Raw genomic sequence first — 57671 nt, 5'->3', positions numbered from 1 at the left:
AGACTATTACGCTTTTGCTGCACATGGTGATGAGCTCATTGGTGAAGCGGTTAAGGCGTTTAAAGACTATAGTCGTAAACATAATCAAGAGTGGGTTATTATTTATACGATAGGGGATCATGGCTGGCATTTGGGGGAAAATGGGATCGCCGGTAAAACAGGACCATGGCAGCAATCTGTCGCCAACGCCGTGATTATGGCTGCGTCAGATAAATCATTATTGCCTCAAGGCACAGTGAATCGGGATTTGGTGGAATTTGTAGACTTTGCACCCACTATGATGTCACTGGCTGGAATTAATATTAAACAAGCTGAATATAATTATTTGGACGGACAAAACTTAATCGAGGTTGCCAACAAAAACGCCTTAAAACGAGAATACATTCTGGGCGAAACCAGTGTCGTGAGTGGTCCGCGTGCGTATTTGCATTCTAAACGATTCCGCTTTTCAATGCGTACCCGGCCTTACTACCAAGCTGTGCCAGATAGCGATATTGGTAAAAATATTAAATGGGGATTAGAAGCTGACGACGCAGAGGTAGACATGGCGTTATATGATTTAGCAAAAGATCCTTTAGAGCGTAATAACCTTGCCTACGATCCTGAATATAAGCCACTTGCTAAATGGTTCAGGCAAAAATTAGGCAATATTGTTTTAGGTGATGGACGGATTGAAGCAGACTGGTCACAAGAAAACCACTACGTGGTATCCAATTTTGCAAAAGGGGCAGATGACAAAAAACTAAATATCCCACAACACCTAATACCTTTTTGACGTACTCGTTTGAAGTACTAATTTGAAGTACTAGTTTGAAGCAATAAAAGGCGAGATTAAATTCAATAATCAAAAAAAGCGCCAAAAAAAAAGCGCCAATAAGGCGCTTTTGGGTTAACCAGTTTTATTCAGGGGACTACTAAATTATTTAGTGATTTCAACGACCATCACTTCATTGGTATTTGAGTGATAAGGCGATTCGTCGTTAGTTGATTCTAACGTTTTATCTGTTGTGTATTTTTCAAAATCTTCGTCAAGCACTAGGGTTGTTCCTGCGATATCAGAATATAATTTAACATCATCAATATAAAACGCTGTTGGTACTGTGGCATCGTTATCTGCCAGTTTGAAGCTTAAATATTGCAAACCATCTTTCGTTAACGAAAGATCAGTCGACGCAGCAGCAAATGCAGCTGGGGTCACAGCAACACCGTTAATTTTAGCGGTAATCATTGGCTGCACTGTATCACTGGCATTGGTTGCATCCCAGGTGAATTCAACATCAACCCATTCGTCACCGGTGAATGTGGCCGCAACATCAATGTCATCCTGATTACGGATTTCGTAAGTACCTTCATTCATGCGCAGTTCAATTAAATCTTTACCCGTGCTGACAGAGCTGCCGTACAAACCAATATATGCGTCTTTAAAATCAGTGTCGTTGTCATTCGGGTTGTTATTTTGTGCACCGGCTTCTTTTCTAAACGAAAGGGTTAATTTACCAGCCACAATTGGGTCGATGTCAACATCTGCTAATTTAAGACGTAGCTCACCGGTATCACCGTCTTCCGTGTCGGTTATTTTGGCGACTTTGCTGGTTGTTGAAGTAACCGTTGGGCCGGTAATGGTGACTACCATTGCAGTGCTTGTGCCATCTGCAGATTCAATTGTGATGCTGTCTGTTAAAGTATCAGATTGTGATGCTAAAGCTGCAACATCAGTATGGCTGGTGGTTAAGGTATAAACCCAAGCACCATTATCATCTATTGAAAATGTACCATAAGTTGTGCCTTGACTGACCTGGCTTACAATGGTCGCTTCGCCAGAATCAGGATCCGTTACTGCTACCGTACCGGTAATATCTGCACTTGTGTCATTGACAATTGTTGCGGCTAAATCGCCGGCAAATGTTGCGGCGGTATTGACTGGCGTGGTATCAACACCAGAAATAGTCACTTTAATGGTGGCTGCGGTACCATCAACAGATGTAACAGTAATGCTATCTGTTAACGTTTCACTTGCGCTGGAAAGTGCCGCAACTGCCGTATTGCTGGTATCTAGTGTATAACTCCAGCTACCATCTTCAGCTAAACTAAATGTACCGTAGCTGGTTGCCGTTGCAGATTGAGCCGTCGCTTTGTCTTCATCTGCGTCAACATCTGTTACGGTTAAAGCACCCGTTAAATCCGCACTTGCATCGACTGCAATTGAGCCGGATAACTGACCAGAAATAACAGCCGGGGTATTAACTGGTGGATTTTGATTGTCGTCGCCATTGTCATTATCATCATCGTCGCCGCCAATATCCAAACTACAGGCTGAAAGTGAAACAATCATAGCCAGTGTGATTAGGTTTTTTTTCATTTCCATCGTTTGTTCCTCTACTTTTTTCCGCTACGGAATATTTGTTAGTGTTGTGTCAGGGTTTATTAATCATTTAAAAATGAATCGTTTTTTAATTAATCTTGTGCCGCTTCCGACTCCGCCGGAGACAAAGGATGCGAAACTAATCTAATGTTATCGAAAAATGCTTCTGTACCTTCCGCCGGCGCGCCGAGATAACTGAGTTCAAATTGGTCAACACGGATCTCAGTTCCGTTGGTCGATTTAAATTGTGCAAATACCGTTAATGCGGTATTTGCACCACTATTAAAGTTAAGGGTATCTTGATAAAAACTATCATCACCTTTATCTGTTCCGGCACTTTTTAGCGCAGAATAAACAGATTCTTTATTGGCAAGCCAAGCGGTTGTGTTGCTGATATCCGCATCGGTAGAAGCCCCAAAGACGATCGAAGAATCGTTGTCATCTTCTTTGTAAAGGTTGTAAATTGACAGACTATAATCAGTGTTTGACTCTACTGCGATGGTTTGGGCGATATACGGATTATGCGGCGTTCCGGTATCTTCACCGGCGTTCCATTTAAACTTAATAGAGCCATCTGCGCCGCCTGCTGAGTTGCTTGAATCTTGAACCTGACCTAAACCTCTACCTTCTACGACAATCCAGTCGTCTTGGTCTTCATCGAAATTCGGGTTGATAATCGGCGCTTTATTGGTGACAAAATCATCAACCATGGCGGTAATCACGGCCGAAGTTGCATTACCTGAATTAAAGCTTACCGCTTCAAAACCATAAGACGTTGAACTTCTTTCTGCTGCATACGTTTGCCCATCTACCGTAATGGCGAGTTTTGCTGCACCTTTCATAAATGCAGACAAGGTATAATTTGTATTGGCGTGCAAGTTTACTGTTTGGGTCACGTTGGCTGCGCTGCTATCTAGTTTTAAGCTTTTGCCGCGAGAAAAAACTTCGTCGCTTGCTGTGGTAATGGTCGCACCATTGTTTGTCCAACCGGTAAAATCACCCGTGTCAAAATCGTGATTTACAATATTGACGTTTTCGACATAAATCTTGCCTGGGGTTGGGCGATAGTTTTTTGGGCCTACATCCGCTGGGCTTTTGGGAGCCAGCAAAATCGCATCAGAAGAAATTTCATCCGCACCGGCGCGAAGTGCAACCGCGGCTGAACGGGGTTGTCCGTCCATATCGGATGTTGGCATCGTAAAATCACCGGTATTTATAATTGCGGCCGTTAAACTTGGGCTATTTGTAGTGGGGCGATATAAACCATCTGTGCTTTTTTCTAACTCAGCATCGACTTCAACAAAACCCGAAATGGCAGTTAAGGTGTCTTGGTCGGTTAAAGATTGGCCAAACACATAGTTGCCATCATAAGTAGAGTTGGCGGGCATATCTTCGCCATTCGTTCGAATCACTGGGCCAATTGCATCTGCAATAATATTATTTACAAAATAAATATTTTCAGGGGCTTCGTCATTTTTACCACCGTAGACATTCAAACTGTTTACACTGTCTACTATGGTGTTGTGGGCAATAAATACATTCTCGACATTTTGGTAACCATTATCTGTGTCACCTGCTCCATCGCCTGTGGTTAAAACGATGCCTCCGTTCCAGTTTGAACTTAAATAGCGCGCACCTTCTATATAGTTGTTGGTTACGATATGGCCGTCATCAACTAATCGAATACCACCAGCGAACGGGTTGTCATCACCAAAAATAAAATTGTTACTGATGGTGGCTTCTGCACCGTGGCGGGTTACGATTGAACCGTTACTATCGCGTACCGTGTTGTTACGAATAATATTATTGGCCGATTTGTTTGAAATGATTTCAGCTTCACCCTGAATGCGCTCAAAGTAATTGTTTTCTACAATAGAATAAGAAGGGGCTGAATGTGTGGTGCTTAAACCTAAACGAATGCCTTCGTATTCGTTATCACTGCTGCCTGCATAGGCTTGACCAAACGCGGGTGGACGATCACCAAAATAGTTGTGGTCTATTTGCGCGTAATCAGCAGGGAAGCCATTTGTATTAAAATCACTTTCTGAGGTCCAGCGGGGCAGTACCATGAGTGCACCACGCGACTCTTTACCCGAAAACCAACTATGGTCAACACGATTATGATGGCCATAAAATTCAATCCATTTTGAGCTACTATAGTCGCCGCCATCCATATCAATAATCGAGACCTCTGTTACGCGGCAGTAGCTACATTCGGTTTCTTTTTCAAATTTTATAATGGAGCTGCCTGATTCTCCGTCCCGAAAAACAAAACCTTGTAATACGATGTATTCGCCACCTAAACGCGCAGATATTTCGCCGCCGGTAATAATTGCCTGACCCGGATTCTCTGCTGCTACCGTAATCGGTTGTGCTTTTGTACCTATGCCTTCTACCCGTAATTCAAGATCACCTGTATAAGTACCATCGGCTAAACATAAAGTATCACCGGCGACTAAATCTTCCGCCGCATCTTCTAGTGCTGAAATTGAACTGACCACTTGAGTACAATTGACATCAGGTACGCTGTCTCCACCAGAAACCGGTGTTGTATCAACTACGACCGGATCAACGCCGGTAATGGTGATCACTAATTCAGCCGTTGTGCCATCTACTGAGCTGACTGTTATTTTGTCGGTTAGCGTTTCACTTGCCGATGCCAAAGCCGCAACAGAGCTTTCAGTTGTATCTAATTTATATGTCCACTCACCCTCGACGTTAATAGAGAATGTGCCGTAGGTTGTGGTGATATCAGTTTCAGCGATAGCGGCTTCTTCGTCATCGCTGTCGGCATCATGAATGTAAATTTCACCTTCAACTTCGTCTGATTGTGTATTTGTGATGGTTTTTTCTAAACCTGAAATTGAAGCTGGGGTATTTGTTGGTTTGTCTACCCCAACAATGGTAATCATGATTTGATGACTGCTTCCGTCAGCAGACGTTACGGTAATCGTATCGATGATTGAATCAGTTTTTGAATCTAGCGTGCTGACGTCTGGATGGCTGGTATCTAATGTGTAAGTCCATGAACCTTGTTTTGAGATTGAAAAATGACCGTAGGTGGTTATTTCGCCGTTTAATTCTTTAAAATAAGCCTCACCCTCGTCATCATCCGTCACATAAAGAGAGCCGGTTAAATCTTGTGAAACGTCTACACTAAGTGATTTGGTATCTTCGCCTGTGATAACTGCGGGGGTATTTTCTTCATTTGTATCATCATTGATATCGAATTCAACACACGCAGCCAGCGACATCATCATTGACAGGGTGATCATGTTTTTCTTTATTAGTTTACGGTTCACTCGATTCTCCTTATGCTTGTCATTTTTTTACTCCCTTAAGTGCACTTGTGTGCTAATGGTCATTTTGGCCGACGTGGGAGTGCTGGTTAAATCTGATTTTTTTCAAAATATAAAATTGTTAGCGCTGATAAAATATAACAAAGGTTAAACAATATTCAATGTTTTTTACATAATTAATATGACACATTGGTATTACATTTAATTTGTTTTTGTAATATTGTTTCGTTTGGTTGTTTTATCGTATTGAAATTAAAGGGGTAGTTTGTTTTTTGACAGGGCGTGCGTTGGTTCTCAAATTGTATTTTTATTTTGTTAAAATTATTTTTTTTGTGGCTTGTATTGGCTTTGTATCTTTCTGTAAGATGGATTTCAGGGTTGCTGTCTGGTTGTGTAAGACATATTCTGTGCGAGAAAATTAACAAAGGGGTTACATAGGTTTTATTACTTTTTGTAGTTTAAACGATAACTTTTTGGTGATCGTCCCATTTCATGGCTAAAAGTTTTAGAGAAGTGATATACATCCGGAAAACCACAACTTGTAGCAATCTGACTGATTGATAACCCACTTAACAATAAGAGTTGTTTCGCAAGCCCCATGCGTTTTTGTAAAATGTAGCGTTTAGGCGAGATATTAAATTCGTATTTAAACCGTCTGGAAAAATGCTCTAAACTCATATTGGCGAGTTCAGCCAATTCGCCAACTTTGAGCGAGGATGCCAGATTGTTCTGAATGTGCTGTAACACGGGTAAAAATTGCGTGTAGCCGACATAATCAGCTTGTGATAAACGTTCTCCCATATCGTTTATAAAAGGGAGTAATAATTGGTTTAACAGGCTATTTCGGTTGAAAATTTCACTGGGTTTATCCGGGTGCCGAGCAACCGATTCGACTAAGTTATCAAACTGACTTTGTACCGCTGCCGGATCGTTTGCTTTAATTTCTTTCGGCTCTGCAAACAATGAAAATAAATCTAAATCGCCGCTGACCAGTGCATGAAAATGTGCCCAGTAAAAATTAAGTTTACCGCTACAAGTGTGGGAGTTTAAAGTGTAGGGCGGGATTAAATACAAATGCCCAGGCCGCATTTTTATACTTTGTTTATTAAAATATAATTCAGCTTCGCCTGATTCGACGTAATAGATGCGGTTGTAATGGTTAACAAATTGGCTGCCAGCCCAGCTACTATCGGTTTGCATATAATAGGCATAATACAAATGCATTCTTAAGTCTGAAAATATCGAATCAGATGAAATATTTTGCCAAACAAAACCACCTGATCCGGTTTCAAATTTTTCGGGCTTAATCAATGCAACAAACCTTACAAACGATATATTTCAGATTGATAATAGGGTTTGTATATATAAATTGTCAAACCTGCAAGGTCAGTGCTGTCAGTTAAAGCTTAAAATGTTAGTTGATTTCATATAAGCGCACATTATCAACCAGCAATACACCGGGCTCTTTACCTTTTATATTGTCTATGTGCATATTTAACGGTTTGCCCTTTGTTAAAAACTGACCATCGATTGTTGTACCAACCACTTGCCATTGCGCTAATGGCTGAATAGGTGAGCGTTGCCAAGGAGAGTTATCAACTTGCGAAAAAAACTGCGCGTGACCCGATAACAAAAATACGTCGAACTCAAATCGGTATTTTTTACTCGCATCAATTTTATTTTTGAGTCGCCAAATACCGTATTGGACTTTAAAGTCACCTTTTTCTAAAACGACCCCTAAGCCGAATTTACCTGATTTAGCAGCTTCTTGCATTAAGCCAAATTCTGCTTTGTTAATTTGCCCTGCATCAGTGCGTGCTTTTGGAAATTGGCCATCCAGCGGTTTTTCAAATCCAACATTGGCGTAGGCCAGTAAATTTTGCGCTGTATTTTGTGTTTTAACTGTTTTGTTTTTTACTGGAGCAGACGGGGTTGCAGTTTGCGATGTAGCGCCACAGCCTAAAAGAAAACTACTGATGAAAACAAATACGGGTAAATCAAACTTTAAGTTAGGCATGGCCACCTCTTTTGGTTAAATAAAAATGTATTGTTGATATTCGGTTGTTGATATCGAATTTTTAAAATAGTAAATAGATAACAAACAACAGGTAACAAATGAATGATAACAAAATAACATATAATCTAAATTAAATGGTTTTTATATGCAAGGTTGTTTTTATATGTAAGGTTTCTTTTCTGTGTAAGATTTGAGTGTGCAAACGCTTTTCGAAGTTTAGCGAAGCGATTTATTTAAGCTGTTATAAAACGACACCAGACTTCGTTTTTCTCTTTAATTAATGGCATTTAAATATTGTCGTTTAAAGAGCCGTATGTCGGATAAATGTGCTTCAGCTAAATAATAACGATCTTGTGCGATAAATTATATATAAAAAGTTATGTTCTCAAATAAAGTTTATTTTCAGCTGTCTTTAAGTCTAAATATCAAATTTTTCCAAATTAAAATCAAATTACTCAATTGTTAATCTTATGCCCTCGCATTAACATTTTGTTCAACTAATAATTTGCATGTTGTGCTAATTCAACGTTTTTGAGGGGTTATGGACCTAATTCAATTTTTCGGTCGCTTCCATGTTCTGGTTTTGCATTTGCCGATTGGTATCTTACTGATGGCAGCCGTTTTAGAACTTAATTGCTTATTTTTCAAAAAGCAGCGAAGCAATACATTAAATACTATTTGGTTATGGGGGCTGTTATCAGCTGCTGCTGCGGCAGTGTTGGGGTATATGTTGTCGCTGAGTGGTGGGTATAGTGATGAGGCAGTGTGGATCCACAAAATGTTCGCATTTGCAGTCATTGCTTGTGCTTTGATCTGTTGGATACTTTTCTCAAATTTTTCGCAGAAAAATTTACCTGCGACATTGGTAACTGCGTTATGCACCTGTCAATTATTTCTTTTATTTTCAACAGGTCATTACGGCGCAAATATGACTCACGGTTCCACTTATTTGTTTGATTATGCACCGAATCCGATACGCAGCTTAGCGGGCCTTGAACCGCATGCAAAACCCCGCGCGGCGGTCAGTAAACTGGAAGATGCAGATGTGTATTTAGATGTTGTGCAACCCATTTTGCAAAAGCGTTGCGTTGCTTGCCATAACTCGGATAAAAGCAAAGGTAAGCTGGATTTAAGTCACTATGATTTAGTATTAAAAGGTGGGCAATCAGGTAACACGATTGTGCCTGGTGACGCGCAGGCCAGTGAATTGTTCGTGCGAATCAGTTTAGACAGCCATGATAAAAAGTTTATGCCGGCAGGGGGGAAACCGCCGTTAAGCGATACGCAAATCGCATCAATAGCGTGGTGGATTAAGCAAGGAGCACCGGCCAGTGGGCTGCTATCTGAGTTTAACTTAGCAGATAAAGATAAACAGGTTCTAGCAAGAACACTGGGTTTGCAAAAGGGTAAAGACGCATGGCCACTGGATGATATTTCGCCACTGCCGCAAGCTATTGCGACTGAATTGACACAGGCCGGATTTATCGTCAAGCAGATTTCACACGATGTGCAGTATATCGATTTAGATTATTCAGTTGCGCGTCGGGCATTGAGTAAGCAAGCGATGCAGGCGTTGTTAAAAGCTAAAGATTATGTTGTTTGGTTAAATCTGGCAAACAGCCAAGTAAGCGATGTGCAAGTCGCACAGCTCAGTCAACTGACGAACCTAATAAAATTACGTTTAGAGAAGAACCCGATCAGCAGCAACGCACTGACAGGGTTAAGCCAATTACCGCATCTAAGCTATTTAAATTTGTATCAAACTCAGGTCGACGACGGCGCACTGGCGATACTCAGCCAGTTTAAATCTTTAAAACAGCTTTATTTAGCCGAATCTAACGTTAGCGCAACTGCGTTGCAAAATTGGCTAGAAACACAAGCCAAACAACATATCAATGTGATTGCAGCCTTGCCCTCTAATTCACCTGCTAATTCACCTGCTAATTTACCTTTTAATTTACCTTTTAAAGAAAGAGAATCATTATGACGGACATTCAAACCAGCAAACGTGATTTTATCAAAGGTGCATCCGTGCTGGGCGCCAGTGCCTTTATTTCAGGTGCGGCGCTTAAGGTCTCTGCGCACGAGCCTGATAAAAAACATCCGCCGGAGTCGGCACTGCGCAGTGCGCATGGTCAAATAATTGGTCATGGTGATTTTAAATACAAAGTAAATTATCACTGGGGCGATCTAAACCCACATACACATCCGGTTGAAAATACCCATGGATTAGCGGTGGACTCTAAAGGGCGCATTATTATGTGCACCGACAGTGATGTTAATAATTTTATTGTTTATAACAAAGACGGCAAGCTGCTAGATGCTTGGGGAACACAACACCCGGGCGCGCATTCGGTCAAAGTGGTTAACGAAAATGGCGAAGACGTCATTTATATCGTTGACGGCGGCTGGATACTCAACCGTCACCGCACCAGTAATCAATGGAAAGGCAAGTGGGTTAAACAAACCGGTTTTGTGTCTAAATTAACCATTGACGGTAAATTAATTTACACCCTAGGCCATCCAATGCACATCGGTATATATAAACCGGGTATGCCATTTAATCCAACAGATATCGCAATTGCACCTAATGGGGATTTATATGTCACTGACGGTTATGGTTCAGACTATGTGATTCAGTACGATACGCACGGTCGTTATATACGTCATTGGGGCGGGCGCAATAATACAGATGCCAATATGAATTTAGTTAATACACATGGTATTGGCGTTGATTTACGTAATCCGAACGACCCGCATTTACTGGTCAGTTCACGCGAACACAGACAGTTAAAATCTTTTTCGATGGACGGAAAGTTTCGCTCTAACCTAAATTTACCCGGCGCTTATGTCGGCGGCCCGGTTTACAAAGGCGAGCACTTTTACGCGCCCGTCTGTTGGTCGCAAGTGGATGGCAAACGCACGCAAAATTCAGGGTTTATCACCATATTAGATAAAAACAATCGGGTGGTATCGAATCCGGGAGGCACTGAGCCCGTTTATAAAAATGGCATTCTTCAGCCTATGCAAAGCACCTTTGACGTATTTAACCATTGTCATGCTGTGTGTGTGGATGAGAATGAAAATTTGTATGTTGGCCAATGGAACGCCAATCAAGCTTATCCAATCAAGTTAGAACGGGTTTAATATGCGAGCTAAGTTATTTTTACCTTGTGCAATGCTGCTTGCCTTGAGCGGCTGTTTTAGTGAACCGGAATCAAAGCAACAAGCGTTTGAGCAACCGATACCGGATGTTGTCGACTTTAACTTTGATGTAAAGCCTATATTATCTGATACCTGTTTTTTATGTCATGGGCCTGACAAACCTAACGCGAAAGCCGGTTTAAGTTTAGATACCTTTGAACATGCTACCCAGCATATGACCGATCTTAAAATGGCCGCAATTACACCGGGCGAACCAACACAATCTGAAGCATTTTTGCGCATAATGTCAGATGATGAAAACTTTATCATGCCACCGCCAAGCTCCAACCTTAAATTGTCGGCACGAGATAAAGCGATTATCAAAAAGTGGATCGAGCAAGGTGCAGAATACAAACAACACTGGGCGTATATTCAGCCTGAAAAGCAGCCGTTACCAAATGTAAAACAAACACAGTGGGTTAAAAATCCGATAGATCAGTTTATTTTAAAGCGTATCGAAGATAATCAGTTTGCGCCCAACGAAGTGGCTGACAAAGTGAGTTTAATAAGGCGTATCACCTTTGATTTAACGGGCTTGCCGCCAACACCACAAGAAGTCGAAAATTTTGTTCAGGATAAGGATAAAAACGCCTATCAAAAAGTAGTCGATCGTTTATTGGCGAGTCCGGCTTTTGGTGAACGTATGGCACAAGAATGGTTAGATGTTGCGCGATACGCCGATACCCATGGGTACAGCACAGATTATTATCGTGACATGTCGCCTTATCGTGATTGGGTTATCAAAAGTTTTAACCGTAATATGCCATTTGATCAGTTTATTAGTTGGCAAATTGCCGGCGATTTATATCCTGAACCCAGTGTTGAACAAAGGTTAGCAACGGCCTTTAACCGGGTACATGCACAAAACGGTGAAGGTGGTATCGTCAATGAAGAATTCAGAGTTGAGTATGTAAAAGACAGAGTACAAACGTTAGGAACCGGTTTGTTAGGTTTAACCATGCATTGTGCACAATGTCATGATCATAAATATGATCCGATATCAGCCAAAGAATATTATCAAACCACCGCCTTTTTCAACAATATAGATGAGTCCGGGCAGATATCTTACGATGCGAATGATATGCCCGTGCCAACTATGTTACTACCAGATGAAAACCAAAAGCAGTTGTTAAATGATTTAAGAAGACAAGAGGCTGAGCAACTGCAAGCACTTAAAAAAATTGAGCAAATCTCGGCGAAATCGTCCGGTTATCAAAAATGGTATAAAAATTTAGAGACGCAACAGGTTGATTTTAGCGGCCAGTCGCTGCTGTTGGCAGATTATCCTTTTTCTAAACAAGACAATAACCGCAAAATACACAATAAACGGGCAACCGCAGGCTCAGATGCGCAGTTAGGTAAAGTTATTTTTGGTGCCAATATCAACAAAAAAGATGGCCCCAAAATGCAATATTTCAGCGAGCAGAGCACAGGCCGCGAAGCGATTAAACTCAATGGTGATGATGCGCTGTATTTTCCACACTTAAATGACTTTAAACGCGGTCAAAGTTTTGCGGTCAGTATCCAAGCTTGGTTGCCGGACGATTTGCAAGAAGGTGTGTTATTTCATTACAACAAAGCAGGCATTTTATATAACTACAAAGGGTTTGATGTTGGCATAGAGAACAACCACTGGCATGTGCGTCTGGCGCATACTTACCCCTACAATGCGATTTCACTTAAATCACGCAAACCGGTTGCGAGAGAACAATGGCTAAATATTGCGTTTTCTTATGATGGCTCGTCAAAAGCGGCGGGCGTGCAATTTTACATCAATGGTAAACCTGTTGAGATGCAGGTTGAGCGCGATAATCTGTACAAAGAAATTAAACACAGCAAAGCCAATGTATTAAAAGAGATTGCATTTAAAGTGGGCGCACGCTGGCGAAGCCGCGGAGTGGCCGGTGCAATGGTGGATAATTTAAAAGTTTATCAGGACCAACTCAGCCCATTAGAGTTAATGGCAATAACCACAGATAAACCATTAAACAAGCTAAAACAGCTGCCCGAAGCAGTTTTACTGGCACATTACAACCTGCGTCATAACGATGATTTTAAACAGCAAAAAGCACAGTTAACAGCAACGCGTTTGCGTTTAAATGAAACGCAAGAGCAAGTGCAGGAAGTGATGGTTATGCAAGAAATGAAAACACCACGACAAGCCTATATTTTGCTGCGGGGGGGATATGCTAATCACGGTGAGCCCGTTGAGCCGGGTGTGCCTGAAACAATATTGCCTTTTGATCCGAGCTGGCCGAAAAATCGTTTGGGGTTAGCTAAGTGGCTAACCGATAAAAATAATCCGTTGGTTTCAAGAGTGTTGGTTAATCGTTATTGGCAGATGTTTTACGGTAACGGCATTGTACGTACACCTGAAGATTTTGGGAATCAGGGCAAAAGACCAACACATCCGGCGTTGTTAGATTGGTTAGCGGTTGAGTTTATTGAATCAGGCTGGGATCTTAAACATCTGGTCAAATTAATGGTGACGTCTGCAACCTATCAACAATCTTCAAAAACCAGTGAAAAATTGCTGCAAAAAGATCCGGAGAATACTTTATTTGCCCGAATGTCTGCGCAGCGATTAACGGCTGAAATGCTACGAGACAACATACTGGCAGTCAGTGGTTTATTGGTGGATAAAATTGGCGGTAAAAGTGTCCATCCATATCAACCGGATGGTATTTGGAAAATGAATAATATGGATTACCAGCAGGGCAGTGGCGATGAGTTATATCGACGCAGCCTATATACCATATACAAACGCAGCGCACCGCCGCCGAATATGACCAACTTTGATGCGCCAATGCGCGGACACAGTATTGGCCAGCGCCAGCAAACCAATACACCTTTGCAAGCTTTAACTTTGTTAAACGATCCGCAAATCGTTGAAGCCAGCCGAGTGCTTGCCGAAAAGGTGATGCTGCACGAAAAGCGTCCAGCAAATCAGCTCACTCAACTATTTAAAATGCTGACCAGTCGCATGCCCAGCGCAGCACAACAAAAAGTGCTGTTAGAGATGTATCAGGATGTCTACCAAAGTTTTAGCACGCATCCGGAAAAAGCACATTCGTTATTAGCAATCGGCGAAAGTGCAGCGGATACAAAATTAGATGCGATTCAATTGGCCGCATTAAGTTCAGTTAGCAATATGTTGGTCAGCCATGATGCTGCCGTTATAAAGCGCTAAAAGCAGTGCAACCTAAAGTCAGACTGCAGGAAAAAGATGATGAACAGACGACAATTTTTACGTAATACGGCGGGTGGTTTAAGCGCTGCAGCTTTATCACAGGTACCTAATTTCGCGATGGCGAAAGATTTATCCGGTTTAGCTTCAAACGGTATTTTAGGTGCGCCGCATAAACCGGCCAAAGCCAAACGTGTGATTTATTTATTTCAAAGTGGCGGGCCATCTCAATTAGAAACTTTTGACTACAAACCATTGTTGAACAAAATGCAGGGGCAGGAATTACCCGCTGAAGTCAGAGGCGATCAGGTTCTAACCGGTATGAGTGCGCAGCAATCGTCACTGCCTTTGGCCGGCTCTATTTATAATTTTAATCAGCATGGAGAATCCGGTGCTTGGGTCAGTGAGTTATTACCACACACGGCTAAAATCGTTGACGATTTGTGTTTTGTTAAATCAATGCACACAGATCAAATTAACCACGATCCGGCGATTACATTTTTACAAACCGGCTTTCCGATAGCGGGTCGCCCCAGCATGGGTGCGTGGCTGAATTATGCACTTGGCACGGATAACCCGAATTTACCGGGGTTTATTGTGATGGTTTCAAAAAACTCAGGTGGCCAGCCGTTATATTCGCGTTTATGGGGTAACGGCTTTTTACCGTCAATTCATCAGGGGGTGCAATTTAGAGGGGGAAAAGAACCTGTATTGTATTTAAATAACCCGAAAGGTTTAGATTTGAGTATACGTAAAGATTTGATGCAGCATTTGCGTAAGCTGAATGAAGCAGAATATGCTAAGTGGCATGATGAAGAAATTAAATCACGTATTGCCCAGTACGAAATGGCCGAACGTATGCAATCTTCCGTACCAGATGTCACTGATTTTTCAGACGAGCCAGATTGGGTGTTTGATTTATATGGCCCAGATTCGCGTAATCCGGGCACTTATGCTGCGAACTGTTTACTGGCCCGTCGTTTAGCTGAACGAAACGTCAAATTTATACAATTGTACCACCAAGGCTGGGATCAGCATGACAATTTGCCGGGAGGCATTAAAAACCAGTGTGAAAAAACCGATCAGGCTTCGGCTGCTTTGGTGACTGACTTAAAACAACGCGGGTTATTAGACGACACATTAGTGGTTTGGGGTGGAGAATTCGGCCGAACTAATTACTCGCAAGGAAAACTGACCGAAAGCAACTATGGGCGCGATCATCATCCGGGGTGTTTTACGATGTGGATGGCCGGTGGCGGTGTGAAACCGGGTATGAGTTATGGTGAATCGGATGATTTTGGCTATAACGTGACTAAAGATCCTGTCCATGTTCATGATTTTCAAGCCACTTTGCTGCATTTGATGGGGGTCGAACACGAAAAATTAACCTTTAAATATCAAGGGCGTAGATTTCGTTTAACCGATGTACATGGCAAGATCATCAAAGATATATTGGCATAGGTTTCACTCGCATAACTTTACTCTGAAATTCGGCATTTAGACTTTACGGAATTGTATTTAAAATGTAACATCCATATATAAATAAAGTGCAGTTTGAATGCCGAATAACTAGAAAAAATCAGAGTAAAAATGAACAAAAATCATAATAAATTTAAGATATGGATGATAACCAGCCTGCTGGTTTGTCTGGCAGCCTGTTTAAATATACCGGTCAACGCGGCTAATTCCGGCGTGGCTAATTCTGGCACGGCTCATTCCGGCGTGGATAGTCGCAACTCCAGCGCAAATAACAATGCAGCCCATATTAGAAAAAGTAACGTACAAAAACCGAATATCGTGTTAATTGTGACAGATGATCAAGGGATAGGAGATATTGGCTTTAACCAAAACCCGATTATTAAAACGCCTAATTTAGATAAACTTGCGCAACAATCGACAGCTTTAACCAATTTTCATGTTGACCCAACCTGCTCGCCGACACGTGCGGCTTTATTAACGGGTAAACATTCATTAAAAGCCGGCGTCTGGCATACCATTCTGGGCCGCTATATGCTGGGGCCAGAACATCAAACATTAGCAGAAGAACTTAAAGATAATGGTTATCAAACCGCAATTTTCGGCAAATGGCATTTAGGCGATAACTATCCGTATCGGCCACAAGATCAAGGATTTGATTTATCCGTCATACACGGCGGTGGCGGCGTTGGACAAACACCGGATTATTGGGGCAATACGCAATTTGATGATGTTTATTATCGTAACGGTAAGCCGGAGTTTTTTTCAGGTTATGCAACTAAAGTGTGGTTTGACGAAGCAATCAATTTTATTCAGCAACCACAAGAGCAACCTTATTTTGCCTATATTGCACTTAACGCACCGCACGGGCCGTATCGAGCGCCAACGGAATATGTCAGCCAGTATGAAGATATGGGGTTATCCAATGAGGTCGCAACCTTTTACGGCATGATCACCTACATTGACGAGCAAGTTGAACGATTAAGAGAAACATTAAGAAAAACAGGTCAGGAAGAGAACACAATATTTATCTATATGACAGATAATGGCAGTTCTTATCGCCCCACTCACAGTGGCAAGCTCACGCCGCGTGGGCAAAAAATTGCGGAAAAATTTCCGAACTGGGTGCCTAACAACGGCTATTCTGGCTACAAAGGTCAGGTATATGAAGGTGGGCATAGAGTACCTTTTTTAATTTATTATCCAAATGGAAATTTAAAAAAGCAGAACTTTAACCAATTAACCGCCCATTATGATGTATTGCCAACCTTATTAGATTTAATTGGCAGTAATGTCAGCGACAGCGAAATAGATGGGGTTAGCTTAAAACCTTTGTTAACCCAAGGACAGCAACCCGCATTAAAAAACCGCAGCGTGGTTGTCACGAATCAAAGAGTATATGACCCGAGTATCAAAAGGCCAACCGCAGTATTAAAAGGCCCATGGCGTTACATTACAAGTGGGCAAAAAGCCGAACTTTATCATATTGAAAAAGACCCATTACAAAAACAGAATTTGTTACAAGGGTTAAATTTTAATCACGAAGATAAACCTAATCTGCAAGTTGAAAGTGAGATGATAAAAATCGCACAACAGATGAATCAAACGCGTGTAAATTGGTTTGCTGCACTGGCGCAAGCTGGTTTTAAAGACAGATTTATTAACGTTGGTAACCCAGCAGAAAATCCGGCTCGCTTAAATGCCATGGATTGGATGGAGGTGCCGAAAGGGCAGCCCGTGCCTTGGTTTATTGGACATCAGCCAGCTGCGCCCGAATATGACTATGTACACTGGTTAGGCGAAGAAGACAAATACACAGCTTTGCCTTGGTATATTAATGTCGAGCAATCAGGGCGCTATCGAATTCGTGCCTATTATCATGACAAACCGGCAGGTACACCGATAAACACCCAATATTGTGCTATAAAACTAGGTGATAAAACCTACACTGAAAACGTCTATGGCAGAGCATCTTACTGCGAGATAGTTGTTGATGCACAAGCTGGACAACAGAAAGTGAGCGCTTGGTTTACGAACGACCGGGTACAGTTAACGCATGAAAAAGCCGCGTTTTATCTATACATAGAATATTTAGGTCACTAAAAAGGAAAACACATGTTTACAAATGACGATAAAAAATGGGTAAACAATAGCAAACTGCTTTCTTGCTTAATTCTTTTTTGTGCAACCTTGGGGCTCAGTGCTTGTGCAAATTTTTCTATTGGCACAGCACAACCTGAAATTGCCAAATTAGACACCTTTACTTTGGATATTACAGGGCCGGACAGTCAGGAAAACGGGCAGCTTAATCCGTTTACCGATTACCGCGTATTGGTTGAATTCATCCACCCCCAACAAAAAAAGATAGTGCGGGGTTATTATGCAGCTGATGGGAATGCCGGCGAAACGTCTGCACAAGCTGGCAATATTTGGCGTGTTAAGTTTACCCCGCAGCTAACGGGTCAATGGCAATATAAAGTGCATTTTGATAGCGGAGAAAACATCGCTTTATCAAACAATTTAATTGAAGGGGAAGCGACTGCATTTGACGGTTTGCAAGGTCGCTTTTGGGTTAGCGAGCAGAAAGTTTCAACGAACACAGCAGCAAATAAAGCATACAAAGCAAACAAAGCAAATCGACAAATTGGCTTTTTAACCGTGCAAAACGGTTACTTTTATTCATCGATAGATAATCAGCCCGTTTTAAAAGTGGGTGCGAACAGCCCGGAAAACCTGCTTGGCTATCAGGATTTTGATGGCACATACCGAATACAACCTGACACAAAAGACGAAGGTAAAGCGCAAGATAAACAATTACACCAATATGCACCGCATATAAAAGACTGGCAAAGCGGAGATTTAACGTGGCAAAACGGTAAAGGAAAAGGCCTTGTTGGCGCGCTTAACTATTTAGCTGCGCAAGATATGAATTCGGTTTATTTCATCACTATGAATATAGGTGGCGACGGTAAAGACAGCTGGCCATACTTAGATCATACATCTTTTAACCGTTTTGATGTGAGCAAACTAGAGCAATGGCAGGCGGTATTTGCCCATATGCAGGAAAAAGGTTTGTTGATGCATATTATTTTGCAGGAAACTGAAAACGAATTGTTATTAGACAATGGTGATATGGGCGATCAGCGCAACTTGTATTTACGCGAAATGATTGCCAGATTTGCACATTTTCCCGGCATAATCTGGAACATAGGCGAAGAAAATGGCCCGGTAAAGTGGTCACCAAACGGGCAAACTCCCGAGCAGGTTAAACAAATGGCGCGTTTTATTAAAAAGAATGACCCATATCGCCACCCTGTATTAGTCCATAGCCATGCCAGCGCAAAACACAAAGAAGAAACATTAACCGGTTTGTTAGGCGAAGTGAGTATTGATGGTATTTCTTTGCAAGTGGATCAGCCGCATCGAGCAGCACGTGATATTCAGATTTGGCGTGATAAATCCCTTGCTGCTGGCCATCAATGGGCAATATCCATGGATGAAATCGGTATTTGGCATACAGGTGCAAGACCCGATGCAGACAATCCAACGCATGACGATATGCGCACCCAAGTTTTATGGCCTTCAATGTTTAAAAAAGCCAGCGGGATAGAATGGTATTTTGGTTACCGGTTTGCCCATAACGATTTAAACGCTGAAGATTGGCGCTCGCGTCATAAGCTTTGGCAACAAACTAAGTATGCGAAACAATTTTTTGAACAAAGCGATCTGCACCAGTTAAATTATTTTTGTTCAGCGAGATTTAACAGCAAGGCATATTGTTTAACGACTCAGACAGCTGACAGGGCACTGGTGTATTTACCAAGCGGTTGGGACGAAAAACTGGCATTTGATCTACCTGATGGTCAATACGCGCTTCGTCTTTATTCACCCCGTAAAGGTCAATGGAAAAAAGGTCAATGGGAAAATGCAGCGCAAACCATTGAAATTCGAAATGGACAGCCACTAAAGCTGGTTAACTTATTAACTGAAAAATCAACCGATTGGGCGCTCGAGTTTAAACTTTTAACACTTCATTGACGGTTTTGTAAAAGAAATTGCTATCAAATATGGATATTAAGATTTATATATGATTTAATTGCTGCATGTGTAAATATTGATATTTGTAAGCGATCTTTTGGTAACCTTCTATGAAAATAATAAAACGAATTAGCCGTTTAGCTGCGGTATGCAGCATAACGGCCGGTAGTTTGCTCGCGTCTTTTAGCGCTTTGGCAATCAATGATTGGGAAAATCCAGCCGTTACACAAATTAACCGGCTGCCCGCCAGAGCGACCTCATATTCTTATACCAACATTAACAGTGCGTTAAAGCGAGACAGAAACAAGGCGCAAATCTTAAACTTAAATGGCACTTGGAAATTTCATTACGCCGCAGACGATAGTGTTCGCCCGCTTAACTTCTATAAAGCAGAATTTACAGACTGGGCAAATATAACGGTACCCGGCAACTGGGAATTACAGGGGTTTGGACAGCCCATTTACACAAACTCTACTTATCCTTTTCCGGTTGATTTACCAAAAATCACACGCGATAACCCAGTCGGTTCATACTTAAAAACATTTAATTTACCGCAAGACTGGTCAGATAAACGCTTGATTTTGCATTTTGGTGGGGTTTCATCTGCTTTTTATTTATGGGTAAATGGTCAGCAAGTAGGCTATAGTCAAGGCAGCGCATTGCCGGCAGAGTTTGATATCAGCCAATATGTAAAAGCCGGCCAAAACCAAATTGCTGTTCAGGTTTTTCGCTGGAGTGATGGCAGTTATTTAGAAGATCAGGATCACTGGCGATTAAGCGGTATTCATCGAGAAGTATTATTACTCGCTGAGCCTAAAGTTTCTATTCGCGATTTTGCAGTGCGTACCCTGTTTAAAAACACCTATGAAGAAGCGCACCTGCAAGTAAAAACGGATATTAATAACCCCAATAAAATCAATATTGATGGCTGGCAGTTAGAAGTTTCGTTGTTTGATGAAGATGCGCAAAAAACAATACCCACAATGAAAATAGCGGCCAGTAAATTGTCTCCGGTTGCTTATCCTCAGCGTGATAACTTCCGTTTTGATGAACTATCGGCATTGGTCAAAAATCCTAAACTGTGGACTTCAGAAACGCCTCATTTATATACCTTAGTGATGGCGTTAAAAGACAAAAATGGCAACTTGGTTGAATCCAGAAGTACCCGAGTCGGTTTTAGAGACGTAAAAATTGTTGAAGGCGGCAAGGTATTAGTCAATGGTCAAAGCATCAAGATAATCGGTGTAAACCGCCACGATCATCACGCAACAAAAGGTAAAGCCCTAAGCCGGGATGATATTTTGCAAGATATCCTGCTGTTAAAACGATATAACTTTAACTCAGTGCGCACCGCACACTACCCAAATGACCCTTATTTTTATGAGCTTGCTGATGAATACGGCATATATGTTATGGGCGAAGCTAATGTTGAAAGCCATGGTGTGGGAGGCAAACTCGCCAATTCACCGATGTGGACACATGCGATTATGGAACGCATTGTCAATATGGTTGAGCGTGACAAAAATTATCCGTCAATTATATCTTGGTCTTTGGGTAACGAATCCGGTACCGGTCCTGGGTTTGCCGCGGCTGCAGGCTGGATAAAAGATTATGATCCAACCCGATTTATTCATTATGAAGGGGCACAAGGTGACCCGACACATCCTGAATACGTACCTATGACAAGTCGCTGGGCAGGGCCAGATGCATTTGCTAAACGTTATACGGATTTAGCCAACCCGACTGATCCACCATTTGTCGATGTGATTAGCCGCATGTACCCTTCACTTGAACAATTAAAAGGTTTAGCCGACAGCCCGTATATTAAACGCCCGATATTAATGTGTGAATATGCACATGCTATGGGCAACTCATTAGGTAACTTGGCTGAATACTGGGATATGGTTTGGTCACACGATAATTTAATTGGTGGTTATATCTGGGACTGGATTGATCAAGGTATAGAGAAAAAAGCTGACAATGGAAAAACCTTTTTAGCCTATGGTGGTGATTTTGGTGATAAGCCAAACGACAGTAACTTTTGTATCAATGGTATCGTTGATTCATACCGTCAACCTAAAGCGCCTATGTATGAAGCCAAATATGTGTTCCAGCCGGTTAAATTTACCGCCAATGACATTGAAAGCGGTAAACTAACCATACAGAACCGACAATTTTTTGCTGATTTTTCTGACTACGAATTACGCTGGATGTTGCAAGAAAACGGCAAAACAATTCAGCAAGGTAAAGTGGATGATTTAAATGTTCCGGCCACCGAAAAAGCTAAGCTGAAAATTGCATTTACAAAACCTGAGATTGTTGCGGGCGCGCATTATTATTTGCAATTGTCACTAAATCTGAAAGCAGACACTAAATGGGCGAGCGCTGGATACTCGGTTGCGGTAGAAGAGTTTAAACTGCCTTGGTCTAAAAAAGCGCTTAATAATGCAGATTATCAGCCTCTTTCAGTGACGCAAAATGGAACAGATTTAGTTATCGAAAACAAGGCGTTTACCGCTCGGTTTAATACCTCTACGGGGTATTTGCAATCGTATCAAGTGCAAGGTTTCCGAAAACCAGTCAATGTGATAGCCGATGCATTAAAACCACAATTTTGGCGAGCACAAACAGACAATGATCGCCTGGGTTGGAAAACTGACAAAACACTGGGTTTTTGGAAAACCGCAGCACAATCGCTTAAGTTAACTCAGTTTGACTACAACACAGTTGCACAAAACCAAGTTGAGATAACCACCGAGTTTTCGCACGGTAATAAATTAAAATTGAATATTCATTACCGAGTCACTGGAGATGGTGCAATTAAAGTGCATTATCAATTGAAAGCAGATAAAAGCTTACCTTCTATCCCGCGTGTTGGCATGCACGCTAAAACCGGCAAACAATTAATGAATTTAAGCTTCTATGGTAAAGGCCCGTTTGAAAACTATGCTGATCGCAATCAAGGCGCGATGACACAAGTTTACTCAGGTAAAATTACTGAGTTTCTGGCACCTTACGTACGCCCGCAAGAACAGGGTTTAAGAACCGGCACGCACTGGTTTAAGCTGGTAGATTCAACCGGTAAAGGTATGCAGGTAAAAGGTGAATCACCATTAAGCTTTAGTGTACTGCCTTGGTCAACTGAACAGCTTGATGCTGCCACACATACTTATGAGCTATCTGACAATGCGCCTTATTATTTAAATATCGACTTTAAACAGGCAGGTGTGGGCGGTATTGATTCGTGGAGCGCTAAAGCGGCACCCATAAAACAATATCAGATTCCGGCAGATGACTATGAGTATTCATTTACCTTATCGCCTGTTAGTTTTAAGTGAGGACAAAATGAAAAAAATATTATCACTTATCTGCACCGCCGCGTTGTTAGCGGCCTGCAGTCAAAATTCTGCCGACCATCAGTTTGCTGATAAAAAGCTTAAAAATGAACAAACTAAATCGGCTGAATATCAAGCAAAGTGGCAAAGCCCGCTGGTAAAAGCCGGTAAACAACCTAACGTGGTATTGATACTGATTGATGATCTCAGTCATTACGGCATGACAACGTACGGCTCAAATATAATCCGATCTGCAAGAGGTCAGTTTGAAGATATGACTTTTGCAACGCCAAATATTGATGAATTGGCGCGCACCGGTTTACGGGTTGAAAATGCTTTTACCCATCCGATTTGTGAAAATACACGAATCGCCTTGATGAGCGGTAAACAAAACGACCGTAATTATTTGAAACCAAAATCACAGCACCATTCGGATATCACTTTCGGCGATATTTTTAAGCGTGCTGGATACACCACGGGCATGTATGGAAAGTGGAAACAAACACGGGGCACACAACAGATCCCGGGTGAAAAATATATATCAGAATTTGGCTGGGATGATTATTTAGCGTTTGATGTTGTCACCGAAGGGCAGCGTTTTATCAATCCTAATCTAGTTGAAAATGGCACAATAACCAATTATGAAGGGCGAACTGACGTCGATCCAGAAACGGGCAGACGTTGGTACGGGCCGGATATGTATAATCGTGCTGCGCTGAAATTTATTGAACAGAACCAGCAAAATCCATTTTTCTTATACTATCCAATGGCGTTAGTACATGATGATCACAAACCAACACCGGATACTAAACCCAATAGTTTGTTTGATAATTTTGATGAAACACCACATAGTCGAAACGGCCATACAGGTGATGATCCCAAATACATAGTAGATATGATCGAATATACAGACAAATTGATAGGTAAGGTCGTTAATAAGTTAAATGAACTGAACCTGCGGGAAGAAACCCTGATTATTGTGATGGGCGATAACGGTACAAAAGAGATATTCCATCATGTAATGCCAGACGGCTCTGTATATCCGGCGCGTAAAGGTGGCAATGCAGATACGGGGTTGCATGTCGGTATGGTTGTTAATCAGCCCGGCACAGTGCCAGCAGCTAATCAGCAAAACAATGCGAATAGTGTGAGAAGTTATGACGGTTTAACCTACTTAACCGATGTTTTACCGACAATGTTAGAAGCGACAGGCACACCCGTACCCGAAGAAACTAAACCAGATGGCATTAGTTTTTGGCCGCAAATAATGGGGAAAAACAGCGAGCACAGATCGCATATTTACAGCTGGTATATTGGTAATGGTGTTTATGATGAAATAAACGACCCGCGTAAAATTCGATTCGCGTTTGACAAAAACTTCAAATATTACGGGCCCAGTGTTTATTACCCGCAAGGGCGCTTTTTCGATTTACGAACCGACAGATACGAAACGCAAGGCGAACGTTTTGTTGAGCTTAGATTTGGTGTGCGCCGTTATTCTGGTTTAGATTTACAAAGTTTAACGCCAGAGCAATATGATGCCATGTTGCGCTTAAAAAGCGTCGTCGATGCACGGCAAATTAAAGCGGTTACTGATGTAAAAATTATTGCAGATAAAAAGGTCATGTCTGTTGGTGAAACCTTTGATATTGACGCACAGGTATACCCTTTGAATACAACCCGCGATGGGGTTATCTGGCATTCAAGCGATCCAAACATTGCCAGTATCAATAAATTTGGCGAAATAACCGCACACCAAAAAGGTCAAGTCGAAATTTCAGTTTACTCTTGGCACGATGCCAAACCGATGGCAGACAATCGTAAAGTTGAATTTTTAACTCAAGGAGTGCAGGACAAAATCACCATTCAAGTTCATTAACACACTTTAGGTTGCAATCATTCCGTTTTAAACATACCTAGCAAATAGTCTGTTGATTATTTGCTGGGTATGCGAGCGAGTGCGCCACTATGGTTTTTTAGCCAATGCGTGTGCAGGCGCAAAGTAAAATGGATAAAAGCGCAGTATAAAACAGAGAAAACCAGCACAGTAAAACCAAAGCCAAAGCCAAAGCCAGACAAAGAAAAGCATTGGCCCTGCACTAATTGCAAATTAGGCGAACTTAAACTGGTCAGTATTTAATGCCAAGCCGAAAGTTAATAGAGCCGATACTAACAGGCTAAAAACTGACAGGTAATAAAATCAATAAAAAACAAAGCGTGTTGGGTTGGGCACAGACCTTGCTGTGCATATTAAAAATAAAATTGCAAAAAACGACTAAATTAGCTTAAATTGCAGCTAATTTAACGCGCAAACTCAAATTAAATGGATTGATAAAATGCAAACAACAGTGTCGTTTGCCCGTTCAACAAATGATTCATTCACACAAACTAGGTGTGTATGAATACTAAGCGTTATGTTTTTATTGGAACTTAAGCGTATGGAAACTTCTCTTTTGGTATCAATTATAGCTTTAGTCGCGGGAAGTCTATCTGCTTTATATGCGAGGTGGTCAGCCAATCAAGCAAAGCGAGCGAACGACATTGGTAGACTTAATGCTCTACTAGCTATGAAAGAGCACTATCTGAAGCTTATAGAACATCAGTATAAATTGGCAGAAACACTTCCATCTAGTTCCAGTGGAATGCAAGCTGTTCGAGAAAAAGTTGCCGATTTAGATACAAGTTTACGTGAAGTGAATGACCAAATTACTTCATATCACGATAGAGTCGTGCAAAACAAAATATAATAAATAAGGATATGTTGCGCGAAGTCGCAACTTAATCCTATTGTTGGATCGTTTCTCTGCATCCTTCAGTCACGGCATTAGTGCATCCTTGCACGTCACAAGTCCGGTGTTGGGTTCTGCTTATTAAGGAAATAAATAGCCGCAGTCAAAGACAGAGTTTTAACTGGCATGGGTTTAAAGATATGTTAGGCTATTTTTAAATTAAACCACTACGGGTCAGCAAACGGCTGATCGCGGTAGATTGGTATTAGGTGTAATGGGGCGTTCTACCATGACTGTCCATGTAGAGAAATATCTAAATGAAACATGAAAAATATATGGAGATCGCTTTATCTGAAGCTAAGATTGCTTTAGACAAAGGAAATATTCCTATTGGTGCGTGTATAGTTCTAGATGAAGAGGTAATTTCTAAAGCGCATAATGAAGTTGATTCTTTAAAGAGTGATCTAATGCATGCGGAAATGTCTGCGATACAGCGTGTAACAGATATTCTAGTTAGAAACAAAAGAAAAGCAGTTATCTACTCTACGTTAGAGCCCTGTGCGATGTGCGCCGGAGCTTTGGTTAATGTAGGTATTGCTCAGTTGGTGTATGGAGCTCAAGACAAATATGTTGGGGCTATTGATGCTTTAAAAACTAATGAATACTATTATAAAAAGCTCCAAAACGTCGTACCAGGTGTTTTAGCGCATCAGTCTCAAGACCTACTAAATCATTACGTACAAAAACATAATTGTCGTCACCATCTAAGTGGTTAAATTTTGTTTAGCCATGCTGTACATAATAAATAAGGATATGTTGCGCGCAGCCGCAACTTAATCCTATTGTTGGACCGTTTCTCTGCGTCCTGCAGTCATGGCATTAGTGCATCCTTGCACGCCACAAGCCCGGTGTTGAGTTCTGCTTATATAAGGAAATAAATAGGTTTGTCGTCATGGCTGACTTTTTTCAAGGCGAGTGTCACTAGACCGCTTTCGTTCGATGTTTTTAACACATTGTTTTCATGTCAGTTTCTGTTCCTCTCAGTTTGTTTAGTACTTTAGGCAGCACTCTCAAAAGAGAGTAATAGATCAAGATCTGGGATCTAGGTCAAGGCTTTTTGAAATAATGCGATCAACTGAAGAAAAAACACCAAGATTAATTAAAAACTAGGTGCGGAATGACGCCTTTACCTAATATGTTTATATTTTTTCTCACTTAATGATTGATATTGGTTGTTTTTGGTTTTATATGGGTTTATGTTGATTTATTATGGTTATTTTGTTGATGTTTTAGTTATTCTTGTAATTCATGTTAAAGGGAGCTGTGAGCTTGAAAATACAAAAAGTAGTAAAAATACTGAGCAAACGTCTAACGAGCAAGCTCGTTATTATTGCCATTTTTTTCTGTCTGTCTGGTTGTAATCTGCAAGGTCAATCTGAAAATATAGATTCAGTTGATTCTAAAAAAATGACAGAGAAGGTTAAGGTAACACATTCTACTGATGGCTTTGTGGTGGCTTCTGCAAGCCATCAACCTACTATTTATATTAGTGCAGCATCAGACCCTTTGATTTTATGGGCAGTTGAAACTTTTGTGCAGGATGTACACGAATTGTCTGGACAATCACTATCAGTCAAGCCTGTTACAGCGTATCAGGCTGGGGCGGGGATCTATATTGGACAGATAAGTGATGACTTGTTTGATGGTAGTGCTTTATTACCCACAGAGGTGCGGAAAAAATTAATCGGACAGTGGGAAAACTTTTCAATTATGCGACAGCAAAACCAACTGGTTGTAAGTGGTAGTGACGTCAGAGGCACTGTGTATGCGATATTTGAATTAGCAGAGCGTCTGGGTGTATCACCATGGAAATGGTGGGCGGATGTGCATAACCGTAGGCAAGACAAACTGGTTTTACATTTACCGGAAAGCGGTATTTATGCTGCACCGTCGGTAGAATATCGCGGCATATTTTTAAATGATGAAGATTGGGGTTTACAACCTTGGGCAGCTAAAACCTTTGAACCAGATGTGCATGATATTGGACCCAAAACTTACGAAAAAATATTTCAATTAATGTTGCGTTTAAAAGCCAACACAATTTGGCCCGCTATGCACGATACCACACAAGCGTTTTTTACCGTGCCCGGTAATCAAGAAATGGCGAGTAAATATCATATCTATGTTGGTAGCTCGCACGCCGAACCTATGTTACGCAATAATGTAGGAGAGTGGGATAAATCAACGATGGGAGAATACAATTATCTGACAAACGCACCCCAAATAAAGCGTTATTGGTTAAACAGAGTAAAAGAAGTACAAGATTCGAACAACAAATCTATTTTTACACTCGGGATGCGCGGTGTACACGATAGTAAAATGCAAGGTGTTAAATCTGTTGGTGAAGGGATAAGGTTATTAGATAGCATTATTAGCGAACAGCGAAAAATGCTTGATCAACAAATAAGTGCACCGTTGGCAGAAATACCTCAAGTTTTTATTCCCTACAAAGAAGTACTTGAATTATATAACAATGGATTACAAATACCAGATGATGTCACCTTGGTATGGACAGACGATAACTATGGCTATATCCGCCGTTTAAGTAATGAAATGGAGCAACAAAGAGCAGGTGGCAGTGGTGTTTATTATCATATTAGTTATTGGGGACGACCACACGATTATTTATGGCTGAGCACAACATCACCTGCTTTAATTTGGTATGAAATGAATAAAGCATATCAAAACGGCGCACAGAAAATATGGATTGTAAATGTGGGTGATATTAAGCCGGCAGAATATCAAACGGAGTTTTTTCTTGATTTAGCTTGGAATATTAATATCGTTGACGCCAGTTCAATATCATCTCATTTAACAGCCTGGGCTCAACGTGAATTTGGCCAGTTGATTGGCGGTGAGGTCAGCGAGGTAATGCTCCAACATTATCATTTGGCGCATAAACGAAAACCCGAATTTATGGGGTGGAGTCAAACAGAGCCAACGACTCAAACACAGTTAACGGCTTTTTCTAAAGAGCAAATTGAGCAGCGAATTAATGCATATCAACGCTTGGTCGAAGAAGTCGAACGCTTAAGCACAAAAATAGCGTCGACTCACCGTGATGCTTGGTTTCAACTAATCGAATACCCGATTAAAGGGGCGGCGTTAATGAACTTTAAATTTCTTTATCGTGATTTGTTTGCTTATGCTAAAAATGCAGACGACAAAGCACGTTTCAAGTTGTTATCGACAGAAGCTTATCGTCAAATAGAAATCTTAACAGAACACTACAACCGGAAAACCAGCCAAGGTAAATGGCAGCATATGATGTCGATGGCTCCGAGAAATTTACCAGCGTTTAAAGCGCCTGATTTTAATGTTCCGCAGAAACTCCAAACTCTGGACTGCAATATCGAAAATATATGGGTAATAAATGCGTCTGATTTTGCAAACCAACAGTCTGCTAAAGATTACCGTTGGAAATTAATTGAAGGGTTAGGGAACGCCAAACAGGCGGTAACTTTGTTTCCATTCACGCAACAGTACTTTCATGAAAGTAAACCCAATTTAACCTATCGCTTAAATGTTGAAAACGCCGGGCAGTATATTGTAGAGCTGCGAACTTTGCCTACACACGCTAATAAGTTTGATCATCAAGTTACCTTGTATTTAGATGATCAAAAAATATCAGAAGTTAATTTAAATACGAAAGGCAGAACACAGGCGTGGAAGCAAGGTGTTTTGAGCAATGCACTCGTCAGACATTTTGACATCACCATAGATAAGCCAAATCTGTCGCATGAACTAAAATTTGCTGTTAATCAAACGGGGATCGTATTTGACCAAGTTATGATTTACCCGGCGACAGATAAAAGTTGTTACTAGAAATCAGGTGGGTGGCTGCTAGGCTCGTTAACATCCACCCAAAAATGTGCTGCTCAGCCAACCACTATTGCTTGCGCTGAGCGTTTTAACGTTAAGATCCGGATATAGACACTTTAACCGGACGCATGTCAGGCCAAAGTGACGGACTATATATTTTTTCGGCCGGCAGAGGCGGTTGAGCGAGATTAAATAACCTATCAGACAATTGAATATATTCAGGGTAAATTAATTTTAATTGCTGGCTGACAAAATTTGCAATTAACCAGGCACCATAATGGTTGTGGTGTGTTTTATCTTTACCACCGGCAGCAAATGCTTTGGCGGCTTGATTATGGCCTAAATACTGATACAAATGTGTGGTGTGTGCGGTTAGATCTATTATCGGAACTTGCGTTTTTTCAGCCACCTCCCTAACAGCCCGATCATATCCCGCATGGGTATTTAGCAATTCATTTTGTGTGTTGTAAATACGGCGCGCGACTGGGCTCACTAATATTGGGAAAGCGCCTTTTTGCCGAACATCTGCGATAAAGGCTTGTAAGTACGCAGGATAGGCACCGTCTGCTGCCGAATAGGTGCGTGGCCACTGTTTCTTTTCATCATTGTGGGCAAACTGAATTAATACAATATCGTCTTTTTGTGTTTGACTTAACAATTTGTCCCAACGCAGTGAAAAAATAAATGATTTTAGGGTTTCTCCGCTTCTTGCATGGTTGATAACCAATCTGTTGGTTATCTGAGCCGGTAAAAATTGCCCCCAACTCGCGTAGTCATGCGAAGCTTGATCGGCAACGGTTGAGTCGCCTGCCAATAAAATTTTTGCCGTGTTGGTCGGCTCTATTTGCAATCTGTGAAATTCAACATTTCTATTTGACAATGAAATGGTCAACTTTTCATCCCAGTTTCTGGATATATGTTCATCACCTCTTAACCTGACACTTGGCTGGTTATCTGCATCGTGCTCGGCTTGAGTTAAGTTGGGGTATTTAACATTAACGTAAAATTCCAAATGTTGTATTTCGTTTTTATTGATTTGACGTGTTGTTGTCATCACTCGTCTGTCTTCACTGAAAACGAGGTACTCTGTTGACGATTGTTTGCCTTTAACTTGGAGTTTTATTTTATAATGACCTTCGGGTATTTTTACCGAAAAGGCGTGTTCATTGCTGTTAGCAAAACTATCTAAACCAAACCCGCGCCGTTGGGTATAGTTGTTTGGTTGACTGAGATTGTCGAAATTGATATCAAATATCTCAGAAGCATAAAGTGACGCTGACATTAATGCACTTGCAATGCAAGCAAGTAGCCTAAAGCAAATAATACATAATCTCATAAACATATCTCCTGATTTGTTACTTTGAGTTGTTGTAACCACTTATTTTTATATGCGGCTAAATTTTCAAGGCCCAGAGGTTTTGCTATCTGAGTTTTTATGTCGGTTTGCTGACGCCAATCTGACCAGCGTGTCATAATCCATGCCCCTTTTACGGTACTTGCACTGTCACCGGATAAAACAATGTTTTGTTGTGGGTTAAGTTGTGCAACTATTTGGCACATTTGTGGATTCTTTTTTGATGTGCTGCCAAATATGATATCTCCAGTTGCAGATAATAATGAAAGCTCTAAGTCAATCATTAAAGCTAAGTATAATGTCGCTAGCGCTTTGCCATTATGTGGGTTACGCGTTATTTTTGCCGGATGCCCTTTAAATGGACCACTGTTATTTTCAAATGCAGGCAATGCGTAAATCTCATTGTCGATAATTTTTTGAATGTCAGAATTGCTGACCTGATCTGTTATTTTTGCGCCAGTCAACTGACAGATATGTTCAAATTCCCGTCCACCCATAAAGCGAGCACAAGCAACTGGGGTATTTAAGATGCAGACGTTGGCCAGCATGTCTTTATCTTCACTCAGGTTTTTTAAATCAGCACCCATCGCCATGGTAATAATCCATGTTCCTGTGCTAACAACGTTAAACGGTTGTTTTTGGTTATTTGACAAGTAACGGGCAAAACTCGCGTTAGAATCATGAATTCCTGCATACACTTTGCAGTTTTCAGACAACCCGGTCTGTGAGCGAACGGTTTCGCTTGGAATTCCTATCTCGGCCTGAGCTTCTTTCAGGGGGGCATCGCATGTCGAATATTTAATGTATCAATAAGCGATGAGTAGCTTGCTTGTTGTGGATACCATAAGTCGGTATGACAGCCAAGCGATGTAACTTCAGTAATAGCAATGTTTGTCAGTCGCCAAACCCAATATTGAGGATACATTAATACAAGGTGCGTTTGTTTGAATTGTTTAGGGTATTTATGCTTTAGCCAATAAAGTTGACGACCCAAATTAAGCCCCATGGATAAGTTGGGGGAATAAGTTTTGTGGTAATCAGGTCGCACACTATTATAGTCTGCTGATATTTCTTCGACGATGTCGCATTCATAATCCATTACTGGCAGACATAACTTACCTTCGTGATTTAATAGTACTGCACAGGCTCCATGCGTAGTGACATTTATCGCTGTAATATCATATAACTGAGTTGTTCTGCGTAGCGTGGTTAATAGCCATTTTTCTATCTCAATAACATCAACATAGTTATAATCTTTACCTTTTATGCTGTAATTCTCCATCGAGTCACTCCAAACTGAGTCACCTAATGGGTCTAATACATGTCCTTTGATGTTGGTTTTACCTATATCGAAAATAAAAGTATACATATCGCCGTTTCCTATTTTTCAGCTTGTTTTTATTGTTAGTGATCGCCTGTCAGTTGCTGACACAAAAATATAACAGACTCCGCTTGAGTGCCCATTAAATATCTATTTTGAGTATACAGATCGCAATACTTAGTACCCCTTTATATAAAACAATGAACGTTTTTGAGTTTGTTTGTTTGTAATAAAAGAAATTAATTATATTTATGTTAACAGAATACTGTTAAGTTAAATTAAATGCAAGAAAGTGATTGAATGTGATTGTTTGTAGTGGTTTAATGAATCCATTAATAAACATATAGGATTATCTAATGTCAAACAGTAACGATACATTTCAGCATATTAATTACGCGTGGGATGATGAGAAAACAGCTCAATTTAACTCTACACTTGATGGTTTGGTATATCGCTCTAATCTTTTAGGTAGTGATCAACGCATCACGAATACAGGGGGCGGCAACACTTCAGCCAAAGGTATTGAAATTGACCCTTTAACAGGTAAAGAAGTGGAAGTTTTATGGGTTAAAGGCTCCGGCGGTGATTTGCGGACATCTACAGCTGAAAATTTTTCTTCATTGTATATGGACCGTTTACTCGCATTACAGGACCGCTATTATCAAGCCGATGAAGTCGGTGCAAAGACTCAAATAGAAGATGATATGGTTGAAATGTATCGGCACGCGACATTTAATTTAAATCCTAGGGCAACGTCGATAGATACCCCCCTTCATGCATTTATTCCATACAAACATGTTGATCATATGCACCCAAATTCTGTTATTGCGGTTGCGGCCAGTAAAAACTCAAAAGCGTTGACCGAAAAAATTTGGGGTGATGAGCTTATTTGGACCGAATGGCAGCGTCCGGGATTTGATCTCGGTCTCAAATTACAGTCCATTTGTAAAGATTATCCTAATGCGAAAGGCGCAATTTTGGCCGGTCACGGGGTGATTAACTGGGCGAACGACAACCAAGCGTGTTATGCATTAAGCTTAGAGATTATCGAGAAAGCCGCACGTTATATTGAAGCGCACGATAAAGGTGAAGATACTTTTGGTGGGCAAAAATATATTCGCTTGGACGCTGAAAATCGGAATCAAGTTCTTGCAGAGATATTACCTTATTTAAGAGGTTTAGTCTCAGGCGAAGCTAAATTAGTGGGTACAGTTCAGTATGATGAAAGTATATTGCGTTTTGTTAATTCTCAAGATGCGCCACGCTTAGCGGATTTAGGCACATCTTGCCCAGACCACTTCTTACGAACCAAAATCAAACCTTTGTATGTTGCATGGGATCCAGCCAAAGATTCAGTTGAGCAATTAAAATTGATGTTAAGTGAAGGGATAGAGCAATACAAAGCAGACTACAGCCAATATTATGCGACATGCAAGCATGATAATTCTCCTAACCAACGAGCCTCTTCACCTTCGATTTGTTTGATTCCGGGTATTGGTATGATTGCTTGGGGTAAAAATAAGAGTGAATCACGTGTGACTGCAGAGTTTTATAACTGTGCCGTTGAAGTGATGCGGGGTGCAGAAGCGATTGATGAATATATTGCTTTGCCACAACAAGAAGCTTTTGATATTGAATATTGGTTACTTGAAGAAGCAAAGCTGAAACGCATGCCAAAAGAGAAACCTTTGGCACGTGAAGTGGTTGTTGTAATTGGCGCGGGAGATGGCATTGGAAAAGCAACTGCACATCGTGTTGCTATAGAAGGCGCGCACGTAGTGTGTGCCGATTTGCGATTGGAGGCAGCACAACAAACTGCTGATGAATTAACATCTGTTTATGGGGTAGGGATTGGCGTATCAGGCTCTGATATCTCAAGTTGTGGCCCAGCTATCGCTGTACAAACAGACATTACAGACAGAGATAGTGTTTCAAAAATGTTTCAGAAAGTCTTGTTGGCATACGGTGGCATTGATAAAGTCATACTAACTGCAGGCGTGTTTTTAGCCCCGGGCCAGAATAGTATAAGTGAAGACAAAATGTTTGATGTGAGTTTCGCGGTAAACGTGAAAGGGGGTTATATCGTTGCAACTGAAGCGAACAAAATTTGGCAGGCGCAACAGTTACCGGGTGCATTAGTAATCACAACCAGTGTAAATGCGGCAGTTTCAAAAAAAGGTTCGCTGGCTTATGACACCAGTAAAGCAGCAGCGAATCATTTAGTCAGAGAGTTAGCTGTTGAGCTAAGCCCGCTTGTAAACGTGAATGGTTTAGCCCCAGCAACGGTGGTAAAAGGTAGCACAATGTTTCCTCGAGACAGAGTGATAGCGTCACTCACTAAATACAGTGTTTCGTTTACCGAAGATGAGTCTGATGATGAGTTGAGAGATAAACTAGCTTTGTTTTATGCTCAGCGAACGTTAACAAAACAGCCCATTACTCCGGAAGATCAAGCCGAAGCTGCATATTTGATGATATCGGGTCAGTTAAGTAAAACAACGGGTCAAATTATAAGTGTAGATGGTGGTTTACACGAAGCTTTCTTGCGCTAAGCATCAAATAAGTAAATCGAAGAGGATTTAACATATGACACAACGAATTGATAAAGCGTTAATCGCAGAACAAAATGATAAATTAATGCCTGCTTTGCTAGAAGATTATGATGCGTTAGCTAGAAAGTTAGCCCGGCAAGATATTGATATTGAGCGGATAACAAAACAAGCAGAGCTCTTTCAAATTGCTATTCCTTCTTGGGGAACCGGAACCGGTGGAACGCGCTTTGCGCGTTTTCCAGGCGAGGGTGAACCCCGGAATATTTTTGAAAAGCTTGAAGATAGCGCGGTGATTAATGATTTATCACAGGCGACCGAGCGTGTATCTCCGCATTTTCCTTGGGATAAAGTAGATGATTTTAAAGAGCTTAAACAATATTCCGATAGTTTGAATTTAAAGTGGGACTCGATAAATTCAAACACTTTTCAAGATCAACAAGATCAACAGCATTCATATAAATATGGAAGCTTGAGCAATACTTCCGAGGCTGCACGTGAGCAAGCCATTGAGCATAATATTGAATGTATCAAATGGGGAAAAATTTTAGGTTCTAAAACCTTAACTGTGTGGGTGGGGGATGGCTCTAATCACCCTGGACAACAGCACTTTCAACATGCATTTGAGCGTTATTTAAATAGTATGAAAAAGATCTATGCGGAACTGCCTGCCGATTGGGAGCTACACATAGAACATAAAATGTTTGAACCTGCTTTTTATTCAACTGTCATTCAAGACTGGGGAAGTAATATTCTTGCTGCTATGGAGCTGGGGCCACAGGCTAAATCTTTGGTCGATCTGGGTCACCACGCGCCAAATGTTAATATTGAAATGATTGTCTCGCGGTTGATTCAGTTTAAAAAATTAGGTGGATTTCATTTTAATGACAGTAAATACGGCGATGACGATCTTGATAGTGGGAGCTTACATCCGTACCAGCAATTTCTAATTTTTAACGAACTAGTAGATGCTCAGTATCGTAAACAGGAAGGTTTTAATCCTAACTACATGTTAGACCAGTCTCACAATGTCACAGACCCGATCGAGAGCTTAATTAATTCTGCTGCTAGCGTACAGCGTTCGTATGTTGCGGCGCTATTGGTAAACCGTCCTGCTTTGACCGATTACCAGTTAAACAATGATGCGCTGATGGCAAGTAACACATTAAAAGAGGCATTTCATACCGATGTTACACCTATCTTAGCGATGGCAAGAGCGCGTAAAGGCGGTGCAATCGATCCAATTCGCACTTATCGACAAAGCGCCTACCGTGCGACTGTTGCTAAACAGCGACCCAACAGCGGTGGAAATGGCTCAGGTATCGTTTAGGTAAATCCTATCCAAATACGGTATAGGCGATTATTCCCTATACCGTTTTAAATTTTAGCTTACCGGTATCGATTTTTGCAGTTTAATGCTTCAAATGATTCGCTTAAGCGATTGATCATTGATGTTTCAGCATGGCGTAGCCAAACTCGGGGGTCGTAGTACTTTTTATTAGGCTTGTATTCACCACTAGGGTTGCCTAATTGACTATGTAGGTACTCTCTATTTTCTTGGTAATAGTTCAAGATACCTTGCCAGAAAGCCCATTGGGTATCCGTATCTATATTCATTTTTATGACGCCATAACTGATTGCTTCTCTTATTTCTTCAATGCTTGAACCCGATCCGCCATGAAATACAAAATTCAAAGCGTTTTGTTCAAGTTTATATTTATCACTGACATAATTTTGAGAATTTTTTAGTATGCGGGGTGTCAGTTGGACATTACCGGGGTTATAAACACCATGAACATTGCCAAAAGATGCAGCGATGGTAAATTGTTGGCTTATTTTGCTCAGTTCTTGATAAGCATATGCAACATCTTCTGGTTGTGTGTATAACGCGGATTTATCCAAATGTGAATTATCAACACCGTCTTCTTCACCTCCAGTACAACCTAACTCAATTTCTAGCGTCATGTTGATTTTATGCATGCGCTCTAAATACGCGCAACAGGTTTGAATATTTTGATTTAAATGTTCTTCAGATAAGTCGATCATGTGCGAGCTAAAAAGCGGTTCGCCAGTTTGCCTGTAAAACTCTTCAGAGGCTTCTAGCATGCCATCTATCCACGGCAGTAATTTCCGGGCAGCATGATCAGTATGTAATATAACAGGTACATTATATAACAGACTCATTTGCCTGACGTAATGAGCGGCTGCAATTGCGCCTGCGATAGCAGGTTGTTGACTTTTGGTGGTTAAACCTTTGCCTGCAAAAAATGTTGCGCCACCATGACTAAGTTGAATAATGATAGGTGATTTAATTTTTTGTGCGGTTTCTAATGCTGCATTAATTGAATGTGTACCTATAACATTTACCGCTGGCAACGCATAGCCATTTTCTTTAGCATGCTTAAATATTGTTTGTACATCTGATCCGGTGATAACACCCGGTTGTATATGCTTAATTGATGTTGCGGCGAGGTTAGCCATTTTTGCGCTCCGTTAAATCATTTTTTGATTGGTTGTGATTGAGTGTGATTATAATAACGCTAATTTGATATTTGTTGCAATGTAAATGTATTTGGTTGATTGGTTTGTGGTTGAGTGTAGTTTTGAATAAAGTTTATGGTAATACTATTACTTCGCTCAGTTTGCGGCTATCAGGTAAGAAAATTAATGTATTTAACGTAAAGTTCTAAATTTTTTAATCGTATCTAGCGTTTGCGAAAACTATCATGATATGAGAGAATTCTTGAGTTAATGATTATATGTGCTTGGTAATGGTTCGTTATTAAATACTTATCTGGCAACTTACACACAATTGGAATTTTGAATGTTAGAAATACAAAGACAACAGCTTTTACTCGACATATTAGATGAGAAAAAGTTTGTAACCGTTGCAGAGTTCACGCAGTTGTTGAAAAGCTCCGAGGCAACCATTCGCCGCGATTTAGTTAAATTGGATAAACAAAATAAATTGGTGCGTGTGCATGGTGGTGCACAAGCTAAAGAACCCAGTCAAAAAAGTAGTCGTAAACATATTGCAGGTGATGCATTTTGGGTTTCTCGCGAAACGAAAGCAGATGCCAAGCGTTTAATCGCCAAAAAAGCGTGCGAATTATGCGAAGAAGGAGAGTCGATCATCATTAATGGTGGAAGCTCTACTTACATGATGGGAGAGTTTTTACGTGACAGGAATATGAACATCCTAACTAACTCTTTTGTTTTAGCGCAGGAGTTGGCTGAATTAAGTACAAATCAAATTTCTATGCCAGGTGGAGAAATATATCGTAAGCAGGGTATTATTCTCAGTGCTTATGACAATGACACAACACAACATTACAGCGCCAGTAAAATGTTTATGGGGACTCCGGGGATAAGTGAGTTTGGTGTTACAGAGTCGGACGCATTGTTGATTCGTTCCGAACAAAAACTTAGAAAACAAGCTGAGAAGCTTATTATTCTGGCGGATAGTTCTAAATTAGAAAAACGCAGCAGTTTTATATTTTGCAACTTGAAAGATGTCGATGTGTTGATTACTGATAGTGAAGCAGACAGTCAAATTTTGGCTCAATACGAGAAGCACGGGGTAGAAATTATCATTGCAGATTGTTAAGCAGCCACTTCCCTTCACTCATTCCTTCCCTCACCTTTAGTAGTTTTTAGTCAAGAGCAGTCACAATCGCTCTTGAAATGAATTCACTTATATGACAACATGATATCTTTATAGTGGTAAATAGAAGTTTATTTTAATGCAAAGGTTAATCGCGACACTCAAAAAAGATAACGTAGAATTAGAGCTTATTATGCTAATTCGTACAATTTTAGCTGCGACCAAAGAGATTGCGTTTCGCGTTCGTCAAGGTGCACTTTCTGGCGTATTAGGTTCTACATTAGATGAAAATATTCAGGGCGAAACCCAAAAGAAACTAGATGTTATTGCGAACCAGTTGATAAAAGGCATGTTGCTTAATGATGAGACGGTAAAGTCAATTGCATCCGAAGAAGAAGAATACACAGTGGCAGGTCATGCAAAAGGTAAATATATAGTGGCGTTTGATCCGTTAGATGGTTCATCAAATATTGATATTAATGGCCAGATTGGAACAATTTTTACCATTTACCCCGCATTGAGAGAATATTCGGCTGATGACGCAAGACAGTTTACACAGTCTGGCCGTCGACAACTGGCTGCTGGTTATGTGCTTTATGGACCCTCTACTACTTTAGTGTTAAGTACAGGAGGGCCCACACGCTGTTTCACTTTAGATGCGACGCATGGTGGATTTTTGCTAACCACCCCTGAGCTGACTATCGAGCCGAACACCCAAGAGTTTGCTGTGAACCAAGCGAATGAGCGGTTTTGGGCACTCTCGACACGCAATTACATTAAGGATTTACTTCAAGGAGAAGAGGGGGTACGCGGTAAACGCTATAATATGCGCTGGAATGGTGCCATGGTGGGGGATGTTCATCGAGTGTTAAGTCGCGGGGGAATATTTTTATATCCACGAGATAGCCGTAATGTGGGGCAGCCCGCTAAATTGCGCTTATTGTACGAAGCGAACCCTATGGCGATGCTGGTTGAAAATGCGGGTGGTAAAGCCTATGCAGAGAGGCAGCCAATCCTAGATGTAATGCCGTCTGAGTTGCACCAACGTGTTCCTGTTGCAATGGGCTCAGCCAATGAAATTGACGCGTATCTAGCTTACGAATAACTAGGTAATCTATATAAATTGACAAGATGCTAAGCCGAATCTTGTTGTTTTACTAAAATGTCAGTTATCATATAACTTCCACTAGAGTTGAAATAACAATATTTTTACTTGATAAGAGTTCAATGGACTCTAGCGTTTCGAATGTTTCTATAGTGAGAGTGTCAGTTGGATAATTTTGCATTTAATCGGATTCAAAGGTCACAGAACCTTACCGCGGAGTTGGCAGATTTACTGCGAAAACAAATACACCAAGGTAAGTTGCCAGTTGGTGCTAAATTACCGGCTTCAAGAGATATCGAGGAACAAGTTGGCGTTAGTCGAAGCGTGGTACGTGAAGCGGTCGCCCAATTAAAAGCTGAAGGTATTTTATATAGTAAACAAGGCGTAGGGGTGTTTGTTGCAGAGAAGCAGGCAGCAAACAGCTTTCGTATTAATAGTACAGAGTTTGAATCAGTGCATGAAGCCATTCAGATTTTAGAGCTTCGCAAAGCCGTTGAAATTGAAATGTGCGCAATGGCAGCGAGCCGCCGTACTGAAGCGCAGTTGGCAAAAATTGAAGCAAGCTATAATAATATTTCGAAGAAAAATGAATTTGGTGAAGATACGCTAAATGATGATTTTGAATTTCACAAAGCAATAGCAGAAGCTTCCGGCAATCGTTATTTCTTGAGGTTTATTGAGTTTATTGGTTCAGGTGTCATCCCTGCCCGTGAAATTATTACTGGAGGCCAGCAAGTCAACGGAAACGAGTATGTGTCGTTGATTCAGGCTGAACATCAAAAGATTCTCAGCGCGATTCAACTTAAAGATCAAGAGTACGCTCGTGCAGCCATTAAAGCACATTTAGAAAACAGTATTCAGCGTCATCAACGCAAAATAGAAAATCTTTAATTGATAAGTTAGTTACATTTATGACTGGTTTAACTTTTTGTTTACTTGTATGATAAGGTGATATGTTATTGGTGGAGGTGGTATGTTAGATTCAGATTTATTTTCGGTAAAAGACCAAGTTGTTTTGATTACCGGTGCAAGTCGAGGCATCGGGCAGGCGCTGGCAGTCGGTTTTGCGAAAGCGGGAGCTAAGGTTATTTGTGCGAGCTCAAGAGAAGGCGGTACACGTAAAACAGAAGAATTAATTTTGCAGCAAGGTGGTACGGTTAAATCGGTTTTTGCAGATTTATCTGATCATGCTGCAGTTGTTAAAATGTCCCATGATGCGCTGGCCTGTTTTGGCAAAATTGATATATTAATCAATAACGGTGGTACGATTTCGCGCTTTCCGGCGGCAGAATATCCTTTTGATGAGTTTCAAAAAGTAATAGACGTTAATTTAAATTCTGCTTTTCAAATTAGCCAGATCATTGGCCAGAAAATGATAGAAGCAGGGCATGGAAAAATTATCAACATAGCGTCAATGCTCTCGTATACCGGCGGATTAACAGTGCCTGCTTATACCGCGAGTAAACATGCTATTGCGGGCTTAACTAAGGCATTAGCGAACGAATGGGCGGCAAAAAACATTCAGGTTAACGCAATTGCACCTGGTTATTTTGCGACCGATAACACACAAGCACTGCGAGATAATCCAGAGCGTAATCAAGAAATTTTAAAGCGTATACCGACAGGTGCTTGGGGCCAACCTAAACAATTAGTCGGCGCTGCAATCTTTCTTGGAAGTACAGCAAGTGATTACGTAAATGGGCACATTTTAGCCGTGGATGGTGGCTGGTTAGCCAGATAATTTTCAGAATAAGAGAGAGTTTATTATGAGTATTCAATACGAAAGCCGCTATGCGATTGGCCCGAACGAAGCTAAAACATTTGATACGCAAAAACTAAGAGATGCATTTTTACTGCAAGATTTATTTACACCAGAGAAGATACAATTTGTATACACACACTATGAACGCCATATGGTTGGCAGTGCTGTCCCAGTTAAAGAAATTTTAGAGTTGACATCTATTGACCCGTTAAAAAGTGAATTCTTTTTATCGCGCCGAGAATTGGGGGTGGTGAATGTTGGCGGAGCCGGTATTGTTGAAGTGGACGGTGTGCAGCATGAGCTTGATAATAAAGAAGCCTTGTATGTGGGCGCTGGCGATAAAAAGGTAACGTTTGCCAGCAAAGATGCGACTAAACCTGCTAAGTTTTATTTAAATTCTGCGCCGGCACACCATGCGTTCCCTGATAAAAAAGTCACTCGAGAAACAGCGAACGTGCTAAAAATGGGGAGCCCTGAAACCTGTAATCAGCGCGAGATTTATCAACTCATTGTGCGCGAAGTCGTGCAAACCTGTCAGTTGCAAATGGGGTTAACAATTTTAAAACCGGGTAGTGTCTGGAATACCATGCCAGCTCATCAACATGACCGTCGAATGGAGGTTTATCTTTATTTAGATTTACCTGCGGATCAGGCTGTTGCACATTTTATGGGCGAGCCGCATGAAACACGTGTAATCTGGGTGAAAAATGAGCAAGTTGTTGTTTCTCCACCTTGGTCTATTCACAGCGGCGCGGGTTCTTCAAACTACGCGTTTGTCTGGGGAATGTCGGGTGAAAACTTAGATTATGCAGATATGGACAAATACGGACCAGCCGATTTAACTTAATTAACGCCAACCTTCTTCGTGTGTGGGCCTCAAATCTGTCAGTCAGGAAGATTGATTGGGTTTGGGGCTTTTTTTTAATATAGGATTTGTTGATATGAAAATATGCATTAATAAATACGCTGTATTCTCGCTTATTTTGTTTTTAGTGGGGTGCTCACCGTTGATGTTGTGGCAGAAGAAAGAAAAACCAGTCCATATATTTTCTTCTTTTAGAGGAAATGGAGAAGACGGCTTGCACTTGGCGTATAGTTACGATGGTTTAAATTGGACGGCTATTAATCAAGACAAAAGTGTATTACAACCTGAGGTCGGTGGTAAATTAATGCGTGATCCTTGCATCATCAGAGGACCCGAGGGCGTTTTTCATATGGTGTGGACAAGTAGCTGGCAAGATGGTGGGATAGGAATTGCGCATTCAAAAGATTTGATAAACTGGTCAGAGCAAACCTTTATTCCAACCATGGCTGACTACCCGACCGCGCGTAATGCATGGGCGCCTGAAATTTTTTATGATGAGCACCAGCAACAATATATTATTTATTGGGCGTCGACTATACCCGGAAAGTATCCGCAAACTGAAGAAAAAGCGGATAAAGGTTGGGATCACCGAATATATGCCACCACGACTCGAGACTTTGTATCCTACAGCGATACCTTTTTGTTTTTTCAACCCGATTTTAACGTAATTGATTCCACTCTGATAAAAGAGGGCGAAGAATACCTGATGATCTTGAAAGACGAAACCCGTTACCCGCCAGCCAAAAACCTTAAAGTGGCGCGTAGTTTATCTTTAGATGGGCCTTGGGTGGTTGAAGATAAGCCATTTTCACCTGAAAATCTATGGGTTGAAGGACCTACAATGGCAGCTATTGATGGTTGGTATTATGTATATTTTGATGCTTACATTGAGCATAATTATGGTGTCGTCAAAACACGGGATTTTAAAAATTGGCAAGACGTATCACATCAATTGAAAATGCCTATAGGAATGCGCCACGGTAGTGTACTGACGATTAGCGAGAATGTAAGGCCTTTAATGGACAAATTGCTAGCACTTGGCAACTGAAAAGAAGTGTGATGGGAGATTAATGGGAAAGCAAATCGTTGACAGGCGCGCCGACAGCCGGCGCTTGATTTGCTTTCTCATTGTCGTATCTAATTAAATTAGATACCTAAAGCTTGACCACCACCAATTTGGATAGTTTCAGCTGTGATGAAAGAAGCATCTTGACTAACCAAGAATGAAATTACAGATGCAACTTCTTCTGGTTGGCCAAGGCGACCTAACATGATGCTGTCTTTCCAAGAAGCAAATACTTCTGGTTTAGTCGCTTTAATTTGCGCATGGAATGGCGTATCAATTGTACCTGGAGAAACCGCGTTTACACGGATACCGGCAGGCGCTAATTCTTTAGCTAAAGCACGGGTTAAAGTATGAACCGCACCTTTAGAAGTACCATAGATACCTGCACCCGGACCACCTGCATTCCAAGCTGCGTTTGATGTAAAGTTGATAATTGAACCATTTTCAGATTTTTTCAAAAATGGGATCGCAGCGCGAGATACGAAAAATGCACTGTCAAAGTTTAATGCCATAACAAAACGGAAGAACTCAGTTGTCATACCTTCAATTGGGCTACGACCACCAAGACCGCCAGCGTTGTTAACAACAACATCTAACTTACCGTACTTTTCGCCGATAGCAGTTACGTTTTCAGTAACAGCCACATCGTCAGTTACGTCAAAACCTACGTATTCAGCTTCAATACCTGCTTCTTTTAGTTCAGCAATACGCTGTGCGCCTTGCTCGTCTTCAATACCATTCAAAACAAGTGTATAGCCATCTTGACCTAAACGTTTAGCAACTTGGAAACCGATACCACCAGTAGCGCCAGTAATTAAAGCAATTTTTTTAGACATAAATATAATCTCTTCTTAATGTTAATCGTTGTATAGATAAAGTGGTTAAATTGCGGAGTAGAGTTAGCGATGCTTTTCCAACCCCTAAACAATTGAAATTAGTTCGTTATCAGAGCTTCAGACATGTCTCTACTCCTATCTACCCAGGTGTTTGCCTATGTACTAAAGTCCGCGACTCAATTTCAGGCCACGGGGCGAAGAATTATTGACCGCTTGGCGGAAAACATTCATCAATCCTTTACTTGCATTGCGACTTTTGTTGCTGCCGCAAATAAAGGTAAAATTAAATTTTTATGGTTGGCATTGCCGTTTTCGGAATAATCGCACCACGGTGTCTTACTACGGTTGAAGCCACTAGATGTCCGATGTTGGCCGCTCTTTCGGGTGTCGCACCGGCTAAACGTGCACTCAGGTACCCAGCACTAAAAGAATCCCCGGCTGCATTGGTATCTGCCAATTCGTCTTTAGCAACAGGCATCGCAGGGACGCTGATACGCTCACCTTTATTTATTTCTATTAAGCAGGGTTCTATACCGCGCTTTAAAACAATTTCGCTAACGCCAAATCCCGCCAAACGGGCGAAGGTTTGGCTTGGGTCGCTATCACCCCAGATTAGTTGATCATCTTCATATGTATGACAGGCTAAATCTGTGTTTTCTAAAACTTGCTGATACCAATATTGTGCATCTTTCAAATCAGGCCAAAGCTGAGGACGATAATTGTTGTCAAAACATACGGTCGCACCTTGTAGGCGAGCCGATTTCAACCATTGAACCAGTTTTTTCTTACCATCAGTGGGCAAAATAGCCACTGAAATTGCAGATAAATAGATATAATCAAATTGTGCAACTGCCGCTAATTGTTCGTCAAAATCATCGCCGGAAAATAATTCTTTTGCAGCCGATTGACCTCTCCAGTACTGAAAATAACGTTCGCCTGAACTGTCGGTTTCAACAAAATAAAGGCCAGGCAATTTATCTGCAAAGCGGCGAATAAAATCACAGTGAATACCTTCACTTTGCCAATTTTCAATCATCGCGTTGCTGAGTTTGTCTGTGCCCAAACCAGTTACATATTGCACTTGTGCACTATGTACATTTTGCAGCCTTGCCATATACAGGGCGGTATTTAGAGTGTCACCAGCAAAGCTTTTGTGGATCGTGCCATTTGCATCTTCTTGTAGCTCGATCATACATTCGCCGATAAATGCAATTTTTTGGTTTACTGCTTGCTGCTGTGACATACAAACCCTTTTTATTCGTTATGCTGCTTTATTGTGATTCACAATAATAAATTAAAACACAATGTAAGACATAATATAATTATTCATTTCATTTTTGTCAAACAAATAGGGTTAATCTATTATACAATTTGTTTGTTTTTATATCATTTTTGCTTTAATTTGTTGATTTTTATAGTTTTTGTGGTTCTGGGATATTTTAAAAATGAGGGATGAGAATTTAATTCTAAGTTGAGATATGACAGCTATCTGTTCTTAGTGTTGGGATTTTTAACAATAATTTAAATTTTAATCTAACCGTTTTGACAGAAAGCCTTAAAAATAGATAAGACTTTCTGTCGTTTTCATTACAGATTTTTTGTTATACAGATTTGGGGTTAATAATCATAGCCTGTATGACTGTTATGCAATTGATAAAATGTAGTCTGCACGTAATCAAAGTCATCTCCGGAGTTATTCTGATTGTAAGCTCCTGCTTTGAAATACATATACTCGTCATCCGCTAGATGATAGCCGCTATTAGACATGTCAACTTTTTGCACCACATCGGGCTTTCCTTCACGCATAATAGTGACCGTTAAATCATGTCCAGATACTTGGATTTTATAACTAAATACCTCACCCAGTGCGATACCGTCTGTTGGATCTGAAGCTGTGTTTGAGCGACTGCCGAGCATTTCGAAATACAGGTCATCACCGCCTCTTATTTCATGGGCTAAATAAATCGAACCTTTGTTATTGTTGGGCAATTTTCGATAGTATAATCGCGCTGGCTCATCATCTGCAGCATGGATCTGACCAATGATGACTCGGCCTATTTGGTAATCTTCTCCTGTTGTTGTCACATGATCGACTTTTAATGTCGCGGTTAATGTGCCATCTATGCCGCCATATTGTTGTTTGGCGTTTTCACTATAAGTAGAAAAACCCCAATTATTTTTACTGATGCCTTGTGTATCTATTTGAGTATCGCCACGCCGTAACATTTCTCTTAATTCTGAACGGGTGTAACTGGTGTTTGTGGAGGTTTTATAACCAGAGACGGTGGCTTTAAAGACCATACCGCCATCTTCTGCGGTAAAAAAGTAATCTGGGTGAGTATAGCCATTTGCCAGCTCTTGTTCTTTAATGTGATCAGAGCGTCCATTGCCGTCTTCATCTATCGGTACACTAATGGTCCAATCTAATAAGTCAAAATTGCCAGAAGGCGGCAAGTTTGGATTTAAAGCAAAATCAGTTGTAGTCTGGCCAGAGCTGTTGCAACCATAAAGTTTGAATTCGACAATGCCATTGTCTTGAATACTACTGGTTTCCTGAATAATGAGTTTAACATAGCGCGCTTTATGCGTTGTTATTTCAAGTGTTTGAAAAGCACTTGAAGGTGAGGCGTTTTCGTTCGTTAAGTGCGAGTACCAATCTTGTCCATTTTCTGATGTCACAAGATCAAACCGAGTTGTTAACGATTCAGCATTGTACCAATAGGTGCTGATAGATTGGGTAACACTAATTTCACCTAAATCCAACATAAGGTATTGAGGTGTGTCAGATACAGACCATCTAGAGGTGTCAGACAGGTTGTCGTCAATTGCGAGTTCAGCAGAATAATTTGTATATTGAGAATTAGATGTCGCACTTTGTATTGGCAAGCTATATCTTTGTTGACATGCCGTTGTATCTGCAGGAGGACTGATTTTTTTTAGTTCAAACGCATCATACCATGCCTCACCGTCTTGATAAGCTGCATAAACTGTAACTTTTGAACTATTTTGTGAGTTGAACTGTAATGTTTGTCGCTGCCAGTTATCGCTACCGTTCTTTACGCTGTATTGGGCTTGGCTTTCACCATTTTCATTATCTAGCTTAATACCTATTTTACTATGTCCTTTAGTGAATGCGGAAAGTTGATAGTCGCTATTTTTATCAACGGATATGTCCGTTTCAAAATAACCAGATGCTTGCGAAATTTTGGCTGATAGGTTGTGTTGATACGCTTGATTAGAAATGGAAACATCCCCGGCGTGACGCCAATCTTGCCAATTGAGTTCAAAACCTAGGTTGTTCGTTGGCGTGTCTTCTAGTTCTACATCTATTTTTTTGTCTGAGCTACAAGCGGCTAAAAGCATGCTTGTAATTAAAGCGCTGTATAGCGCAATTGACTGACTGTGTGTTTTCATATTTGTATTACATGTAAGTTGATATTGTTTGATAAAATATATTGTGAATGATTTGTTGGCAAGAAAATTTATTCTGATGGAAACTGGAATTGGTCATATTCCGTTGATTAACAAATAAAGAAAATTGCTCTGTGTAGCCGCCTCACACCGAGCTTAATTTTCGACTTATTTTCCATTTGTTTTTTACTTTTAGGTATCGTTTTTCTTTTACTGATTTATCACATGATCTAACGAATATAAGCCACGTGTTTGTGTCGTTTGCTGTTCAATTTTTTCCAGCGCTTTTGCTTCGCTCGCGTCAAACAATGCATTAATTAATCTTTGAAAATGCTTGTGCATGGCGGCTCTGGCTTTGTTGGTATCGCGTTCTTTTAGTGCTTCTAATATTTCACTGTGCTCTTGTAGCGTTTTTTCGTGATTTTGGCTGCAGATGTCGTCATAAGCCTGTATGACGTCACTACGCGTGGTTCGAATTTTCCATAAACCCAGAATGGCTTTCAGTATCGCTTTATTTTTTGTTGCTTTAGCGATGATTAAATGAAAGGTCTCATCGGCTTCTTCAACATCTTTACCTTGTGCAATTTGTTCAACTGTTTTTTCTAAGGCGGATAATTGATCGTCTGTAATTGAAAGTGCTGCGAGTGCGGCTGCTTCACCTTCAAATAAAGCTCGAGCTTGAGTTAGCTCAAATGCACTAATGGTTACTTCTGGTTCTTCCTCTTCTTTGTGCGTAAGTACATAGACACCAGAACCTGTTTTTACTTCAACACGGCCGCGAACTTCCAATGCAATAATTGCTTCGCGAATTGTCGGACGACTTACATTGTAACATTCAACAAATTCTCGTTCTGGCGGTAATCTAGAGCCTAGCGGAAATTCACCTGAATCAATTCTGGCTTCAATTTTTTCGACTATACTCCAAAACATTCTTTTATTTTTCATTGTTATACCTAAAAAGTAAAAAAGTTATATCAATTGACTATAATCTATTTTACATGTTTTTATCAATATTTGAATAACATTGTCATACATGGGGTTCTTTTTGTAAGTCATGTGATTTAATTTTTGTTTGACAAATGTTGGTTGTTTGGTTAATTTGTAAAGTAAGTCCTATTGATACGCACAGTCGTTAACAAACTGAAGGCTCAAGCACCATGAAAAACTTAAATAAAAAAATTAACAATTTCTTTAACAAGGATGCAGGAGAACATTTTAAAATGAGCTCGTTAAATAAAGCGATTTTAAGTGCTTTATTTGTATCTGCAGTTGCTCCAGCTCAAGCACAAGAAGCAACAGATAATGATGAAGTCAACGAGGAAGTAACAGAGACCATCCAGGTAACTGGTATGCGTGCTACTATGACTCGCTCGTTGAGTGAAAAGAAAAATACAGTCGCAATTGTTGATGCAATGGCTGCCGCAGATTTTGGTGAACTTCCAGGTTTGTCTCTTTCTGACGTTATCGAAAACATTACCAGTGTATCGGGTCACCGAGGTAAAGGTAGTGCCTCTGAAATGTCTATCCGTGGTTTAGGGCCGTTTTTAGGTTTCGCCACGTTTAACCAACGTACAGTAACTAGTGCGGGTGCATCTCGTGCGGTTAACTTTAAAAAATTCCCGTCTGAATTAAGTGATAAAGTTGTTGTGTATAAATCACAACAAGCTGATTTAATTGAAGGGGGTGTTGCTGGTACGATCAACGTTGATCCCCTTAAAGCACTTGATTATGGCAAAAGCTTAATTCAGGCAGAAATCGAAGGTGTCTATAACTCTCATACCGCGCGTCAAGACGGTTACAGTGGGTTAGGGCATGAGTTTAGTATTTCTTATGTTGATCAATACCGCAATACAGGTATGGGTGATATTGGTGTTTCAGTCGGTTATAAAGAATCAGATTCTTCTAACCCTGAAGAGAGTGTTTTATCCAGCTCGTCAATGTATTCGTGTGCAACTCGATTGGCAGATGGCACACCATTAACGCCATTTTCAAACGATTGTGAAGATGATGATAGAAACCCAGGTGTAGCAGTTGATCGTTCTAATATTGATCAGTACGACCTATCATCTGTGTATTTAACCCCTTCTAGCTATACTTTCCGAAATCAGGAAGAGGAAGATGAGCGCCAGGCATTTGTTGGTACGCTACAGTGGCAACCAAGCGGCGACTGGGATATTCACGTTGATGTTGAATATTCAAATAACTTCTATTTTGAAGACCGACATGATTTGCTTTTAACCAGTGCGCGTCGCGAATTAGATGATCAAATTGTAGGTCAAGATCATGCGCTTTTATATGCGACCGGCAAAGCTAAAATGGAAGCGCAAGGATATTACCGTGAAGAAGATGAAACCTATAACGGTTCAGGTATTAATATTGAGCATTATGTAAATGATAGCTTGCGTGTTGAGTTAGATTTATCTTATTCAAAATCTTATCGTAACCGTACCAGTTGGAAATCTCGCGTGGTTACTGGCGATTATTGGAATTATTCACTGGATTTACGCGGTGAGCGTTTACCTACACTCACTTTCTTAGACGAAAACCGTAAAGCAGAAGGTGAAGCAGGGTATACAGGTGTTGGTGTATTTGATCCAACCAGTGCTGAATCTTGGTCTACCAGTTATAACAATGGCCGCGCAACCCGAAACCGCTATGAACGTGAAATGGAAGAGCGTTTCGATAGAATCAAAGCGGTTAAATTTGATGCTGAATATATTGTAGATAATGGTTTTATCTCAACTGTTAAAGCGGGTGTTCGTTACTCTGAAGAATCACTATATTCGGATAATGATGACGATAGAGCGATCGACCCGACGACGGGCGAAGATACTTCAGAATACCGCGTTGATGATGAAGCGTTAGGTAATTTATTAATCGCAAATTGTTTTAAAGACTGGTCAAATCCTGAATGGATGTCGAGCGAAGATGGTGTTGCAATTGCGGGCAACAGCGGTAAAGAAACGCCAGCCAATCAATGGGCACAGTTTGATGGCCGTTGTGGTTTTGCCAATATCTCGCAACAAGGCGAATTACAGCCAGACGGTACTTATTCATTTGTTGACATTGGTCCGTATGAAGATCGTCGTAGTGCGGGTGATGATTTAATCGATGAAAATATCCTAGCGGTATACGCAATGAGTAACATTAATACCAGCTTATTCGGTTACGATGTAACAGGTAATGTAGGTGTGCGTGTTGTTGAAACAAGCATTGAATCAACCGGTTATGCTGGTTCATATGAAATAGTTACGAGCCTGAATGATGATGGCACGACAAACTATAAAATGGAAACCAATGAAGGTGAGGTCGACGTTTACGTTCGCGACAATAAATCAACTCGCGTACTGCCAAGTGCGAATATTACTTTCCACTTAGATAATGATGTGATGTTACGTGGTGCTTTATATAAAGCAATGTCTCGTCCGAATTTACAAGACTTAGGTGCAGGTCGAGTTATTCAAGTGAGTGATGATAATGACATTACCGATCCCGCAGACTTGATTAGACGTGTTGATGGTGACAACCCTTACATGGATCCATTAATGTCATCTAATGCGGATGTGTCTTTAGAGTGGTATCCGTCAGAAGATATGTATGTATCGGCTGCTTATTACTTTAAAAAATTCTCGGCGAATTTCCGCGGCGTTGAGTTAAACGAAACGTTAAACATTGATGGACAGGATATTCCTGCAATCGTAAATTCATTTACTTATACAGATGATCCTGCCTATTTACGCGGTATCGAGTTGTCTTATCAACATAACTACGCATTTTTACCAGAGCCTTTTAATGGTTTGGGGACTAAAGTGTCATATAACTATGCATCTTCATCGTTTGAAAACGAAGATGGTGAATTTGGTGATGTATACAACGTCGATGGAGAGTTAGAGCAGGAAGGTTACGATTTTATCGACCCAGCTAACGTTTTTGGCTTCTCTAAACATGTTTTCTCGGGCTCTGTATATTGGGATATCGGTGATTTTGAATTCCGTGTGTTGTACAAATCACGTTCAAAATACTTCCAGCCAAACTCGGGCGCGCGTGCAAACCGTTACGTAGAACCGTTTGAGTATGTGGATGCAACTGCAAAATACAAGATTAACAAAAACTTCTCCTTGTATTTTAAAGCGCAAAACGTACTGGATGAAGCGCAATACATGACGCGTGGTACACAAACCACACCAACCCTGATTTCAAGTTCAGGTCCTAAATACTTCTTAAGCTTAAAAGCTAAATTTTAATGTTGTCCCTGCCAGTGTATCGACATGATGCACTGACTTGAGTGTTCGGAGCGCATCGTTACCTACTTAAGGTGCGCTCCTTTTTTAAGCCTGAAGATTGTTTGTTAGAACGGAGTTTTTATGAAAGTACACCAATTACTACTCGGTATCCTATTATCCGCTGCGAGTAGTTTAGCGCTGGCAGCACAATATAAAGTAGCAAACCAGTCAGAATACGAAATTGCAGCTCAAAAACTGTCTGCAGGTGATACTGTTATTTTGGCAAGTGGTGAATGGAAGAACTTTGAAATCGTATTTAAAGGAAAGGGCACGAAAGAAAAACCTATTACATTAACAGCCGAAACAAAAGGTAAAGTGGTTTTAACTGGGCAATCTAACTTACGTTTAGCCGGTGAATATCTAGTCGTTTCAGGACTGGTTTTTAAAGACGGCTATACGCCGAGCAACTCTGTTATTTCATTTAAATATAACGATAAAGAACTGGCAAATAATAGCCGTGTAACAGAAGTTGTCATTGACGAATTCAGTAATCCAGACAGGTTTGAATCTGATTATTGGGTTGCGCTGTATGGTAAAAATAACCGCTTTGACCATTCATTTTTGCGCGGCAAAAGAAATAAAGGTGTGACGATGGCTGTGCGCTTGAATACTGAAGCAAGCCAGCAAAACCATCACTTAATTGACCATAACTATTTTGGGCCCCGTCCGACGTTTGGCTCAAATGGCGGTGAAACTTTGCGCATTGGTACCAGTCATTATTCATTAACCGATTCGTACACGCGTGTTGAAAACAATTACTTTGACCGATGCGATGGTGAAGTTGAAATTATTTCGGTTAAGTCAGGTAAAAACCAACTTAAAAATAACGTATTTTTTGAATCGCGTGGCACATTAACTTTGCGTCACGGCAATGGTAACGTTATTGAGAATAATGTCTTTTTAGGCAATGGTGTTGAGCATACCGGTGGTATTCGTGTAATTAACCGAGACCAAGTGGTGCGTAATAACTATTTATCAGGTTTAACCGGTTATCGTTTTGGTAGTGGCTTTACTATCATGAATGGGGTACCTAATTCTCCAATTAACCGTTATCACCAAGTGGTTAATGCGGTAGTTGAAAACAATACTTTAATCAACGTTGAAAATATTTATTTAGGAGCAGGTTCTGACAGTGAGCGCACTGCAACCCCTAAAGATTCTCGTTTTAAAAATAACCTAATTATAAATGACACCAAAAAGTCACCATTTAGTGTATTTGATGATATGAGTGGTATTGATTTTGTTGACAATTTAGTCAACTTTGAGCCCTCTGCTATCAAACAGGGTCTTAAAAAGAAAAGTGTATCGTTACGCAAAGATAAAAACGGCTTATTGGTATTAAAGGGCGGCAAATACGGCGCACAGTTAGATAAAGTATTAGAGAAAAATGACGCAGGTCCAAACTGGTACAGTAAAGCCGATCTGAAAAAATCTTTTGATAGTGGAAAGGTGATTGCTGTTAAACCTGCAGATAGCGTGTTGTCAGAGACGTTAGCACAAGCACAGTCTGGTGATGTTATTGAGTTAGCAAGTGGCGAATATGTCGCACGTAAAATATTGGCTGTCCATAAAACCATTACTTTTAAAGCAGCACAAAATGCTGAAGTGGTCATTTACCCAGAGCGTAGCTCACTATTTGAAATCCAAAACTTAGGTTCTTTAAAGTTACAGGGGATTACTATTAGCGGCCAGCGTAGCCCGGATTCAAGCGGCAATGTACTTATCCGAACGCAAAAATGGGGGATGTACAATAACTACGATTTTATTATGCACAACAGCAAAATTGTCGATTTAGATATTAATCATTCATTCCACTTTTTTGATGCGGGTGCGCGCAGTTTTGCTGACTTAATTGAATTACAGGGTAACGAATTTATTAATATTACGGGTGATTTGTTACGCCTGAATCGAGAAACAGACGACTTAGGCATCTATAACGCTGAATATGTTGTTTTGAAAAATAATAAATTTGACGGCGTGCAAGGCGTATTAATTGATTTGTACCGGGGTGGTCGAGATGAAAGTACATTTGGTCCGCACCTTGCCATGACAGACAATACAGTGAGTCAAGTTGGTTTAGGTAAACGCAATAAATTAGATGCATCGATTCGTTTACATGGGGTTCAGCATTCAGTTGTTGAAAATAACTTATTTAACAACAGCGAGCTTATCAAGATAGAGCATACGGTTGGCGATCCGCAAACTTATATTCGTAATAACGTATTTAAAAATACGGAAAAACCAACAGCGGTAGAACTTGTTTTTAAACAAACACCCACTGCAATCATTGAACAAAACGAATATAAATAAGGGGCGCTAATCGCAATGAAATTATCTAAATTTAATCGATATGTTGTGTTGGGCCTTGCGATTTCATATGTTGGCATTGCTCCAGTCTCATCAGCTTATGCGGGTCAACTGTTGAGTAAGAATACTCAGCAGCTGGTCGAGCACCCTAATTTGGTGAACACCTTTGAAGATGTAATGGCAATGCGTGAAGCCATTAAAGTATCAGGACGTTTTCAAACTGAATTTTTAAATAAACAGGCTCGTTTAGACAAAGCAATTGAGCAGCCTTTAAATGTACCGTATCCAAAAGATGCGGGCGGCGGTTATACGCACGAAGTACACAAAAACAACTATCGTTTGATGTACGATGCCGGGATTTTGTACCAAATCACGCAAGATCCTAAATATGCTAACTATGTCAAAGACGTGTTATTTGAATACGCTAAGTTGTATCCGACCTTGTCACTGCATCCAGAGGTTAAAAGTTCTAATCCGGGACAGCTATTCTGGCAGGGGTTAAACGAAGCGGTTTGGTTAGTACATACTATTCAGGCTTATGACGCTGTGTTGCCACATTTGTCAGAGTCAGAACGTGAAACGATTGAAAAAGGTGTGTTAGAGCCAGTCGCGCTATTTTTATCAGAAGAGTCACCACAAACTTTTAATAAAGTTCATAACCATGGTACTTGGGCAACATGTGCTGTGGGCATGACCGGCTACGTACTGGATAAACCCGAGTGGGTTGAAAAAGCGCTATATGGTTTGGATAAATCCGGCACTGGCGGTTTTATGCGCCAGCTAGATGAGCTGTTTTCGCCAAACGGTTACTACAATGAAGGGCCCTATTATCAGCGTTATGCTTTGATGCCATTTGTAACCTTTGCAAAAGCAATTGAAAACAATCAGCCAGAGCGAAAAATATTTGAATATCGCGATCAAGTGTTATTAAAAGCGATTAATACCACGGCGCAATTAAGTTATAACGGGTTATTTTTTCCGATAAATGACGCGATAAAAGATAAAGGTATCGACACGATTGAACTTGTTCATGGCATTGCAATTGCGTACGGGATTACCGGTGAAACTGGATTGTTAGATATCGCCAAACAACAAGGGCGCGTGATATTGACAGGGGATGGTTTACAAGTTGCAAAAGCGCTGGATAAAGGCCAAGAAACTGACTATCAATTCAAAACGCAAGCGTTTGGTGATGGTGCAAGCGGAAACGAAGGTGCATTTGTTGTTTTACGCAGTGATAGCAGCAAAAAAGCCAGTGTCGTCACTTTTAAAGCAACCTCTCAGGGGTTAGGCCACGGTCATTTTGATAAAATGGGCTTGTCATTTTATGACAATGGCGCAGAAATTTTGACAGACTATGGCGCAGCGCGCTTTTTAAATGTCGTGGCAAAATTTGGTGGTCGCTATTTACCTGAAAATGATTCATATGCACAGCAAACGGTTGCGCATAATACATTGGTTGTAGACGAAACCAGTCATTTTGATGGTATTACCGAAGTTGGCAATCAGCATCATCCTAAACTTGAGCTGTTTGCTAATGACAAGCAAGTTAAATTGGCTTCAGCCTCTATCGATACTGCTTACCAAGGCGTTGGTTTAACGCGCACGACTGCATTAGTGGCCGTGCCAGAAGAAAACATCGATTGGGTGATTGATATATTTGCGGCTCAATCTAAAACCCAGCATCAATATGATTTGCCATTTCACTATAGTGGGCATTTTATTGAAGCCAACTTCGACTACCAAGCGCATGCTGAAAGCTTAAACGCTTTAGGCACTAAAAGTGGTTATCAACATTTGTGGTTAACCGCGCAAGCTCAACCATCAGATGAGCAACAGATTCGAAAAATCACTTGGCTAAACGATAATGGCCGATTTTATAGTCTGAATGCGGTCAACTCGCCCAATTTAGAAGTGTTGTTTACACGCGCTGGCGCAAATGATCCTAATTTTAACTTACGTGAAGACAAAGCTTTTATTTTACGTGCTAAAGGGCAAACAGATTATCAGTTTGTCAGTTTGTTAGAAGCGCATGGCGAGTATAACCCTTCAAAAGAATACACCTTAAAAAGTAAAAGTAGCATCAAGTCGTTGAGCTATGAACAACAAGGTGCAGTTCACATGGTTTATGTAGAAAGAGATGACAATAGTCAGTTTGTTATCGCTTATCACAATCAATCCGGTCAATCACAGTCGTTTGTAGTGGATGGGCACACCTATGCACTCAATCAAACGGTTAAATTATTTAAGTTAGCAAAGAAGTGAGAATGTTATGAGCGAAAGTAAATGTTTTGTATATGCCGACGAAGTTCCAGTAGAAGATTTGGGTGGAGGTATTACTCGTCAAATACTGGGTTACAACGATAGCCTAATGGTCGTTAAAGTTTGGTTTAAAAAAGGCGCTGAAGGTTATGTGCATAGCCATCATCATTCTCAGGTAACTTACGTTGAGTCAGGTGAATTTGATGTCAATGTTGGTGGAGAAATTAAGCGTTTAAAAGCCGGTGATAGTTTTTATATCCCGCCACATGTGGAGCATGGGGCAGTCTGTCAAAGTGAAGGGGTTTTACTGGATACCTTTAGCCCTGTCCGCGAAGACTTTTTAGGAGCTTAATGTGAAAAACTCTTCTTTTAAAATGAAGCATTTGAGATGGTTGGTTGTCAGCCTGGTCTCATTTGCAACCATTATTAACTATATTGACAGAACTGCTTTATCGGTAATGTGGCCTAGTGTTGCTGAAGATTTAGGCATGGATAGTCACGATTATGCCAATATCATGAGTGTCTTCTTAATTGCCTATGCAGTGGGTCAGGCTCTGTTTGGTAAAATATTTGACCTAGTGGGCACGCGTATTGGCTTTTTGCTTTCTATCGTTGTTTGGTCTGTTTCAATTGCGCTGCATGCGGTTGCAACTTCAGTGGCCTCTTTCAGTTTATTCAGGGTTTTACTAGGTCTGGGTGAAGCCGGTAACTGGCCGGGTGCGACTAAGGCTAATGCCGAGTGGTTTCCAATTAGAGAGCGTGCCTTGGCGCAGGGAATATTCGGTGCCGGTGCTTCTATGGGGAGCATTATTGCGCCACCATTAGTCGCTGCTTTATATGCCTTTTTCGGTTGGCAGGCAACCTTTATCATTGTTGCAAGCTTAGGTTTTGTTTGGTTGATTCCATGGTTAATCGTGTATAAATGTGGTCCGGATGCGCACCCTTGGATTACTGAAGAAGAGCGTCAATACATTTTAACCGGTCAAAAAGCAGTTGAGTTAGATGATAAAATTGATGAGCTTAAAGTAGATGAATATGTGCCAACTTTAAAACAGTTGTTGTCACATCGTCAAAGCTGGAGCGTGATTTTAGGTCGTTTCTTTATAGAACCTATCTGGTGGTTATTTGTTGCTTGGTTGCCTTTGTATTTAAACGATAAGTTTGGATTTAATGTTAAAGAAATCGGTGCTTCAGCTTGGATCCCTTACGTTGGTGCAGCAATCGGCGCGATTTTTGGCGGTTGGTTGTCCGGTCGCTTAATCAAAAGTGGTTGGAGTGTAAATAAAGCGCGTAAGACGGTTGTTGCTTTAGGTGGCGCGTGTATGTTGCCTGCTTTACTTGCAACTTCCGTTGCCAGTAGCCCGATGTTGGCGATGGGGTTAATTGCAATTATCTTGTTTGGTTTCCAAACTGCGAT

General features: G+C 40.8%; 37 protein-coding genes and 1 pseudogene (2 of these 38 cut by a window edge). 26 read left to right on the top strand and 12 right to left on the bottom strand.

The genetic code is table 11. The annotated features are described in order from the left end of the window. Nucleotides 1-775: the end of a sulfatase-like hydrolase/transferase gene (locus tag FNT16_RS18045; RefSeq protein ID WP_246072573.1), read on the top strand. Its footprint begins 1127 nt before the window's first position; 775 of the gene's 1902 nt are visible here — the last part of the coding sequence; its start codon lies off the left edge, out of view; it ends in the stop codon at nucleotides 773-775. Between the two features lie 144 nt (nucleotides 776-919). On the opposite strand, the gene FNT16_RS18040 is transcribed toward FNT16_RS18045, so the two are convergent. The 4 genes from FNT16_RS18040 to FNT16_RS18025 all read right to left on the bottom strand — a co-directional run bounded on the left by FNT16_RS18040 (nucleotide 920) and on the right by FNT16_RS18025 (nucleotide 7678). Beyond that, nucleotides 920-2365, bottom strand: a complete 1446-nt coding sequence (locus FNT16_RS18040) for a VCBS domain-containing protein (protein WP_143873165.1) — start codon at nucleotides 2363-2365, stop codon at nucleotides 920-922. 89 nt (nucleotides 2366-2454) lie between these two features. Continuing rightward, on the bottom strand, nucleotides 2455-5664 hold the full coding sequence (locus FNT16_RS18035; RefSeq protein ID WP_246072572.1) for a chondroitinase-B domain-containing protein: 3210 nt from the start codon (nucleotides 5662-5664) through the stop codon (nucleotides 2455-2457). 441 nt (nucleotides 5665-6105) lie between these two features. Next, nucleotides 6106-6972 (bottom strand): AraC family transcriptional regulator, encoded by an 867-nt coding sequence (locus FNT16_RS18030; protein WP_143873163.1) that lies wholly within the window; start codon nucleotides 6970-6972, stop codon nucleotides 6106-6108. A gap of 103 nt (nucleotides 6973-7075) precedes the next feature. Beyond that, nucleotides 7076-7678 carry a hypothetical protein gene (locus FNT16_RS18025; RefSeq protein WP_143873161.1) on the bottom strand — a complete coding sequence of 201 codons (603 nt, stop codon included), beginning with the start codon at nucleotides 7676-7678 and terminating at the stop codon, nucleotides 7076-7078. A 541-nt stretch (nucleotides 7679-8219) separates the two neighbouring features. Between FNT16_RS18025 and FNT16_RS18020 the strand changes: the two genes are divergently transcribed. The 12 genes and pseudogenes from FNT16_RS18020 (at nucleotide 8220) to FNT16_RS17970 (ending at nucleotide 29532) form a co-directional block, all read left to right on the top strand. Then, nucleotides 8220-9665 (top strand): c-type cytochrome domain-containing protein, encoded by a 1446-nt coding sequence (locus FNT16_RS18020; RefSeq protein ID WP_143873159.1) that lies wholly within the window; start codon nucleotides 8220-8222, stop codon nucleotides 9663-9665. Continuing rightward, entirely contained in the window at nucleotides 9662-10825 is a 1164-nt protein-coding gene (locus tag FNT16_RS18015; RefSeq protein WP_143873157.1) for an NHL repeat-containing protein, read from the top strand. The genes FNT16_RS18020 and FNT16_RS18015 overlap by 4 nt, the downstream gene beginning before the upstream one ends. Before the next feature lies 1 nt (nucleotide 10826). Continuing rightward, nucleotides 10827-14072, top strand: a complete 3246-nt coding sequence (locus tag FNT16_RS18010) for a DUF1553 domain-containing protein (protein ID WP_185976792.1) — start codon at nucleotides 10827-10829, stop codon at nucleotides 14070-14072. 36 nt (nucleotides 14073-14108) lie between these two features. Beyond that, nucleotides 14109-15530 carry a DUF1501 domain-containing protein gene (locus FNT16_RS18005; protein WP_143873155.1) on the top strand — a complete coding sequence of 474 codons (1422 nt, stop codon included), beginning with the start codon at nucleotides 14109-14111 and terminating at the stop codon, nucleotides 15528-15530. 129 nt (nucleotides 15531-15659) lie between these two features. Continuing rightward, nucleotides 15660-17648, top strand: coding sequence for an arylsulfatase (locus FNT16_RS18000; protein ID WP_246072571.1), 1989 nt, complete (start codon nucleotides 15660-15662; stop codon nucleotides 17646-17648). A 12-nt stretch (nucleotides 17649-17660) separates the two neighbouring features. Further along, nucleotides 17661-19583: a DUF5060 domain-containing protein gene (locus FNT16_RS17995; protein ID WP_143873154.1), complete on the top strand. Its 1923-nt coding sequence runs from the start codon at nucleotides 17661-17663 to the stop codon at nucleotides 19581-19583. Nucleotides 19584-19693: 110 nt separating this feature from the next. After that, nucleotides 19694-22921, top strand: a complete 3228-nt coding sequence (locus tag FNT16_RS17990) for a glycoside hydrolase family 2 TIM barrel-domain containing protein (RefSeq protein ID WP_143873151.1) — start codon at nucleotides 19694-19696, stop codon at nucleotides 22919-22921. 7 nt (nucleotides 22922-22928) lie between these two features. Beyond that, complete coding sequence (locus FNT16_RS17985) at nucleotides 22929-24797, top strand: sulfatase-like hydrolase/transferase (RefSeq protein WP_143873149.1); 1869 nt, start codon at nucleotides 22929-22931, stop codon at nucleotides 24795-24797. A 76-nt stretch (nucleotides 24798-24873) separates the two neighbouring features. Beyond that, nucleotides 24874-25099 (top strand): annotated as a pseudogene (locus FNT16_RS21170) (IS91 family transposase); the annotation flags it as partial. A gap of 257 nt (nucleotides 25100-25356) precedes the next feature. Continuing rightward, nucleotides 25357-25665: a hypothetical protein gene (locus tag FNT16_RS17980; RefSeq protein ID WP_143873148.1), complete on the top strand. Its 309-nt coding sequence runs from the start codon at nucleotides 25357-25359 to the stop codon at nucleotides 25663-25665. A 299-nt stretch (nucleotides 25666-25964) separates the two neighbouring features. Then, complete coding sequence (locus tag FNT16_RS17975; RefSeq protein ID WP_143873146.1) at nucleotides 25965-26423, top strand: nucleoside deaminase; 459 nt, start codon at nucleotides 25965-25967, stop codon at nucleotides 26421-26423. A gap of 553 nt (nucleotides 26424-26976) precedes the next feature. Beyond that, nucleotides 26977-29532 (top strand): glycosyl hydrolase 115 family protein, encoded by a 2556-nt coding sequence (locus FNT16_RS17970; protein ID WP_185976791.1) that lies wholly within the window; start codon nucleotides 26977-26979, stop codon nucleotides 29530-29532. 91 nt (nucleotides 29533-29623) lie between these two features. Here FNT16_RS17970 and FNT16_RS17965 read toward each other — a convergent pair whose 3' ends face one another. From FNT16_RS17965 to FNT16_RS17955, 3 genes are all read right to left on the bottom strand, one after another. After that, complete coding sequence (locus FNT16_RS17965) at nucleotides 29624-30811, bottom strand: rhamnogalacturonan acetylesterase (RefSeq protein ID WP_185976790.1); 1188 nt, start codon at nucleotides 30809-30811, stop codon at nucleotides 29624-29626. A gap of 50 nt (nucleotides 30812-30861) precedes the next feature. Then, on the bottom strand, nucleotides 30862-31581 hold the full coding sequence (locus FNT16_RS17960) for an acetate and sugar kinases/Hsc70/actin family protein (protein WP_143873140.1): 720 nt from the start codon (nucleotides 31579-31581) through the stop codon (nucleotides 30862-30864). A gap of 74 nt (nucleotides 31582-31655) precedes the next feature. Next, nucleotides 31656-32252 (bottom strand): FGGY family carbohydrate kinase, encoded by a 597-nt coding sequence (locus FNT16_RS17955; protein ID WP_143873138.1) that lies wholly within the window; start codon nucleotides 32250-32252, stop codon nucleotides 31656-31658. 308 nt (nucleotides 32253-32560) lie between these two features. Here FNT16_RS17955 and FNT16_RS17950 point away from each other — a divergent pair, with 308 nt between their 5' ends. Then, entirely contained in the window at nucleotides 32561-34756 is a 2196-nt protein-coding gene (locus FNT16_RS17950) for a bifunctional rhamnulose-1-phosphate aldolase/short-chain dehydrogenase (RefSeq protein WP_143873136.1), read from the top strand. Between the two features lie 34 nt (nucleotides 34757-34790). After that, nucleotides 34791-36083 (top strand): L-rhamnose catabolism isomerase, encoded by a 1293-nt coding sequence (rhaI, locus tag FNT16_RS17945; RefSeq protein WP_143873134.1) that lies wholly within the window; start codon nucleotides 34791-34793, stop codon nucleotides 36081-36083. Between the two features lie 59 nt (nucleotides 36084-36142). On the opposite strand, the gene fbaA is transcribed toward rhaI, so the two are convergent. Further along, entirely contained in the window at nucleotides 36143-37234 is a 1092-nt protein-coding gene (gene fbaA, locus FNT16_RS17940; protein WP_143873132.1) for a class II fructose-bisphosphate aldolase, read from the bottom strand. Nucleotides 37235-37577: 343 nt separating this feature from the next. Between fbaA and FNT16_RS17935 the strand changes: the two genes are divergently transcribed. The 6 genes from FNT16_RS17935 (at nucleotide 37578) to FNT16_RS17910 (ending at nucleotide 43137) form a co-directional block, all read left to right on the top strand. Continuing rightward, nucleotides 37578-38360 (top strand): DeoR/GlpR family DNA-binding transcription regulator, encoded by a 783-nt coding sequence (locus FNT16_RS17935; RefSeq protein WP_143873131.1) that lies wholly within the window; start codon nucleotides 37578-37580, stop codon nucleotides 38358-38360. A gap of 136 nt (nucleotides 38361-38496) precedes the next feature. Continuing rightward, a complete protein-coding gene (locus FNT16_RS17930; RefSeq protein WP_143873129.1) occupies nucleotides 38497-39462 on the top strand; it encodes a class 1 fructose-bisphosphatase in 966 nt (321 codons plus the stop codon). Between the two features lie 165 nt (nucleotides 39463-39627). Further along, entirely contained in the window at nucleotides 39628-40353 is a 726-nt protein-coding gene (locus FNT16_RS17925) for a FadR/GntR family transcriptional regulator (RefSeq protein WP_143873127.1), read from the top strand. 82 nt (nucleotides 40354-40435) lie between these two features. Beyond that, nucleotides 40436-41203 (top strand): SDR family NAD(P)-dependent oxidoreductase, encoded by a 768-nt coding sequence (locus tag FNT16_RS17920; RefSeq protein WP_143873125.1) that lies wholly within the window; start codon nucleotides 40436-40438, stop codon nucleotides 41201-41203. Nucleotides 41204-41228: 25 nt separating this feature from the next. Continuing rightward, nucleotides 41229-42071 carry a 5-dehydro-4-deoxy-D-glucuronate isomerase gene (gene kduI, locus FNT16_RS17915; RefSeq protein WP_143873123.1) on the top strand — a complete coding sequence of 281 codons (843 nt, stop codon included), beginning with the start codon at nucleotides 41229-41231 and terminating at the stop codon, nucleotides 42069-42071. Nucleotides 42072-42165: 94 nt separating this feature from the next. Beyond that, entirely contained in the window at nucleotides 42166-43137 is a 972-nt protein-coding gene (locus tag FNT16_RS17910; protein ID WP_221935100.1) for a glycoside hydrolase family 43 protein, read from the top strand. Between the two features lie 98 nt (nucleotides 43138-43235). Here the strand turns inward: FNT16_RS17910 and FNT16_RS17905 are convergent, their stop codons facing one another. The 4 genes from FNT16_RS17905 to FNT16_RS17890 form a co-directional block, all read right to left on the bottom strand. Beyond that, complete coding sequence (locus tag FNT16_RS17905) at nucleotides 43236-43991, bottom strand: SDR family NAD(P)-dependent oxidoreductase (RefSeq protein ID WP_143873121.1); 756 nt, start codon at nucleotides 43989-43991, stop codon at nucleotides 43236-43238. Between the two features lie 283 nt (nucleotides 43992-44274). After that, the gene (kdgK, locus tag FNT16_RS17900) at nucleotides 44275-45234 is read right to left on the bottom strand and encodes a 2-dehydro-3-deoxygluconokinase (RefSeq protein WP_143873119.1); all 960 of its coding nucleotides are present in this window, start codon (nucleotides 45232-45234) and stop codon (nucleotides 44275-44277) included. Nucleotides 45235-45608: 374 nt separating this feature from the next. Then, nucleotides 45609-47405 (bottom strand): polysaccharide lyase family 7 protein, encoded by a 1797-nt coding sequence (locus FNT16_RS20570; RefSeq protein WP_143873117.1) that lies wholly within the window; start codon nucleotides 47403-47405, stop codon nucleotides 45609-45611. 207 nt (nucleotides 47406-47612) lie between these two features. Further along, nucleotides 47613-48347: a FadR/GntR family transcriptional regulator gene (locus FNT16_RS17890; RefSeq protein WP_143873115.1), complete on the bottom strand. Its 735-nt coding sequence runs from the start codon at nucleotides 48345-48347 to the stop codon at nucleotides 47613-47615. Between the two features lie 275 nt (nucleotides 48348-48622). Here FNT16_RS17890 and FNT16_RS17885 point away from each other — a divergent pair, with 275 nt between their 5' ends. The 5 genes from FNT16_RS17885 to FNT16_RS17865 all read left to right on the top strand — a co-directional run. Continuing rightward, on the top strand, nucleotides 48623-51646 hold the full coding sequence (locus FNT16_RS17885; RefSeq protein ID WP_185976789.1) for a TonB-dependent receptor: 3024 nt from the start codon (nucleotides 48623-48625) through the stop codon (nucleotides 51644-51646). A gap of 120 nt (nucleotides 51647-51766) precedes the next feature. After that, nucleotides 51767-53995 carry a polysaccharide lyase 6 family protein gene (locus tag FNT16_RS17880; RefSeq protein WP_143873111.1) on the top strand — a complete coding sequence of 743 codons (2229 nt, stop codon included), beginning with the start codon at nucleotides 51767-51769 and terminating at the stop codon, nucleotides 53993-53995. A 15-nt stretch (nucleotides 53996-54010) separates the two neighbouring features. Then, complete coding sequence (locus FNT16_RS17875; protein WP_143873109.1) at nucleotides 54011-56257, top strand: heparinase II/III domain-containing protein; 2247 nt, start codon at nucleotides 54011-54013, stop codon at nucleotides 56255-56257. Nucleotides 56258-56264: 7 nt separating this feature from the next. Next, entirely contained in the window at nucleotides 56265-56606 is a 342-nt protein-coding gene (locus tag FNT16_RS17870; RefSeq protein ID WP_143873107.1) for a cupin domain-containing protein, read from the top strand. A gap of 22 nt (nucleotides 56607-56628) precedes the next feature. After that, a protein-coding gene (locus FNT16_RS17865; RefSeq protein ID WP_143873878.1) for an MFS transporter crosses the window boundary here: on the top strand, nucleotides 56629-57671 show its 5' portion. The gene runs 280 nt beyond the window's last position; only the first 1043 of its 1323 coding nucleotides appear in the window; its start codon is at nucleotides 56629-56631; its stop codon lies beyond the right edge, outside the window.

This window comes from Catenovulum sediminis (assembly GCF_007289895.1).
Classification (GTDB): Bacteria; Pseudomonadota; Gammaproteobacteria; order Enterobacterales; family Alteromonadaceae; genus Catenovulum; species Catenovulum sediminis.
The sequence above is the reverse complement of the archived record's forward strand: the minus strand, read 5'-3'. Positions and strand labels throughout refer to the sequence as shown.

Coding starts and splice junctions, on each gene's coding strand:
- kdgK (WP_143873119.1), bottom strand. CDS start 45,234: ATGTCACAGCAGCAAGCAGTAAACCAAAAAATTGCATTTATCGGCGAA.
- FNT16_RS17985 (WP_143873149.1), top strand. CDS start 22,929: ATGAAAAAAATATTATCACTTATCTGCACCGCCGCGTTGTTAGCGGCC.
- FNT16_RS18000 (WP_246072571.1), top strand. CDS start 15,660: ATGAACAAAAATCATAATAAATTTAAGATATGGATGATAACCAGCCTG.
- FNT16_RS17930 (WP_143873129.1), top strand. CDS start 38,497: ATGCAAAGGTTAATCGCGACACTCAAAAAAGATAACGTAGAATTAGAG.
- FNT16_RS17980 (WP_143873148.1), top strand. CDS start 25,357: ATGGAAACTTCTCTTTTGGTATCAATTATAGCTTTAGTCGCGGGAAGT.
- FNT16_RS17875 (WP_143873109.1), top strand. CDS start 54,011: ATGAAATTATCTAAATTTAATCGATATGTTGTGTTGGGCCTTGCGATT.
- FNT16_RS17975 (WP_143873146.1), top strand. CDS start 25,965: ATGAAACATGAAAAATATATGGAGATCGCTTTATCTGAAGCTAAGATT.
- FNT16_RS17890 (WP_143873115.1), bottom strand. CDS start 48,347: ATGAAAAATAAAAGAATGTTTTGGAGTATAGTCGAAAAAATTGAAGCC.
- FNT16_RS17965 (WP_185976790.1), bottom strand. CDS start 30,811: ATGTCAGCGTCACTTTATGCTTCTGAGATATTTGATATCAATTTCGAC.
- FNT16_RS17880 (WP_143873111.1), top strand. CDS start 51,767: ATGAAAGTACACCAATTACTACTCGGTATCCTATTATCCGCTGCGAGT.
- FNT16_RS17990 (WP_143873151.1), top strand. CDS start 19,694: ATGAAAATAATAAAACGAATTAGCCGTTTAGCTGCGGTATGCAGCATA.
- FNT16_RS17910 (WP_221935100.1), top strand. CDS start 42,166: ATGAAAATATGCATTAATAAATACGCTGTATTCTCGCTTATTTTGTTT.
- FNT16_RS17905 (WP_143873121.1), bottom strand. CDS start 43,991: ATGTCTAAAAAAATTGCTTTAATTACTGGCGCTACTGGTGGTATCGGT.
- FNT16_RS17870 (WP_143873107.1), top strand. CDS start 56,265: ATGAGCGAAAGTAAATGTTTTGTATATGCCGACGAAGTTCCAGTAGAA.
- FNT16_RS18015 (WP_143873157.1), top strand. CDS start 9,662: ATGACGGACATTCAAACCAGCAAACGTGATTTTATCAAAGGTGCATCC.
- FNT16_RS17920 (WP_143873125.1), top strand. CDS start 40,436: ATGTTAGATTCAGATTTATTTTCGGTAAAAGACCAAGTTGTTTTGATT.
- FNT16_RS17955 (WP_143873138.1), bottom strand. CDS start 32,252: ATGTATACTTTTATTTTCGATATAGGTAAAACCAACATCAAAGGACAT.
- FNT16_RS17885 (WP_185976789.1), top strand. CDS start 48,623: ATGAGCTCGTTAAATAAAGCGATTTTAAGTGCTTTATTTGTATCTGCA.
- fbaA (WP_143873132.1), bottom strand. CDS start 37,234: ATGGCTAACCTCGCCGCAACATCAATTAAGCATATACAACCGGGTGTT.
- FNT16_RS20570 (WP_143873117.1), bottom strand. CDS start 47,405: ATGAAAACACACAGTCAGTCAATTGCGCTATACAGCGCTTTAATTACA.
- FNT16_RS18040 (WP_143873165.1), bottom strand. CDS start 2,365: ATGGAAATGAAAAAAAACCTAATCACACTGGCTATGATTGTTTCACTT.
- FNT16_RS18020 (WP_143873159.1), top strand. CDS start 8,220: ATGGACCTAATTCAATTTTTCGGTCGCTTCCATGTTCTGGTTTTGCAT.
- FNT16_RS17935 (WP_143873131.1), top strand. CDS start 37,578: ATGTTAGAAATACAAAGACAACAGCTTTTACTCGACATATTAGATGAG.
- rhaI (WP_143873134.1), top strand. CDS start 34,791: ATGACACAACGAATTGATAAAGCGTTAATCGCAGAACAAAATGATAAA.
- FNT16_RS18005 (WP_143873155.1), top strand. CDS start 14,109: ATGATGAACAGACGACAATTTTTACGTAATACGGCGGGTGGTTTAAGC.
- FNT16_RS17950 (WP_143873136.1), top strand. CDS start 32,561: ATGTCAAACAGTAACGATACATTTCAGCATATTAATTACGCGTGGGAT.
- kduI (WP_143873123.1), top strand. CDS start 41,229: ATGAGTATTCAATACGAAAGCCGCTATGCGATTGGCCCGAACGAAGCT.
- FNT16_RS17995 (WP_143873154.1), top strand. CDS start 17,661: ATGTTTACAAATGACGATAAAAAATGGGTAAACAATAGCAAACTGCTT.
- FNT16_RS18025 (WP_143873161.1), bottom strand. CDS start 7,678: ATGCCTAACTTAAAGTTTGATTTACCCGTATTTGTTTTCATCAGTAGT.
- FNT16_RS18010 (WP_185976792.1), top strand. CDS start 10,827: ATGCGAGCTAAGTTATTTTTACCTTGTGCAATGCTGCTTGCCTTGAGC.